Source organism: Pseudomonas sp. DWP3-1-3b3, assembly GCF_049896305.1.
Taxonomy (GTDB): Bacteria; Pseudomonadota; Gammaproteobacteria; order Pseudomonadales; family Pseudomonadaceae; genus Aquipseudomonas; species Aquipseudomonas azotoformans_A.
Genome location: NZ_JAFCUA010000004.1, coordinates 504,803 through 559,420, shown reverse-complemented (window position 1 = coordinate 559,420; position 54,618 = coordinate 504,803). Strand labels below are relative to the sequence as shown.

Genomic DNA, 54,618 nt, shown 5'->3' with positions numbered 1-54,618 from the left:
TTGCCTACTCCACTGCGTTAGAGCAACGGGATGCTGTAGCTGACGATCAACCGTGTCTCGTCCTTGTCGGCCGTGTCGTTACCGCGCAGTACCGCGCTGCGCCAGGTAAATCCCAGGCCTTTCAAGGTGCCGGTGGGGATCACGTAATCCAGGCGCAAGTCGCGCTCCCATTCACGATTGTCGCGGCTCGCGGTGCGGATATGGCTGCCGTGCAGGTAAGTCACGCTGGAGCGCAGCCCCGGCACGCCAAGGCTGGCAAAGTCATAGGCGTAGCTGCCAACAGTGGCCTGCTCGCCGGCATTCACGAACTTCAGCGACTGGGAATTGGTGATCAGGTACAGGGAGCGGCCCTGGCCCTGGTTGATGTGCGGGAAGTCACTTTGCCCGCTGGTTTTCTGGTAGCCGAGGCCCAGCGAGTGCCCGCTCAAGGCATAGGTGAACATCGCGCTCCACAGGCGGTTGTCGACCTTGCCCGCATTGACGCCCGGCCCGTAGTAACCCGAGCTGACATAACCTTCGCGGCGGCCGGCAGCGCTGCCATTCTTGCCGTCGGCGGTGCTGTAGAAATACCGCAGGTCGCTCTTGAGTTGGCCCACCGGCAGTTGCCAGTTGTGCACCAAACCGAGGAAATGCTGCTGGTAAAAGTTCTCGAGGCTCGCGTAGTAGTACTGCACCTGCAACTGCTTGCTGACGGCGTAGTCCACGCCGCCGTAATAGAACTGGTTGCTCGCCTTGCCTTTGATGGGGTCGTTGGCACCGGCAATCGACAGGCCTTGGCCATTGCTGGAGTTACGGTCCATCACCTGCTCGATCTTGCCGGCGATCAGGTTGACGTCCTTGAAGTCCTTGGACTCCACTTGATACCCCCGGAAGGTCTGGGGCAACAGGCGACCGTCTTCGGTGGTCAGGATGGGCAGCTTGGGCATCAGGCTGCCGGCCTTGAGTTGGGTCTGGGCGATCCGCATCTTGCCGGTGACGCCGGTCTTGCTGAAGTCATGGGCGGCCTTGCCATCGTCCAGCGGGAAGACGCTGCCGGGGGTGTTGTCTGCGCCGGCCTTGCCCGCCCGGCCCGAAGCGTCCAGGCGCAGGCCGTACCACTCTTGCAGATCCACGCCCAGGCCGACCGTGCCCTCGGTGAAGCCCGACTGGTAATTGAACATGAAGGCCTGGCCCCACTCCTTGTCCGAGGCGGCCTTGGCGTTGCGGGTGTCCTGGTTGTAATAGAAATTGCGCAGGTCGAGGCTGGCTTTGCTGTCGTCGATAAAACCCGACGCAGCCGCCTGCTGCGCGGCGCCGAGGGAGACGGCGAGCGCCAAGCAAGTCTTGTGGTTCATAAAGGCTCCGAGAAGTGATTGAGGCGATCCCGCCTGCGCCCTGTTTTTTTGTCGGCCAGGTGCTGCGGCATTCAGCGGGAGCGCGCACGGTATAGGGTTGGGGCACAGGGAAAAAGCCGGCAAAACTGCCAATCACTTTTTCAGTTTGGGTAACAATCCAGCGAACGGTGAGCGCGTATCCAGCAGCGAGGTGCGGATGAAATGCAGATAGCTTTCCACCCGGCGCAACGCCGAGGTTTCGAAGTGCGCCTCGAAGGGTTCTACGCTGTGCTGCACACACTCGATCGCCTGTTCCACGGCGTCCAATGCGCGCCGCCATGGCTTGTGCTCCGGCTTCAGGAACAGGCGAACCAACGCCCGCCCCATGGCGCGCACCGCCTGGCGCCAAGCGGTGGACTCGGCGTAGCAGGCCAGCGTCGGCAGCTGCGCCTGTTCGCGGCGCAGTTCGATAATCGCGTGGCCCACGTCCAGCACCACAAAGGTCCAGCGCAGCAGGCGGTGTTGCACCTGGGGCTGGCCGGCCGACAAGCCATGGGCTTGGTTCAAGAGATCACGCGTGCCGCTTTCGAAGCCTGAGCCCAGCGCCGGCAAAGGCGCATTGATAGCGAACACGACGCGACGGCGCAGGTCCTGTTCCAGACGACGCCACAACCACGGGCTGTTGGGCGGCAGGATGATCGCCCCGGCTGCCGCGCACACCAGCATGCCAAACACCATGGCGAGGTAGTCGTTGATCAGACCATAAGGGTTGTAGAGCGTGGGGTTGCCGGGTATCGAACTGGTGCCGAAAAACACCAGCATGCCCAAGCCGTAGCCCGCCCATTGCGGCTTGGCCAGCAGAAACGAACCGAGCATGATCACCGGCGCAATCACCAGGCACAGCAAGGGGAACCCATCGATCTGCGGGTAGACGAAGAACACTTCGAAAATGCCGATCACCGCCGCTGCCAGCGTCCCGCAGGCAATCTGGAACGACATCCGCCGGGGGTTGGTGGAGAATGCCGACAGCCCCACCGTCAGTGCAGACACCAGGGTCATTGCCGCGCCGCTGGGCCAGGCGGTGGCGATCCACAGGGCACACAACACCAGCAATACCAGCGCTGCACGCAGGCCTGCCGCCACCGCCGCCAGCCAATTGGTCTGGGGTTGGAAAGGCTCGGCCCAGCGCTCACGCACGGGGTGATGGTCGGCCAGGGATGCATGGGTCTGGGCGTAACGGTGCAACTCGTCGGCGAAGCGATAGAGCAGCTCGCACGCCGTGTGAAAGTCCAGCCAATCGTCGGCGTGGGGATGGGCGCGCAACAGCTCGGCGCGCAGGTGACGGATCTGCATCGGCAACCCCTGCGTGTAGCGTTGCAGCCGTGCCGACAGGTGCGCCGCATCCAGGTCCGTCAGTACCTGGCCGGCGAACGGTTCCAGCACCTTGACCAACGCAACCAGGCCTGGGTCGACGGCGTTCAGCACTGCCGTGGCACCGCGCACCTGCAAGCGGTCCAGCAACTGATGCAGGGCATTGAAGCGTGTGGTGATGGCCATGAACTCGACATTGAGGCGATCAAGCCGGCCCTTGCGTCGGCGCAGTGCAGGGTCTTCGAACACGCTGACGCTGCGCAACCCTTCCAGGCCCACCGCTTCGGCAATGAAGCGCAGGTTGCTGGCCTCGAATGCCGCCTGATCGTGGCTGCCGCGCAGCCCTCTCAGCACAAATGCAGCGAAGCGGCCGAAGCGCTGGTAGAGGGTATTGCGCAGGGCGGCGCCTGCCGTATTGGGCAACAGCGTTGCGCTGACCAGGGTGGCGCACAGCACGCCGAGGGTAATTTCCAGCACGCGCCAGACCGCCGCCATGAACACCTGCTCCGGGTGCCCCACCACCGGCAAGCCGACCATGACCGCCGTGTACCCCGCCAACACAAACCCATAGGCACGAAAGTGACGATTGCGCGCCGCACCACACGAACACACGCCCACCCACAACGCCAGGCCAGTCAGGAACAGCTCGGTGCTTTGGGCAAACAGGGCCATCAACAACACCATGAACGCCGACCCCACCAAGGTGCCGATTACGCGATAAACGCTCTTGGCCAGGACATGCCCGCTGAACGGCTGCATCACGATAAACACCGTGGTAATCGCGGTGCTGGGCTGCGGCAATTCCAGGCGCATCGCCAGCCACAGCGCGAGGTACGACGCGATCAGCACCTTGAACAGGTAGACCCACATCACCCCATCGGTGCGCGCCCATTCCAGGAAACCCCGACGCCAGGGCAGCGCTGTCAGCCAGCGCGAAAAATCAGTGAGTGATGGCACGAAAAGACGACTCCCGACAAGCTGGCTGGCACACAAGGCCGGGGAATTTAGGCAGTTGTGCCAGGGTCGGTAAGTCATCCAGAACGTGAATGACTGTTACGCAAAACTCCACAATAAATAGCGTTTACAGCGCCCCGCGTCTTCATGTCACACTGGAAAAACTCGTCATCCCTGGTAAGCCCCGATGGACATTCTGCAGAACATGCGCATCTTCCGTTGCGTCGCCGAAGCCGGCAGTTTCACCAGCGCGGCCTTGCGCCTGAAGACCAACACCACCCACGTTTCGCGCTCGATCTCCAACCTGGAGGCCCACCTGCGCACGCGCCTGTTCAATCGCACCACGCGCCGCATTGCCCTCACCGAATCCGGGCAACGCTACCTGCTGCGGTGCGAGCAGATCCTGCATTCGATCGAAGAAGCCGAAGTGGAAGCCGGCGATGCCCACACCCGTCCTATCGGCCAGCTCAAGGTGCATTCGATGACGGGCATCGGCCAGCATTACGTCGTGGACGCCATCGCCCGTTACCGCCAACACTACCCGGACGTGACCTTCAACCTGAGCATGAGCAACCGTACGCCCGACCTGGTGCATGAAGGTTTCGACGTGTCCATCGTGCTGGCCATCGACTTGCCGGACTCCAGCCATGTTTCGCAAAAACTCGGGACGACCTACAGCATCGTCTGCGCATCGCCTTCCTACGTGATGAATCATGGCATCGCGCAAGTTCCCAAGGACCTGCTCGACCACGCCTGCCTGCGCCTGGTCAGCCCCGTGATCCCCCTGGAGGACTGGACGTTCGACGGTCCCAACGGCAAGGAAAACGTCATCATCACCCACTCGCCGTTCCTGGTGGACTCGGTCGACGCGATGAAGACCGCGATCAGCAATGACATGGGTATCGGTATTCTGCCGGTGCACGCCGCGATCAAGGGACTGCGCAGCGGCAGCCTGGTCCGCGTACTGCCCGACTACCGCCTGGAAGAACTCAGCCTGTACGCCATCTACCCTTCCCGGCATTACCTGGATGCCAAGATCAAGACCTGGGTGGAATACCTGCGCAGCTCCCTGCCGGAAGTGCTCGCCGACCACAAGGCCGTGCTGAAAACCCGCGCGCCGCTCAGTGTCGTCGAGTCATAACGACTACAGCTCGTCATTGCGACTACAAAACCCTGCAGTCAAAATGACCTGATGCATACTATCTTATTGATTTATCTAAAGTTATTAGATGGCATGGTTCCTGATGGCTGTGAAGTGAATCTTCGACACCCACAGAGAGATCACCATGAGCAATGAATTCAACCAACGCCTTGCCGTTGTCACCGGCGCCAGTTCCGGTATCGGCCTGGCCGTGACCCAGCGCCTGCTCGAACGCGGTGCGAAGGTGGTGGCGATGTCGCGTCAATGGGGTGGGCTTGGCGAGCTGGCCGAGACGTTTGGCGAGCAGTTGTCGTGGCTCAGCGGCGATGTCACCAAGGCTGCCGACCTGGCACGCCTGGCGCAATTGGCAGCATCGATCGGCCCGGTGGATTGCCTGGTGCCAAACGCGGGGATTGCACAGCTGGCCGACGGGCTCGACCTGGCGGCGTTTGACCGACAATGGGCGGTCAACGGGGCCGGCGCGCTGAACACCCTGGGCAGCCTGCGCGGGCAGTTGGCAGCGCAGGCGTCGGTCGTGTTCATCGGGACGTTCCTGGAGCAGGTGACCTTTCCCGGATTGGCCGCCTACATTGCCTCAAAAGCCGCGTTGCGGGCCCAGGTTCGCACCCTTGCGGTGGAGCTGGCGCCCCACGGCATTCGGCTGAACATGGTCTCGCCCGGCCCGACCGCCACCCCGATCTGGAGCACGCTGGGGCTCAATGACGAGACACTCGGCTCCGTGGCGAAGACCGTCAACGCACGGCTGCTCGACGGGCAGTTCCTGGAACCCGGCGCGGTGGCCGATGTGATCCTGTTCCAGCTGAGCCAAGGCGCGCGCAGCGTATTCGGCCAGGACTGGGTGGTGGACGGCGGGTATACCTTGCGCTGATCACGCCCGTGCAGGCAGGCCCTTGGCATCGCTGAATGCCAGGGCCTTCCAGGCAATCACCAGCAGCGACAACCCGGCAAAGACCAACCCGCAGCCAATCACCCCGGTGGTGCCAAAGGCATTGATGAACAGCCCGCCCATGGACGCGCCGATCACCACGCCGGCATTTGCCGACGACACGTAAAGGCTGGTCGCGAACTCATGCGCCTGGGGTGCCGAAGACGTGAGCCAGACTTGCGTGACGACCAGGCCGCAGGTGTGCGCCGCGCCCCAGAGCAACACGATCACACTCATCGACCCCCACGACAGGCTGCCAAACCCATACAACACCAGGTACGCCGCCGCCAACACCACCGGATACCCCACGGCGGTCACCACCAGGTGTCGACTGAGCAAACGCCCCACCAGCAGATTACCGACCACACCGCCGATGCCAAAGATCACCAGCATCAGGCTGATGGTCTGGCCGTCCATGCCGACCTGGGTCTTGAGGTATTCGGCGGCGTAGCTGTACACCGAAAACATCGTGCTAAATACCAGCACGGTGGCCATGATCGCCAGCCACACCGCGAGGCTGCGCAGCACGGCCAGTTGCTTGCCGAAACTCAACGGCGCCGCGCGCGCATGATCGGGCAGTTTGATCCACACACCCAACGCCGCCACTGCCGTCGCCAGTGCACAAAAATAGAACGAGGCTTCATAGGAAATACGCGCGCCCACCCAGGTAGTCAACGGCACGCCCAGCACCAGCCCGAGGGTGGTACCCACTACTGCCAGGGCCGTGGCATGGGCCGCGCGCTCCTTGGGGTACAGCGAGACAGCCGTGGAAAATGCCGCAGCAAAAAACACCGGGTGCAGCATGGCCGGGATCACGCGCAGCGCCATCAGCGTTTCGAAGTTCGGCGCGAACGCCGACAACACACTGCACACCGAGAACCCCAGCAATGCCCCCACCAGGATCTTCTTGCGCGCCAGCCGCGAGGCCAGCAACACCAGGAACGGCCCCAGCACCGCGACGATCAACGCAAACAAGCCCATCAACCACCCCGCCTGGGACACGCTGATACCGAAACGCTCGACGATCATCGGCAAAATGCCCACCACGCCAAACTCCAACGTGTACAGGCCGAACAATCCAAGAATGAGGTAGATCACGGGCTGACCTCGATCACCACTTTGCCGAAAGCGCCACGCTGCAAATGGGCGAAGGCTTGAGGCACCTCGGTAAACCGGTAGGTGTGGTCGATCACCGGGGCAAGGGTGTGTCGATCCACCCTGCGGATCAGGTCTTCAAGGGCGCGGCGCGGGCCCACGGCCACGCCGACGATGGATGCGCGCTTGGCCAGCAGGCTCATCAGCGGCGCGCTCAACTGGTAACTCTCCAGCAAGCCGATCACCGAGATACGCCCGCCGTTGGCCACCGCTTGCAGTGAGCGCGCCAGGTTGTCGCCGCCGGCCATTTCCAGCACATGCTCGGCGCCGCGTCCGCCGGTGAGTTCCAGCACCGCGGTGTGCCAGTCCGGCACGCGCCCACGGTGGATGCCATGGGTCGCTCCCAACTCAACGGCACGCGCAATTTTTTCATCGCTGCTGCTGGTGATGATCACGCGGGCGCCGTGGGCCGCCGCCAGTTGCACGGCAAACAGCGACACGCCGCCGGTGCCTTGCACCACGACGGTCTGGCCGGCGTGCAGGTGGCCGAGTTCAACCAGGGCCATCCAGGCGGTCAACCCCGCCACGGGCAAGGTGCTGGCTTGAGCAGCGCTCAGCGAGCGTGGCGCCAGTACGCACCACTCGGCCGGGGTGGCCACGTATTCGGCGAGCATACCGGGGATCGGACCGCCTTGTGGCGGGGCCTCGGCCCAGGACAAGGGCTGGCCATCGATCCAGCCGGCAAAGAAGCTCGACAGCACCTGGTCGCCCACTTTGAAGCGTTGCACGCCCTCGCCCACCGCCACTACCGTGCCCGTCATGTCCGAGGCCGGGGTGAAGGGAAATTGCAGGCTGGCGCCCATGCCGTTTTCCGCCACTTCGGCATCACGGTAGTTGAGCGATACCGCCGCAACGCGCACCAGCACTTCCCCGGCCTTGGCGACCGGTCGCGGCACGCGGGCCAGGTGCAAGGTGTGAAGACCAAAGCTCGGGATTTCCCAGCGCTGCATCATGTTGGTCATGTTCAAGTCTCTCGTGAAGGATTTGGCGCAAGGATAAGAACCGCGCTTCACGGGATTAAGTAGGGGCGGGCTCCTGTGTCTGCGGAGCTTTCATTCCGCAATGCCGGCAATTGCGCTAGGGTAGCGGCACTTCCCGTCGCCAATCGGTGCATCGATGGACAGCCTCACCACCCTGAATGCCTTTGTGCAGGTCGCGCACACCCACAGTTTTGTCGGCGCCGGCCGTGTGTTGGGCGTTACTGCATCGGCGGTCGGCAAGAGCGTGGCGCGGCTGGAGGAGCGCCTGGGCGTCCGGCTGTTCCACCGCAGTACGCGCAGCGTGACCCTGACCGCCGAGGGCGAACTGTTCCTGGAGCGCAGCCAGCGCATCCTGCTGGAGATCGAGGAAGCCGAGGCGGAGTTGTCCCAGGTCAGCCAGGCTCCCCGTGGCCGTCTCAAGGTCAGCCTGCCGCTGGTGGGTCATCCGTTTCTGCCGGTACTGGCCGACTTCAAGAAGGACTATCCCGACGTCGAGTTGGACCTGAGCTTCACCGACCGCCGCGTGGACGTGGTGGAAGAAGGCTACGACGCGGTGCTGCGCAGCGGTGAAGCGCCGGACTCGCGCTTGAGCTCACGTCTGGTCGGGGACTACCGGATGATCGTCGTGGCAGCCCCTGCCTACCTCGCCAGCCGAGGCACGCCTGGGCAACCGAGTGACCTGGCCGCGCACAGCTGCATCCTGTTCCGCTTCCCCAATACCGGCAAGTTGCAACGCTGGCCGCTGCGCCAGGACGGCCTCGAGCTGGACATGCAGTTGCCCGCCGCGATGATCTGCAACAACCTTGAAGCCAGGGTGTGCTTTGCGCGCCAGGGCGTTGGCCTCGCTTACTTGCCTGACTTTGCCATACGTGAATGGCTCGAAAGCGGCGAATTGGTGCAGGTGCTGCACGACTGCACCGAGCGCGGCAGCTTTCGCATGATGTGGCCATCGAGCCGGCACCCGTCGCCCAAGCTACGCGTGTTTATCGACTTTCTCAAAGCGCGGCTGTTTGCCTGATCAGGCGTGATCAAACCGCTCACGCGCACGGCGGAATTCATCGCCCTTCTCCACCACCCAGGTCCACAACGGGATCATATGCACCAGCAGTTCCGTGCCCAGGCTCGACAGCTCGTATTCGACCCTGGGCGGTACTTCGCGAAAGTCATGGCGCAGCACTAAACCGTCACGTTCCAGCTGGCGCAAGGTGCGGGTCAGCATGCGTTGGGTCACGCCCTGCATGCGCCGGCCGATCTCGGCGTGACGCAGGCGCCCGCTCACCCCCAACACATGCACGATGCCCAAGGACCAGCGGTTTCCCGCGTGGGTCAGCACCTCGCGCTTGAGGCCATCGTCGTCGGCGCTGAGTGCGTCGCAGGCGGCTTGCGAGCGGCGGATGATCTCGTCGTTATCCATGGAAGAGCCTCGGTATCACGGGTGTGCCTTCTTATGCGCAGCGATTAATTCTGCAAGCATGCCACGACTTTCCACACAGACGGAGCCTCCTATGACCCCCTCTTCTCTCCTGGTACTCGGTGCCGGCGAACTGGGCATGGCCGTGTTGCACGCACTGGCCGAGCTGGCCGAACCCCGCACCACACGCATCGCTGTGCTGCTGCGCCCCGCCAGCCTGCACTCGGCGGCGGCCAACACCCTGCGTGAGCGCGGTGTAGAGCTGGTCGCCGGCGATCTACAGAACGATAGCCAACGTGCGCTCGCCGAACGGTTTGCGCCTTTCCACACTGTGATCTGCTGCACCGGTTTCGCCGCCGGCCCCGGCACCCAACGCAAGCTGGCACGCGCGGCCATTGAAGGCGGCGTGCAGCGCTATGTGCCGTGGCAATTCGGTGTGGACTACGACGTGATCGGTCGTGGCAGCCCGCAAGACACGTTCGACGAACAGCTGGATGTGCGCGACCTGCTGCGCGGGCAACAGGCCACGCAATGGCTGATCATCTCCACCGGCATGTTCACCAGTTTTCTGTTCGAGCCGTCATTTGGCGTAGTCGACCTGGCGCAAAACCGCGTGCATGCCCTGGGCGACTGGAACACCGCCGTCACGGTTACCACACCGGAGGATATTGGCCGGTTGACCGCGCGCATCGTGCTGGCCGACCCGGCGCTGAGCAATCAGGTGGTGTTCACCGCCGGCGACACCCTGACTTATGGGCAATTGGCGGACACCGTGGATGCCACCCTCGGCCTGCAACTCCAGCGCGAAGCCTGGTCGGTGCCGACGCTGCTGGCCGAGTTGGCCCAGGACCCCGACGACAACCTGAAGAAGTACCGCGCCGTATTCGCCCAGGGCAACGGCGTGGCCTGGGACCCCGCCGTGACCTTCAATGCCGGGCAGCGCATTGCGGTGACAGGCGTCGAGCAATGGATCCGACAGCACCTCAAGGCACCGACGACCACCCACTGAAACCACCCGACGCCTTTAACGGGCACCAGGCGAAATCCCAGGGAGACGGCGGTAACGCCTGCGGTTCGGCCCCGAAAAAGCGGGGGTCTTTCCAATCGACAACCCGTGACGCCTGCCAGGCCAGGGCCACTCCCTGGGCCTGGCTTACGTCCGTATTGACCCAGCGCGCGGCAGCCGCCGCCATGAACGCCTCGATCGGTTCGTCATCGATCTGCGCCCGATACGGCGAGCCCAGCAGCCAACGGCAGACATTCAGGTGATAGGTCCAATCCAGCGGTGGCCGGTGGCGATAAGCCCAGGTCATGAAGCTGCGGAACAGGTTCAATCCTTCAGGCGGATCCAGCTTGAGCAGCGCCGGGCAGATATCGAACAGGGTGTGCCAATACGGCAACAACCGCGCATCCAGGTGCACGAAGTTGCGGGAATTACTCGGGTATTCAGGCGGCGCCGGTTCCGCGTGCAGGCGGCGGGACGCCTTGCTGACCAGGCGGCTGGCGCCTGCGGGCAACAGGTGGTTCATGAAACGCACTCACAGTCATGACGAGGGAATGCCTCCCGATCACGGGAGGCCCAAGGCATACGTCAGAATGCGGGGGAAGCGCGGGGGTTGGCCGACGGCCAGGAATAGCGCGGCGGCGCCTTGTTGCGCCGTTCGTGGGCCGGGCGCGGGGTTTGTCCCAGGCCGAGCAACCAGACCAGGCCGACCAAAAACACCAGGGCGACCGTCAAGGCGTTGCAGACCGGGCAGGCAAAGTAGTTCGAGATGTTGCTGGAAGACGGGCTGCCCAACCCTTTGTCGGAAAGTGGCGCTGGCTTGCCGTCCACCGAACAGAACGCCCCGCCGATGCCATTCAACTCTTGGCCCATCATCTGCCCATGCCCCAGACCGCAGACGAATAGGTTCATCAGCACGCAGAAGTACAGGGCCCAGGCAATCAGGGAACGGTCAGGGTGGCTCAATTTCATGGCGGCGACTCTACCACCAGAGCCGCCCAAGGATGAAGTGTCGCAGGCCCCTGTGGCAGAACGTCGCAGATTACGTGCACTTCCCAGGGTTGGTAGACTGGGCGCCCTCAAAGCCTGACGTATTGATCCAGAGCAATGCAGGCGTTTCACAGGATGCACAGTTGATGAGTACCTTATTCACCCGCCGCAAAGTGCTGACCGGAATGGGCCTGCTGGGCCTGGGCAGCCTGCTGGGCGGCTGTGACTACAGCCCCAAGCTGAACTTCAAGTACGGCAAGGACCTGAGCGACAAGATCATGGGCCGTACCTTCAAGCTCAAGAACACCGACGGCGAAACCGTCACCTTGAGCTCGTTCCGTGGCCTGATGCCGGTGGTGTTCTTCGGTTTCACCCAATGCCCGGCCGTGTGCCCGACCACCCTGGCGCGCGCTGCGCAGGCCAAGAAGCTGATGGGCCGCGACGGCGAAATCATGCAAGTGGTGTTCATCACCCTGGACCCGGAACGCGACACCCCCGAGATTCTCGACAAGTACGTCAAGGCTTTCGATCCGAGCTTCGAAGCGCTGTACGGCACTCCAGAAGAAATCGCCGTGGCCGCCAAGGAGTTCGGGATCTTTTATGAAAAGATCCCCGCCGGCGACACCTACACCCTGTCCCACACCGCCACCAGTTTCGTGTTCGACACCCGTGGCAACCTGCGCCTGGGCCTGCAGGCATCCCTTACCGCTAAAGAGTGCGCAGAAGACCTGCTCACCGTCATGGAGGTCTGCTAATGACTGCCGTTCAACACCTCAAACGCACCCTCATCGGCATGACCCTGCTGGGCCTCGCCGCCCACGCCAGCGCCCAGGTGCAAGTCACCGACGCCTGGGTACGCGCCACCGTGCCGGGCCAGCCGTCCAGCGGCGCGTTCATGACCGTCACCGCCGACACTGACAGCAAACTGCTGAGCGTGGCCTCGCCGGTGGCCAAGGACGTGCAGATCCATGAAATGAGCATGAAGGACGACGTCATGCGCATGGGCCCGGTGGACTCGGTAGCCCTGCCTGCCGGCAAGGCCGTGACCCTCGACCCCAATGGCTACCACGTAATGCTGATGGGCCTGACCGGCCAGATCAAGGAAGGCGACCAAGTACCGCTGACCCTCACCGTACAAAATGCCAAGGGCGAAAAGCAGGCAATTGAAGTGAAGGCCCCGGCCCGTGGCGTGGATGGGATGGATCACAGCAAGATGCATTGAGGCATGGGCTTCTGTGGTGACCGGGCAAACCTGCCCACCACAAAGCCCTGCTCGAATCAGTCACACAACAATAGGCAACCGGCGCACGCGCTTGCCCGTCGCCGCAAACACCGCGTTCACCACCGCCGGGGCAATCGTCACCGTCGACACCTCACCAATCCCGCCCGGTGTTTCCTCGCTGTCCAGCAGATGCGTGTCGATCAGCGGCGCTTCATTCATCCGCAACAGGCGGTAGCTGTCGAAATTGGCTTGTTCCACTCGCCCGTCCTTGAAGGTGATGTTGCCGAACAACGCCGCCGTCAGGCCGAAGATTGCCCCACCCTGCATCTGCGCGACCACGCTGTCGGGCACGATGGCACGGCCGCAGTCCACCACGCAGGTGACCTTGTGCACCCGCACCTGGCCCGCCTCCACACTGACTTCGGCCACTTGCGCCGCATAGGTGCCAAAACAAAAGGTCAATGCCACCCCCCGACCACGCCCTGGCGCCAGCGGCGTGTCCCATTGGGCGTGTTGCGCCACGGCCTCCAGCACCTTGCGCGCGCGCGGATGTTTGTCCAGCAGGGCCAGGCGATAGACGATCGGATCCTGCCCGGCCAGATGGGCCAGTTCGTCGATAAAACCTTCCACCATGAACACATTCTGGGTATGCCCCACTCCCCGCCAGAAACCCGTGGTAATGCCCGCGGGCGGTTCGTGGCGCACGTAGTTCACGCCGATATGGGCGAAGTCATAGGGGCCGCTGGGGTCTCGGATTGCATCACCGTCGATGCCATGGGTGAAGCGCTCCGGCAACCAGCGCGCGAGGATCGATGAGCCGGTGACTTTATGCGTCCACACGATGGGTTTGCCGCTGGCATCGAGCCCGGCGCTGAGGTGGTTGAAATGGTAAGGACGCAAGGTGCTGTGGCGGGTGTCTTCCTCACGTGACCAGATGACTTTGAGGGGAAATGTCACTTGCTTGGCAAAGGCCACGGCGTGGGCCACGAAGTCCACGTCCAGGCGCCGACCGAAGCCGCCGCCGAGCAAATGGTTGTGTACCTGCACCTGGTTTTCCGCCAGGCCCGTCTGCTGCATCGCCACCGCCTGAGCCCGCGCCGGCACCTGGCTGCCGAGCCACAGGTCGCAGCCATCGGGCCGTACATGCACGGTGCAGTTCACCGGTTCCATGCACGCATGCGCCAGAAACGGCACTTCGTACACGGCCTCCAGGATCTTGCTGGCGCCGGCCAACGCCTGTTCGGCGTTGCCCACGGTCTTCACCACCGCACCCGCCGCCTGGGAGGCCTGTTCGATATCCGCGAGCATCTGCGCGGTGGAGAACTGGCCATTGATGCCTTCGTTCCACTGCACACTCAGTAGCGCCAGGGCCTTGCGCGCAGCGCCCATGTGCTCGGCCACCACGGCCACGGCAGTGTCGGTACGCAACACCTGCAGCACGCCCTTCACCGACAGCGCGGCGTGGTCATCGACACCGGCCAGAGTGCCGCCGATCACCGGGCAGGTCATGATCGCAGCCACCTTGAAGCCCTCAGGCCGTGCATCAATGCCATAGCGGGCAGTGCCGTTGACCTTGCTGGCCGAGTCGGTGCGCTGGCGGGTCAGGCCGATCAGTTGGAAGTGTTCGGCGCTCTTGAGTTCGACCTTGTCCGGCAGCGGCAAGGTCGCGGCCTTTTGCACCAATTCGCCATAGTTCAGTTGCCGTTGGCTGTCGGCGTGATAGACCACGCCTTCGCGCGCGCTGCAACGGCTTGGCGCCACGTTCCAGTAAAAGGCGGCGGCCTCCAGCAGCAAGGTGCGCGCAGTGGCCCCGGCCTGACGCAAAGGGGTCCAGGCACTGCGTACCGAGGTGGAACCGCCCGTGACCTGGAAACCCAGCAACGGGTTGGCATAGCGTTTGTTATCCGCAGGGGCGTGCTCGAGGTTGACCTGATCCAGGCGCACTGCCAGCTCTTCGGCAATCAACACGGGGATCGAGGTGTAGGTGCCCTGCCCCATTTCCACCTGGGCGATGGTGAAGGTCACCCGACCGTCGCGATCGATCCGGATAAACGCATTCGGCGCAAACACCCCGGTTTCATCCGCAACAACCTGCCCCATGGGCAAACTCAAGCTCAGCAACAAACCACCGCCGCTGGCGGCACTGACCTTGAGAAAACCACGTCGTGTGATCATGCGCTGGCCGCCTGCTTGATCGCCGCACGGATGCGCACGTAGGTGCCGCAGCGGCAGATGTTGCCGGCCATGGCGTTGTCGATATCGCTGTCACTGGGGTTCGGGTTGCTGGCCAACAACGCCGAGGCGGACATGATCTGCCCGGACTGGCAGTAGCCGCATTGCACCACTTCCAAGTCACGCCAGGCGGCCTGGATCTTCTGGCCGGCGGGGGTTTCGCCGATGGCTTCGATGGTGGTGATGCTGGCCCCCACCAACGCGCTCACCGGCATCACGCACGCGCGGATCGGCGTGCCATTCATCTGCACCGTGCAGGCGCCGCACAGGGCCATGCCGCAACCGAACTTGGTGCCGGTCATGCCCAGCACATCGCGCAACACCCAGAGCAGCGGCGTGTCGTCATCGACATCCACGGTGTGCGGGGTGCCATTGATATTCAGCGTCTGGGCCATGGGACAACTCCTGAGGATGGACGGACCATCTTAGGAGCACGCCGTGCGGCACAGAACGTCGCCAGCCCGCATAGGCTATGAAGGCAAACTTACTAAAGTACTTGCAGTGGTGGCGACGGCGCGAGGCTGGACGGCTCGCGCAGAAAGTCGATCAGTGCGCGCAGCTTACGGCTCACGCGACGGCGGTCGGAGTAATACAGGGTGAAGCCGGGCAAGGCCGGGCACCAGTCCTCGAACAGGCTGACCAGTTCACCACGGGCGATAAAGGGGTCGATGTGACCGCTGATCATGTAGCCGATGCCCAGGCCATCCAGCACGCTTTGCACCAGAGCCGACGAGTCGTTGACGATCATCCGCCCGCGCACCGGCAGTTGCAGGGTTTCCAGGCCCCTGGCGAAGTCCCAGCGCTCGACCACGCCGCTGGACGCACGAAACGTGATGCAGTTGTGCTGGAGCAATTCGCTGGGATGCTGCGGTGCGTCGTGCCGGACCAGGTAGGCCGGTGATGCGATCACACGCATGCGCAGAGCGGGGCCGACCTTGACTGCGACCATATCCTGCTCGACGAAATCGCCAAAACGGATACCGGCGTCATAGCCCAGGCGCACGATGTCCACCAGGGCATTTTCCATCGTCAGTTCGAGGTCAATCTGCGGGTGCGCCTGCAGAAATGCCGCGAGCACCGGTTGCAGCACGGTCATGTACGCGGCGCGCGGCACGTTGAGACGCAGCAAGCCTGAGGGTGAGCCGCTGCTGTCACCGACTTCCAGGGCCGCAGCCGTCAAGGCGCTGACCGCCGGTTGTACCTTGGCCAGGAAGCCCAGACCTGCTTCCGTGAGGCTGACACTGCGGGTGGTGCGATTGAATAACGCAACGCCCAGGCGCCGCTCCAGGTTGCGAATGACTTGGCTGACCGCCGACGGCGACACACCCAGGCGCACGGCGGCGGCCGAAAAGCTGGCATGTTCAGCGACGCAAACGAAGGTCACCAGACCGTCGAGTTGATCCTGGCGCATAAAGGGTTCCGCCGAAAATGAACGGTATAGCACAAGCATTGTGAAGACAGCCTTGAAAGCCTGAACAGCATTACAGGGCTAGCGCATTCAATCCAATGCTGTATCCATACCTAAAAGCTCTGCCATCAACACTTACTATATATTTTCAATCTGAAAACAGACTCGATAGCCTGACGGCTCACAATTCCAACAATAAATCGGGTATTCCTGTGAACTCATCCCCCCGCGCCCTAAAAAGCCTGCTGCACCTGGCGGTAGCTTTCGCCCTGTTCAACAGCGTTGGCGCCTACGCGGCCAACACCGGCGAGCTGCCCTGCACCACCACCGAACAATGCGCCGCCCAGGCCGCAAAAGTCGGCGCCACGCCGGACAGTGCGCAAACCGAGCGCAAAGCCAAAGGCGATCCCACCCAGACTCAATTCGCCTGGCTCAACCGCATCAACAAAGCCTCGATCGTGATGCTCACCGAAGAAGGCATTGTGAAACCCGAGATGGGCCAGAAGATCGCTGGCGGCGTGCGTTATGCGATTGCCCAGGCCTACCAGCCCGGCGGCACGCGCCCGAGCGATGTGCTGCAACTGGAAAAAATCATGACCGACAAGATCGGTCCCGAAGCCTCGCTGATCCATTCCGGCCGCAGTCGCCAGGACATGCTCGCCACTTACCGCCTGGCCGCCCTGCGCAGCCAGGTGCTGGCCTACAGCGAAGCCCTCAACGCCACGCGCCTGCGCCTGTTGAACATTGCCGACAAGAACGTCGATACCCTGGTGCCGGCCTACACCAACGGCGTGCAGGCCATGCCGATCAGCTATGCGCATTACCTGCTGGCCTTTGAGGCCGCGTTCGACCGTGATGGCCAGCGCATCCGCGAGCTGTACACACGCCTGAACAAAAGCCCGATGGGCACCGCCGTGCTGGCCAACTCGGCCTACCCGCTGAACCGCGAGCGCTTGGCCGAGCTGCTGGGCTTTGATGGGGTGCGCGAGAATTCATTGGATTCCAGCCAGGTGTCGACCTATGACATCCCAATCGAGGCGGCCAACCTGGCGTCGTCATCGGCGATTCGCGTGGGCGCCATGATTGGCGACATCCACACCCAGTATCACCAGATCCGCCCGTGGCTGCTGCTGGATGAAGAAGCCACTTACACCAGCAGCGCCATGCCGCAAAAACGCAACCCAGGCCTGTTGATGCGTGCCCGCGAGACCGCCTCGGATGTGGTCGGCCTGGCCCAGGCGGTGACCTTGCGCGCGCACAACGTCACCACCGGCATGACCGACTATAAATTCGCGTTCGATTCCCTGGGCGTGTTCCGTTCCACCCAAGAAATGTTCGAAAGCATGGATGCCGTGCTCGACGCGCTGCAGATCAACCCGCAGCGCGCATTGGAAGAACTGGAATCGGAATGGACCACCTCAATGGAGCTGGCCGACACCCTGGAGCGCCAGTTCAAGGTGCCGTTCCGGATTGGCCACAGCTTTGCCTCGCTGATCGTCACCGAAGCGCGCAGCAACGGCACCACGCCGAAAACCTTCCCCTACGCCGACGCGCAGAAGCTGTATCGCCAGGCAGCAGACAAGTACAAGTGGACGCCCAATACCTTGCCGCTGGATGAGGCCGGCTTCCGTGCGGCGCTGTCGCCAACCACCATGGTGCAGACCCGCAAAGGCACGGGCGGGCCGCAGCCGCAGGAGGTCAAGCGCATGCTGGTGGAGGCGCGCAAGACGCTGGAAGGCGATCAGCAATGGTTGAAAGAGCGGCGTGAGAAGCTCAAGGGCGCTGAAGAAAATCTCGATAAGGCGTTCGATAAACTCAAGGGCTAACACCCGGTCCACAATGTTGCGGTTTTCTACTGTGGTGAGCGGGCTTGCCCCGCGCTGGGCTGCGCAGCAGCCCTTTAAAAACACTGCATTCGGTCTGGATGAATGTAGTGAATGGTTTTAGGGCTGCTGCGCAGCCCAGCGCGGGGCAAGCCCGCTCACTACATAAAGCCAGTTCATGACAGCTCCCGTTGCAACACCCCACGATCAATCGACCGCTGCCACCCACAAATCGCCAGGCACGCCACGCAGTTGCCCAGCACATTGGTCAGCGAGCGGCACTTCATCAAGCGTTCCACCCCCAGCAGCAGCCCCACCCCTTCCAGCGGCACCAGTTGCAGGATGTTCAAGGTCGCGATCAAGGTGAACAACGCCGAACCCGCCACGCTGGTAGAGCCCAGCGACGTCACCAGGCAGATCACCAGCACCGCGAGCAACTCCGGCAAGGCGATCTCGACCCCGGCCATATGGGCCAGGAACATGATCGCGGTGGTGAGGTACAGGTTGGTGCCGGCCAGGTTGAAGGTGTAGCCGGTGGTCAACACCAGGCGCACTAATTGCCGGTCGCAGCCCAGCGCTTCAAGTTTATTCACGCAGCCTGGAAGTGCGGCGACAGAAGAGCCAGTAAATGTCACCAGCAATAACTCTTCTTTTAAATACACAATCAATCGGGATAACTTCACCCCGACCAGACGCGTAATAGTGGCGAACACTAAAACCACAAACAGTGCACTGACCAGATAAATAACCACGACAAACTTCAGCAGGGGCAACACTGAACTCACGCCGTATTTACCCACCACGAACGCCATCGCCCCAAACGCTGCCAAAGGGGCAAACGTGAGAATAATCCGCAGCACGAAGAACAGACCTTGCACCGCCGTTTCCAGCCAGCCCAGGCAGCGATTGCCGAGCGCACTGCCCCGCCCCAGCAGCAGCCCGCAGACCATCGCAGCAAACATCACTTGCAAGACCAGGCTTTGGGTAAACACGCGGTACAACGTCGAGGAAGCCGACAGCAGCGACAGCTCATGCAGGAAGTTTTCCGGCAGTACGGGTGGCGTCGGCAACGCGCTGTGTTCCAGGTTGAACACCCAGCCGGTGGCCATGCCGAGCATCAGCGCAGCACAGGACATCAATTGGAAATACACAATGATCCGCCGCACGACATGGCGGTGATGAGGCTCGCGCTTGATACCCGCGACTCCGGTGGACACCAGCACAAACAACAGGAAGGGCATCAACCAGCCGACCATCTTGATAAAAGCGTCGCTGAGCACTTTCATCTCAATCGCCAGGTTCGGATAAACCAGGCCCAACATCATGCCAAGTACGATGGCAATCAGAATAGGCAGGGTTCCGTTCTTGGCGTATCGGGTCGGCATCGTTACTCCAGCCTGTTTTTATTTATTGTTATTGTCGCCCCTTGCCGCTTTGGGCATATTGGGCGCCACGGTCGCTGCCGGCCGCAAATAATAAAGTCTTGTCACGGGATATACCACCATGGAACTTCGCCATTTACGCTATTTCATCATGGTGGCTGAAGAGCGACATTTCACCCGTGCCGCCGCGCGCCTGAACATGCAACAACCGCCCCTCAGCCAACAGATCCGCGCCCTCGAAACCGAACTGGGGTTCGACCTGTTCAAGCGCCACCCCAAGGGCGTCGACCTCACCGCAGGCGGCCTGGTGTTCCTCGATGAAGCGCGGATCATCCTCGCCCGTGTCGAACAGGGTTCGCTCAAAGCCTCCCGCGCCGCCCAGGGCATCGAGGGCACGCTGGTCATCGGTTTCACCAGCTCCGCCGCCGCCCATCCGCTGATCCCTCGGATCATCCGTGCCTACCGCGAGCGCTACCCCGGCGTGGAGTTGTCGATCAACGAAGGCAGCGCCCGCGAAGTGACCGAAGACAGTGTCGAAAAACGCATCGACATCGGTATCCTGCGCGCGCCGGTCAGTACGCACCAGAGCCTGACGTTCCATCGCCTGCTCAATGAAGAAGTGCTGCTGACCCTGCCCATCGGCCACCCGCTGCTGAACACCCCCGGCAGCGCCATTCCCCTCGCAGCCCTCAAGGATGAACGCTTCATCCTGGTACGCCGCCCCGGCGCGCCGGGGATGTACGCGAACCTGATCAAGGCCTGCCAGAACGCCGGTTTCGAACCGAAAATCGCCTTTGAAGTGGAACGCATGCTCACCAACGTCAGCCTGGTAGCCGCCGGCGAAGGCATCTCGGTGGTCCCGGCGTCGATGCGCGATGTGCACCGCGAAAGCGTGGTGTATTGCCGGATCAAAGACGCACGGCCCAAGCTGCTGGCGCCGATCACGCTGGTGCGACGCACGTTCAATCCGTCGGCGCCGCTGCAGAATTTCATTGGGTTGGCGCGGGAGTTGGGTGGGGTGTATCGCAAGGGATCAGGCCAACTGGCCTTGGCTGGGTCATCAGGTGAAAACTCTCGCTGAGCAAGTCGACCGTTGCGCGAATACTGTCGGTTTGACGTGGTACCGCGAACAATCCGTAATTGACGCTCAAGGCCTGACTGCCGCTGGAGCCCAGCGAGATCACACGCATGGTGTCCGGGCGAATATTTTCTGCCGGCAGTAATGCGACGCCCAAGCCGCTTTCCACGGCAGCCATGATCACGCCGATATTCGGGCTGGTGACGGTCACGCGAAAATCGCGGCCGGCGGCCAACAACGCGTCGAACATCAGGCGCCGCCACGCGCAGGGTTCGGCATACACGATCACATCCAACGCCGACGTCGGGTCGATCTCATCATCGATCCCACACACCCAATACAGCGGCATGTTCCAGGTATGCACGGGGTCGGCGGCAAATACCGAGCTCACGCCGACGGCCACGTCGAGCAAACCATCGTGCCAGCGTTCAGCGAGGGCATCGCCGTGGTCCACGGTGATGTCCAGGTGCACGTGGGGGCTGGCACGGCGTAAACGGCCCAGGGCAGCCGGCAACGCTGAGACGGCGATGTCTTCCGACAGGCCGACGCGCACCGTGCCCATCACCGTACGTTCCTTCAAGCGTGTCGCCACCGTTTCGCCGAGTGCCAGAATGCGTGTGGCATAGCTGAGCAACAATTCGCCCTCAGTGGTCGGCACTACACCACGCCCAGTGCGACGCAGCAGGCGTTGACCGAGCAACTCCTCCAGCCGGCGAATCTGCGCACTCAGCGCCGATTGTGCCCTGCCCGCCTGTTGCGCAGCGCCACTGAGGCTGCCGTGATGACACACCGCAACAAAAGTACGCAGCAAATAGGGTTCAAACGCGTCGGATATCATGTTTGGCATAACTCTGAATCAACCGCTATCAGCCTACCGTGATAGCCACCATCTGACTACGCTGCTCAGCCTGTTCAATCAGTGAGTAGACACATCATGGATAACACCCAGAACCCACGCATCGTATTGGCCGCTCGTCCCGATGGCCGACCGAAGACCAGCGATTTCCGCCTCGAATACGCACCCATCCCAGAGCCGGTCGATGGACAGGTGCTGCTGGAAAACCTTTACCTGTCTCTCGACCCCTACATGCGTTGGCGCATGAGTGCCGCCAAATCGTATGCCGAGCCGGTGGGCATCGGTGAAGTGATGGTCGGCGGCACCGTGGCGCGTATCAAACACTCACGTCACGCCGATTGGCACGCAGGCGATTTCGTCTTGGCCTACGCCGGCTGGCAGCGCTTCGCGTTGTCTGAGGGGCAAGACCTGCGCCGCCTGGACCCAGGCATCGCACCGCTGACCACCGCCCTTGGCGTGCTGGGCATGCCGGGGTTCACGGCCTATGCCGGCCTGCTCAATATCGGCAAGCCCAAACCCGGCGACACGGTCGTCGTCGCAGCGGCGAGCGGTGCAGTCGGCTCAGTGGTCGGCCAGATCGCTCGTCTGCACGGTGCACGCGCCGTGGGCATTGCCGGTGGAGTGGACAAGTGCACATTCGTGAAGGACGAACTGAGCTTTGATGCAGTCATCGACCACCGCGCCCCGGACTTTGCCGAACAGTTGGCCAAGGCGTGCCCCAAGGGTATCGACGTGTACTTTGAAAACGTCGCCGGGCCGGTCTGGGACGGCGTGCGACCGCTACTCAATGATTTTGCACGGATACCCGTGTGCGGTCTGATCGCCCATTACAACGATGGCGCCCTTCAAGAAGCAACGATCGACCGATTGCCCGCAACAATGCATGACATCCTCGCCAAGAGCCTGACCGTGCGTGGGTTTATCCAGACCGAATTTGTCGATCAGCAACAGGACACATTCTTGAAAGAAGCTGCGCAGTGGATCGCTGAAGGCAAACTCAAATGGCGCGAGGATGTTGTCGACGGACTGGCCCAGGCACCCGAGGCGTTTATCGGGCTGCTGGAAGGGCGCAATTTCGGCAAGTTGATCGTGCGCCTCAATCCACAATAAACAGCTTCGCGCCAATACTCGTCGATGAGCGATGGTCTTCCATGTCATTGCCCACCTGATAACTCATTCCGGCCGTCAGGGTGAACTGACGGCCGTCTTCCAATTCAGTGTGCAACTCGCCTTCAAGACACAACAGAATGTGCCCTCTCCAGCACCAGTGATCCGCCAGATAGCCGGGTGTATATTCGACCATGCGCACGCGGGTGGTGCCGAAGTGGCAGGTACGCCATAACGCCTTGCCGATAACGCCCGGATGAATCACGGGTTCGACAGTGGACCAGTCAGTAGTGCCAAAGGGGACGGCAGTGAGTTCCATGATGAGCTCGAAGGTTGGTTAGCAAGGCTTGAGGCTATTCATCTGAAGCAACGGGCGATAGGCACAGATCAAACGCTTTTTTGGGATACAGGTATCCTGCTCGCAATGCTCCCCTGGATTCGCTTATGCACATCGACCCCGCGTACATCCTTCACGAAACCGAACACTGGCTGCTCAACCACCACCTGGCTTCGGCGTTGCCCGGCTACCTGATGCTGGGCGCCAAAGCGCCGATCCACGCCCTGGCCGACATGCCGGAAGCGGCGCTCGCCGAATTAGGTGGGTTGCTGGCGAAGACTCAGCGGGTGATGGAAGCGCAGCTGAAACCGAAATGGCTGTACATCAGCCGTTACGGGCACATTCCGGGGTTCCCGCTGCATTTTCATTTCATCCCGGTGTACGACTGGGTGGAGGAAGCGTTTTGGCGGGACGAGCGTTATCGGGTGCTGCAAGGTTTTGGCGCACAGGGACTGGCGCAACCATCGACCGATGGGGCTGAGTTGACGTTGTTTGTATGGCGTGAGTTTGGCGAAAGCCTCACGCCACCGCACATCCAGGGAGACACGGTGCATCAAGTGATTGAGCGGTTGCGCGCAGCCTTCACGGGTCAGTAGCGCGCACTGTCAAAACACCCAGGGTCCTCATCCAGGTATTTCTTCATTCGCCGCCACAAGGTGGTGGTGCTGATCTGCAAGCGTTTGGCCGCTTCTTCGCGGTTGCCGCGCACGCTGGTGAGCACTTCGTGCAGCAGCGCCTTTTCGCTCCTGATGGGCGCGTCCTGCGCAACCGGCACGTCCGCCGAAAGATCCTCCAGCACGTCCTCCAGCCACGGCTGTGCAAACGGCCGCCCCTGGCTCATCACCGCCAGCCGTTCGACGATATTGCCCAGTTGCCGGATATTGCCCGGCCAGGGGTAACCACTCAGGCGCGTCAGCAGTGCTTGCGACGGCTCGCCGGTGTCCATCGGCAGGCTGCGCAACTGGTGGCGCACCAGTTCGGGGATGTCGGCGCGACGTTCACGCAGCGCCGGCAGGTGCAATTTGAGCACGCAGATACGGTAAAAAAAGTCCTCGCGAAACAGCCCTTGGACCATCAATTTCGGCAGGCTTTTGTTGCTGGCGGTGATGATGCGGATATCCACCGGCGTGACCTTGTCGTCACCGATACGCACCACTTTGCGCTCCTGCAGCGCACGCAGCAGCTTGACCTGGATGTCGGTGGAGGTTTCGTTGATTTCATCGAGGAAGAGCGTGCCGGTGTGTGCCAGTTCGAACACGCCTGCCTTGCCTTCGTTGAGCGCGCCGGTGAAAGCACCTTTGACGTAGCCGAACAGTTCACTCTCCAGCACGCCGGGGGCGAACGCCGCGCAGTTGATCGCCACGAACGGGCCGTGTTTGCGGCGCGAAGCGTTGTGGATGCTCTGGGCGAACAACTCTTTGCCGGTGCCGGTTTCGCCTTCGATCATCACTGTGCTGTCCACCGCCGCGTAGGTCAGGGCCAGGCGCTTGGCCTTGGCCAGCGCCGGGCTGCTGCCGATGATGTCGTCGAAATTTTTTTCGGCCAGGTGCTGGCGGACCAACTGGCGACGCATCTTGCGCTCAATGGCGGTGATTTCGGTCTGGTTTTGCAAAGTGGCGACGGCGCCGATCACCTGGTTGTCCAAGGTGATCGGTGCGATGCTCAGGGTCAGTGACAGCCTTCCCAAGGTGATCAGCGCACCCCGCACCGGGCGCCCATGGTTGAGCACCTGGCTGAAGTAGTCCTGGGTCAGCAGGCCGTCGATGCTGTCGCCGATTGCCAGGCTGCCCAGGTACGCGGTGGCCACGCTGTTCATATTGGTGACCGTGCGCTGGCTGTCGACACTGAAGATGCCTTCGGACACGCAGTTGAGGATCGACTGGATCATCTCGTAGCGGCTTTGCAGCTCGACGCGTTTGAGCCGCCGTTCTTCCTCGACCTGCAAGAGATGGAGGGCTTCGTCGATGGCCTCATCGGCGGCATCCGCATCGGCTTCGGACATGATGTAGTGCATGCCGCGCGCAATCACCGCCTGACGCAATGAAAGCCCGCCAATCGCCACTTCAATGCCCTCAGCGAGCAAACGGTCCAGCTGCGCTTCTGTAGTTTGATGGCTGCCCAGCGGATCGATCCGGCAGATCGCGACCTCAGGCATGAAAGGCCGGGCTTTTTCCAGGATGGTCGCGTAGCCCTCGGACGTTGCCAGAAAGGCGATCCTGGCCGAGACCTGCTGCGCCCGCTGGTAAGCGTTGATGCAGTCGAAAAACGTGTGCTTGACCTCAACGATGGGCACCCGCAACTGTTCGCGCAACACGCTGGCGGTACGCCCACGGCTGATGATCACGCTGACGCCGCTTGCGATCAGCTCGCGGGCCTTGAGTACCGCGTCGTGCTGCGCCGCTTCGACCACCCCCAGCGACAACCCGCGCTGGCCGAGAATGCCGCGCATCACGGCGGTCAAGGTACTGGAGGGGGAAATGACGGCGATGGTGCCTTGCATGGCGTAGCTCGATTAGCGCGGACGAGGATTGCAGGTTATTTCAGACTGCATTTATTTGAAAGACCCTGAAATCAACCAAGCCCTCTCAAGGCCGCACGCTTAATCTCAACTTATTGTTTTTAATGACAATTAAAGCCATGGCACAGCCCTTGCTCTTCCTTCATCAATAACAAAGACAATGAAGGAAACACTGCATGGATATCGTCTTCATCGGGTTTGGCGAAGCCGCCTACCACCTCTGCGCCGGCCTGCGCACCACGGACGATCTACAGATAGGTGCGTTCGACGCCAACGTCAGCCCCGCCCTGCAGCAACGCGCCGACCAGCAGCACGTCACCCTCTTCGACTCCCTGGAAAACGCCTGCCGTGACGCGCGCTTCGTGGTGTGCCTGACCAGCGCCAGCAGCGCATTGGGCATCGCGCGCAACGTCCTGCCGCTGTTGGTGGCAGGGCAAACCTACGTCGATATGAACTCCGCCGCGCCCACCGTCAAACAGGCTATCAACCAGCTGCCGCGCCCTGCCGGCGTAGGCTTTTGCGACAGCGCCGTGATGGGCACCGTCCCCGGCAATAACCACCGCGTGCCGATGCTGCTGGCCGGCAGCGGTGCTGCTGCGTTTGCCGAAGCCTTCACGCCACGCGGCATGCAATTGACCGTGCTGGAAGCTGAAGCCGGCGCCGCCTCCGCCATCAAAATGCTCAAGAGCGTGGTCATGAAAGGCCTGCCGCAATTGCTGCTGGAAGCCTTCCAGGCCGGCGAGAAATTCGGCGTGCTGGACACGCTGGTCGCGTCCCTCGGCGACTCGTTGAACGGCAAGACCGTCGAGCAACTGGCCAATACCTTCACCGCCCGTACGCTGATCCACGCCAAGCGTCGTAGCGCGGAAATGGACGATGCGGTCACCACCCTCGAAGCCGCTGGCGTGGACGCCACCATGACCCGTGCAACCCAAGGCCAGCTGGATAAATTGGCCGCCACCGACTGGGCCAGCCTGCTCGGCCCCGATGGCAGCGACATGGATTTTCGCACCGCCATCGCCCACCTGACTGCCCACGCCTGAGAACCAGCCATGAACACTGAACAGTACTTTCCCCTGCCCGATTTGATCCCGAACGATTTGCTGGAGCGCTTCCGCCAACTCAGCCCCGCACAACTGTGCGACGGCATGCAAAGCCTCGGCATCCCGCGCAACGGCTGTATGGACGCCGACCTTATGCCGCTGGATGAACGCAAGGTGATGCTCGGCACCGCCTACACCGTCGACACCGAAGACGGCGACAACTTCCCGATCCACGTGGCCGTGTACCAGGGCCAGCCGGGCTACGTGCTGGTGGTGGCCGGCAAAGCCTACCCCGGCCGCGCCTACATCGGCGACCTGATGGCCGGCGCCGCCCAGGCCGTGGGTTTGGCCGGCATGGTCATCGACGGCTGCGTGCGCGACAAGGTGCCGTTGGCACAACTGGACATCCCGATCTACGCCAAGGGCTTCATGCAACGCAGCCCCGGCAAGCAAGGCCCCGGCAAGATCAACGCCAGCGTGACCTGTGCCGGTGTGGAAGTTGCGCCGGGCGACCTGGTGTTTGGCGATTACGACGGCGTCACCGTGGTGCCCCGCGCGCGGCTATTGGAAGTGCTGGAGGCCTCCGAGAAAAAAAGTGCGTATGAAAACCAGCGCCGCGAGGTGATCGACGAATACACTCGCTGCCGAGACAGCGGCCTGCCTCTTCCCCCACTGGCCCCGGCGTGGGTCACCCAACTGCTGGAAGGCCAGTAACGCCCAAGGCTGCATCCGGGGTGCCTGGCACCCCAACCCGCTGCGCTCACTATAAAAATAATATTGTGGAGACGTTCAGATGCTGACAGTTCTGGGCTATGTGTTGATCACTTCGTTTCTGTTGCTGGTCATCAAGCAAAAACTCTCGCCGTTCACCGGCCTGATCGTGGTATCGCTGGCCGTTGGGGTGCTGGTGTGCCTGTTCAACGGCGTGCCGATGGGCACCATCATGACCTGGGTGCGCGAGGGCCTGTTCTACTCGCAGAACGAGGCCGGCAAGGTCTCCCTCGGCACGGTCAACCCCACGGTGATGATCCTGTTTGCCGTGCTGTATTTCAGCCTGATGATGAACGTCGGGCTGTTCGATCCGCTGTGCACCTTCCTGATTCGCAAGGCCAACGGCGATCCGCTGAAAATTATCCTGGTCACCGCTTTCACCTCGGCCGTGGTCACCCTGGACGGCGACGGCACCACCACCATCTTGATCATCACCACCGCGTTCCTGCCGCTGTACAAACAGATGGGCATGAAGCTGTCGAACCTGGCGATGCTGATCATCCTGCCGTGCGGCCTTGGCAACTGCTTGCCATGGGGCGGTCCACTGGCACGCGCGGCGGCGGTGCTGAACGTGGAGGTCAATACGTTGTTCGTGGCGATCCTGCCGATCCTCGGCGTGTCGTTCCTCTACGTGTTTTTCATGGCCTACCTGATGGGCATCAAGGAGCGCAAGCGCCTGGGCTTCGTGAAGGGTGAAAAAGGCATCGTGACGCCCGAGCAAATCCTGCAGATGGTCAATGTGATCAAGGACCACGACAAAGCACTCAAGCGCCCGCGTCTGTTCCTGTTCAACCTGGCGCTGACCCTGGGCATGCTGGTTATCCTCATTGCCGGTTGGGCCAGCGGTGCCGTGGTGTTCATGCTGGGGACCGCGATTGCGCTGACCGTCAACTACAGCGCCGTGGAACAACGCGAACGCATCACCGCCAACGGTGGCGACGCCGTGGCCGTGGCCTCGATCATCCTGGCTGCTGGGTGTTTCCTGGGCATCTTCAACGGCAGCGGCATGGCCGGCGCCGTGGCCGAACACATGGCCAGCCTGATCCCGGACTCCATGGGCAGCCACACCGCCTTGATCTTCGCCTTCCTCGGCGCCCTCGCCTGCTACGCCTTGCCGGTGGACGCCTACTACTTCGGCATCCTGCCGGTGGTGGCGCCCATTGCCTACAAGTTCGGTATCAGCCCGACCGAGATCGGCGTGGCATCGTTCATGGGTCAGGCACTGCGGTATGCCAGCCCCACGGTGGCGTGGTTGTTCCTGCTGATGAACCGTACGGAGATGACGTTCGGGGAGTACCAGAAGGAATTCTTCAAGTGGTCGATCCCGATGTTTTTCATCTTTTTGATCACGGCGATTGTGACGGGGGAGTTGCCGGTGGGCTAAACCCAATCCTGTAGTGAGCGGGCTTGTCCCGCTCACTACAATGACCTCATCGTGCCATTAGCACACTTGTGCTAATCGACCCTTCTCCCTCGCGGCGCTATATTCCCCGGCACTTCCAACGCTCTCCCGGCACCGTGCATCCCTTGCGCGTGGGCGCGTTATGCGCTGGAAAAACCATAACAACCCCAAGGAAGAAGCACCATGAAACTGCAATCCTCCGTTACCCGTCTCACCCTGCTGGGCGCCTTGATCATTGGCGTGGCCGGCTGCAGCAACATCAAGCCTACTGAAGACCATCTCAAGACGCTGTCGGAAACCAACCTGGGCGAACCGGTCAAGCGTATCTCCAACGTGCGCAGCGACTCGATGACCACCTACTACGTCGCCAGCGCGGCATCCGGGGAGTACAACTGCTCGGTGCCCAGTGGTGCCAGCGGCGGCATGTTTGCCGTGGCCAGCTTCGGCATGATGAAACCTGCCGCCTACTGCCAGCCCAAAGGTGCACGCGGCAACCCACTTCAGGGCTTTACCCAGTAACCGCCTCCTGACTCAGTTCCCGCAGAACACCGCGCAGTTCCGCGGGGCGCACAGGCTTGGAGAGAATGGCGATCTGACGGTCGTGCAACGCGGCCTGGATTTTTTCCACATCGTGCCCGGTGAGGATCAGCGCCGGGACCGCCCAGCCACGTTGTTCGCGCAGGGCGTCGATGCATTCGATGCCGGTGGCGTGGTTACCCAGGTCGTAGTCGGCGACGATGATGTCGCAGTCACTGACCAGATCACGCCCCGATGACTCCGCCTGCACCTCGCACCCCCAGCGCTCCAGTAGCGCCTGGGTGGCGAGCAGCACGTTGTGGTCATCTTCGACCAGGCACACCTTCAAACCGGTGAGCAACCCGGCCTGGCGCGTGTCATCGCGCGGTGCTGTTGCACGCGGCGCGGTGGCCAGGGTGAGGCCATACAGGCTCACGGAAGTACCACGGCCCACCCGTGAGCGCAGGCTCACGTGCACGCCCATCAACTGCCCCAGACGCTTGACGATGGACAGCCCGAGGCCCACGCCTTCGACGTCTTTGTCACGCAGGTGGCGTACCCGATAAAACTCCTCGAAGACCTTTGACAGATGCTCCTCGGCAATCCCTCGCCCCCGGTCATGAATCTCCACCGCCAAGCCGCCGTCGCGGATGCGCACGCCGATCAGCACCGGACGCTGCGCGCCATATTTAAAGCAGTTGGACAGCACGTTCTGCACCATGGTCGCCAGCAGCGCCGGGTCAACCAGCACCCAATGCGCACACGGCCGCAGGCGCAACTCCACACCGGCCCACCGCGCGGCCTCGGCGTTCTGCCGCACCAGGTCGGCAAGGAATTCGCCCAGGTGCACCGCCTGGTATTTGGGCAGCAGACGGCCGTTATCGAGGGTGTAGAGGTCGAGAATCGAGCGGAACAGTTGCGACACGTTCAGCAGCGACCGGTCGATGTTGTCCACCAGCCGCCGCTCTTCATCACCCAGGCGCGCTTAGCGCAGGCACGCGGTGAACAGGCCGATGGAGTGGATCGGCTGGCGCAGGTCGTGGCTGGCCTGGGCGAGGAAACGGGATTTTTCAAGATTGGCGGCGATGGCTTGCTCGGACGCCTTGCGCGTGCGCTCCAGCAGGATATGCGCGTATACGGGGATCACTGTGCTGGTGATCATCAGCATCAACACCATGAACGGTTGCGCCTGCCACACCGGCGTGAGGCGGTACACGATCAACAGCGCCAGCAACGCCAACGCCGTGGCAATCGCCAGGTATCGCGAGCCGTAGCGCATGCCGTTGCCGAGGTTGACCCACACCATCACCGCATACAACGGCAGTGCTGCCTCGCCACCGACTACCATGCCAAACGAGGTGCCGGTGTAGTCGTGAAGCATCCCGAAAATCCGCCGCGCCGGGTAGTGTCCTGGCCATCGGGCGATGACTTGGCGCAACACAATGGAGGCCAGCAGGAACAGGAAGATATACAGGATCACCGGCAGGTAAGTGTCCACCGACTGTCCGGGCAGGAAGCCCAAGGCGCCGATGTAGACGATCGCAATACTGGCCACCACGATACGCAGGTTGGCCTGGTCGAGTTCGGAGTTGGTCTCAAGACTCATGGGGTTACGTCCTTGTGCGGCAATCAACAAATCCAACTTGCGTCACAGGCAGGCCTCGGACGCGGTGGTAAGGTAGCATGCAACCGCACAGCCTTGCCCCAGGAAGGAGCACCCACATGACCGGTCGCATCATCATCGCCGACGACCATCCGATGTTTCGCGAAGCCATGCTGCGCACGGTGCAGCGCTTGCTGCCGGACGCCGTGGTGCAGGAAGCCGGCGACCTCGACGGGGTACTCGCGCTGATCCGCGAAGGCGGCGAGGTCGACACCCTGATCCTCGACCTGCGCTTCCCTGGCCTGACCTGCATGAGTCAATTGGTCGACCTGCGCCAGCAACTGCGGCGCACCACGTTGATCGTGGTGTCGATGGTGGATGACCCGGCGTTGATCGATCAAGTGATGGCATTGGGCGCAGACGGCTTCATCGGCAAGAACATCGCCCCCGACGAGATCGGCCAGGCGTTGCTGGCCATCCGCGAAGGCGAAGTACTGGTCAAGTTCGCCCCCTCCGGCCTGCTGCCGCTGGACACCCACACCCTCACCGCCCGCCAGCAGGACGTGCTGCGCCTGATCGCCCAGGGCAAGACCAACAAGGAAATCGCCAAGGCCCTGGATATCTCGCCGTTTACTGTGCGTATCCATGTGTCGTCGCTGCTGCGCACGCTGGATGTACCGTCGCGGGCGGCGGCGGCGGTGAAGTATTCCGGGGAGTTCTAGATGAGCTCTGCATCCGATATTTATGCTCACTTCCCAGCTTAATAATATTTTATTTATAACCCCCCTCCCCCTAGCCTTGAAGTCATGCAAACGCTGAATCCAACTGCATTACGCAAGGACAGAGACATGACTGAAGCAATAACAAAAACAGACACGCTGGTGGTGGGCGCCGGCCAAGCTGGCGTGGCCATGAGCGAGCATTTGAGCAAGCAAGGTGTGCCCCACCTGGTGCTGGAGCGCAGCCGTATTGCCGAGCGCTGGCGTACCGGGCGTTGGGATTCGCTGGTGGCCAATGGGCCGGCCTGGCATGACCGCTTTCCGGGGTTGGAGTTCGACACGGTCGCTGCGGATGGGTTTGCGCCGAAAGAGCGTGTGGCGGATTACTTTGAGGCCTATGCCCGCAAGTTCAACGCGCCGATCCGTACCGGCGTGGAGGTGCTGTCCGTGGTGCGTAATGTCGGTCGCCCTGGCTTCACCGTGCACACCAGCGAAGGGGTGATCGAGGCCAACCGTGTGGTCGCCGCTACCGGGCCGTTCCAGAAACCGGTGATTCCGGCCATCGCGCCGAAAGACACTGCGTTGCACCAGATCCATTCCGCTGACTATCGCAACCCCACACAACTGCCGGCCGGCGCCGTGTTGGTGGTGGGCGCGGGTTCCTCCGGCGTGCAGATCGCTGATGAATTGCAGCGCGCCGGGCGCCGGGTGTACCTCTCGGTCGGCGCCCATGACCGCCCGCCCCGCGCCTATCGCAACCGCGACTTCTGCTGGTGGCTGGGGGTGCTGGGCGAGTGGGACCAGGCGGCCATGAAACCCGGCCGCGAACACGTGACCATCGCAGTCAGCGGTGCACACGGCGGCAAGACCATCGACTTCCGTGAGCTGGCCCAGCAAGGCATGACCCTGGTCGGCCTCACACAAGCATTCGATGGCAGTGTCGCCCGCTTCCAGCCGAACCTGGTGGAAAACCTGGCACGCGGCGATGAAAACTACCTGGCCCTGTTGGATGCCGCCGACGCCTATATCGAGCGCAACGGCGTTGACCTGCCGCTGGAACCCGAGGCCCGTCGTGTATTCCCCGATGCGGACTGCATCAAAAATCCGATCCTGGAACTGGACCTGGCCCAGGCCGGCGTCACCTCGATCATCTGGGCCACCGGGTTTGCCGTGGACTACAGCTGGTTGAAGGTCGCCGCCTTCGACGAAGCCGGCAAACCCCAGCACCAGCGTGGCGTGTCCAGTGAAGCGGGGATCTACTTCCTCGGCTTGCCGTGGCAATCGCGCCGGGGTTCGTCGTTTATCTGGGGCGTTTGGCACGACGCCAAGTATGTGGCCGACCACATCGCGATCCAGCGTCAATACCTTGAATACCGCGAAGCCGCCCCGGTGGTTCGTCCGTCCCCTGTCAGCGCCTGATCCCTTTATTGCCGGAGTTTTTCTGATGCCTACTCACACTCGCATCCGCATGTTCAACACCAAGGAAACCTACCCTAACCAGAGCCTGGACAACGACCTGTGCCAGGCCGTGCGCGCCGGCAACACCGTGTATGTGCGCGGCCAGGTGGGCACCGATTTCGAAGGTAACCTGATCGGCCTTGGCGACCCGCGCGCCCAGGCTGAGCAAGCCATGAAAAACGTCAAGCAACTGCTGGAAGAAGCGGGTTCCGACCTGTCGCACATCGTCAAGACCACCACCTACCTGATCGACCCGCGCTACCGCGAACCGGTGTACCAGGAAGTCGGCAAATGGCTAAAGGGCGTGTTCCCGATTTCGACCGGGCTGGTGGTGTCGGCCCTCGGTCAGCCACAGTGGTTGATGGAAATCGATGTGATCGCCGTTATTCCCGAATAAGGAGCCGCACATGACCTTTTCAATCGTCGGCCGTTGCGCCGAAACCGGCCAGCTGGGCATTGCCATCAGCTCATCGAGCATTGCCGTGGGTGCCCGTTGCCCATGGCTGCGGCCCGGTGTGGGCGCGGTGTCGACCCAGAACATCACACTCCCGGCCCTGGGCCCGGACGTGTTGGACCTGCTGGAACAAGGCCTCGCCCCTGCCGACGCGATCGACAAGGCCCTGACGCGCAACGGCTACAGCCAGTACCGCCAACTGACGGCGATTGATCACCTGGGCCGCAGCGTGCATTTCAGCGGCAGCGAAACCCTCGGCACCCATAACGCCGTGTCGGGCGAACAGTGTGTGGCGGCGGGCAACATGCTCGCCGACCGCGCAGTGATCGAAGCGATGGTCACGGCCTTTGAGCAAGGCGAAGGCCAGTTGGCCGATCGCCTGCTGGCGGCGATGCACGCTGCCATTGCCGCCGGTGGCGAAGCCGGCCCGGTGCACTCCGCCGCGCTGGTGGTGGTGGGCGAACTGACCTGGCCGATCATCAACCTGCGCGTGGATTGGGCTGACCAACAGCCGATCCTTGAACTGCAAAAGCTCTGGGATGCCTATCGCCCGCAAGTGCAGGACTACATCGACCGCGCCCTCGCCCCGGACCGCTCCCCCGGCTACGGCGTGGCCGGAGACGACCGATGAGCGCCAGCCGCGAACTGCTGCAGACGCTGGTGGGGTTCGATACCACCAGCCGCGAATCCAACCTGCACCTGATCGAGTTTGTACGCGATTACCTGGCCGGTTTCGGGGTATCCAGCCAATTGGTCTACAACGAAGAACGCAGCAAGGCCAACCTCTTTGCCAGCGTTGGCCCGGTTGAGTTGCCGGGGATCGTGCTGTCGGGGCACACCGATGTGGTGCCGGTGGACGGCCAGCCCTGGACCGTGCCGCCGTTCGAGCTGACCGAACGCGACGGCAAGCTGTTCGGCCGCGGCACCGCGGACATGAAGGGCTACATCGCCTGCGTGTTGGCACTGGTACCGGCGTTGGTCGAGGCACCCTTGCGGATGCCGGTACATATCGCCCTGTCCTATGACGAGGAAGTCGGTTGCCTGGGCGTGCGTTCGTTGCTCAAGGTGCTTGAAGAACGGCCAGTGAAACCGATGCTGTGCATCATCGGCGAACCGACCGAACTCAAGCCGGTGCTCGGCCACAAGGGCAAGTTGGCCATGCGCTGCGATGTGCACGGCGAGGCGTGCCATTCGGCCTACGCACCGTATGGGGTGAATGCGATTGAGCAGGCTGCCGAGCTGATTGGCGAGTTGGGAAGGATCGGCCAGCGTCTGCGGGAGACCCAGGATGCGCGGTTTGATCCGCCGTTCAGCACGGTGCAAACCGGCGTGATCAGCGGTGGCAAGGCCCTGAATATCGTACCGGCGGATTGTCGGTTTGATTTTGAGGTGCGTGCGTTGCCGTCGCAGGACCCGGCCAAGGTCGCGGATGAACTGAAGGCCTACGCCGAGCAGCAGGTGTTGCCGCGCATGCAGGCGGTGAGTGCACAGAGTGCGATTCGCTTTACCGAGCTGTCGGCCTACCCAGGTTTGGTCACCGATGAGCGCAGCCAGGCGGCAGAGTTGATCGCGGCGTTTTCCGGTTCACGGGAGTTCGGCACGGTGGCGTTTGGCACTGAAGGTGGGTTGTTTGATGCGGTGGGTATTCCCACGGTGGTGTGCGGGCCGGGGAGTATGGATCAGGGGCATAAGCCGGATGAGTTTGTGAAGGTGGAACAACTGCTGGAGTGTGATGCGATGCTGGGGCGGATGCTGGATTCTATTCGCGCTTGAGCCAAACACCAATCAAATGTGGGAGCAAACCGCTCCCACATTTTTGGCCTTGTCCTCAACCCAAGAGTCGGGCAAGTTCCTCGCGGCAGTAGTCGACAAAGAGCTGCACCGGCTTGGTCAACGGCGCGCGGCGCAACCATACCGCTGACAAGCCTGAGCCGGTCACCGTCTCCGCCAACGGCACGCACACCACCTTCTGCCCGTCATAGGTGTACTCGGTGAACGGCTTGGTCACCAGGATCGAAAACCCGAACCCCCGCCCCACCATCCCCCTCACCATCTCGATCGACGGCGAGCTGAACACGATGTTCGGCGTCAACCCACGCTCTTCGAAGATGCTTACGAAATAGGTGCGGCTCGGCAGCACGTCCAGCAAGATCATCGGTTCCAGCACCAGGTCCGCCAGCGACACCTTGGCCTGCTGCGCAAAACGATGATCGGCCGGCAACAGCGCATAAGGCTGCTGCGGCGGCATCAACGGCGTGGTCTCGATGGTCGCGCCCAGGTCGTGCTCGAACAGCATCGCCACGTCAATGCTGCCCGCCGTCAGCGCCTGCACCAGCTCTTGCTGCTCGCCATCACGAATGCGGATCTCCACCCCCGGCCAACGCGCCTTGAAGCCCGCGATCAGACGCGGCAGGTACAACGGCGCCACGGTTTCAAAGCAGCCGATATCGATCTGCCCCGCCACCACGTCATTGTCCGCCAGGGCATTCTGCTCGAATTCATGGGCCACGCGCAGCAGCTCCAGGGCCTTGCGATAGAAGCGTGCCCCGCTGGGCGTCAGTGACACACCCTGGGCGTGATGACGGATAAACAGCTGCACGCCAAAGCTGTCTTCCAGCTGCTTGATCGCCGTGGACACCGACGGCTGCGCGATATACAGCTTGCGCGAGGCCTCGGCGACGCTGCCGCATTCGGCCGTGGTGACGAAATATCTGAGTTGGCGCAGGTTGTACGCAGCCATCGGGACCTCCAGAAACGTGGGACTTCGCCCGCAAAACAGGTGTAGGCAACATACCGGAGCGCAGCAAGGCTGCGAGCTATATTTTTTAAGGTCTATAGCAACAAACTTACTAATTTACCTCCCTGCGCCCATTGCAGATCATCACTCCAACAACAAAGAGCCGCGCACGTGGCGCACAGCGAAGTACGTCAACGTACTCACCTTGCCTTGGAGTTCGTCATGGTCACCACTGCAACATCCTCCGCCCCGCTTATCGAAAAACACACGATTGGATACGTGCCCCCGGAAGATCGCCACGGAAAGGTAAGAGACCTGTTCACCCTGTGGTTCGGCGGCAATATCGCGCCGCTGCCGATCGTCACAGGTGCGCTGGGGGTGCAACTGTTTCACCTCAACTTAGTGTGGGGCATCGTCGCCATCCTCATCGGCCACCTGGTCGGCGGCGTGCTGATGGCGCTGCACTCGGCCCAGGGCCCGCAAATGGGCATCCCGCAAATGATCCAGAGCCGCGCCCAGTTCGGCTCCCTCGGCGCCTTGCTGGTGGTGGTGATCGCCGGCGTGATGTACATCGGTTTCTTCGCCTCCAACATCGTGCTCGCGGGTAAATCCCTGCACGGCGTGGTCGACGCGGTGCCCGTGCCGGTGGGCATTGTGATCGGCGCCATCGGCTCCGGGATTATCGGCATCATCGGCTACCGCTTCATCCATGTGCTCAACCGTATCGGCACCTGGGTGCTCGGCGCCGGTATCGTGCTGGGCTTCGGCTACATCTTCACCCACGTACAGACCACGGACTTCCTGACACGCGGCAGCTTCAACATCGCAGGTGTGCTGGCGACCGTGTCCCTGGCGGCCCTGTGGCAAATCGCATTTGCCCCCTACGTGTCGGACTACTCGCGCTACCTGCCCGCCGACGTACCGGTAGCCTCCACTTTTTGGACCACCTACCTCGGCTCAGCCCTGGGTTCCAGCCTGTCCTTCATCTTCGGCGCGGTCGCCGTGCTGGCGACGCCGGTGGGCATGGACACCATGGACGCGGTCAAACTCGCCACCGGCGCTATCGGGCCGTTGATGCTGGTGCTGTTCCTGCTCAGCGTGATCAGCCATAACGCACTCAACCTGTATGGCGCCGTGCTGTCGATCATCACCCTGGTGCAGACCTTTGCCTACCGCTGGATTCCAACGGCCAGAAGCCGTGCGCTGATTTCGATCCTGGTATTGGCCGCCTGCGCGATTGCGGCCGTGTTCGCCTCGAAGGACTTCATCGGTCACTTCGTCGACATGGTGCTGGTGCTGCTGGTGGTGCTGGTGCCGTGGACGGCGATCAACCTGATCGACTTCTATGCGATCCATAAGGGCAAGTACGACATTGCCTCGATCTTCCGCGTGGATGGCGGGATCTATGGGCGCTACAACCCGCAAGCCCTGCTGGCGTATGCGGTCGGCATTGTGGTGCAGATTCCGTTCATGAATACGCCGCTGTACGTAGGTCCGATTTCGGAACACATCAACGGGGCGGATTTGTCCTGGGTGGTGGGGTTGGTGGTCACGTCGCCGTTGTATTTCTGGCTGGCGAGTCGGGACAGTGCGTATAAGCGTCGGATGGACGGGGGGAAGTTGGTGGGTGGGGTTTGAGACATCTGCTTTGAGTTGTGAGGAAACCCGCTTTGGCGGGTTTTCTGGTTTTTGGACGGCCAATCGGACGCTCTTTTTGTGGCTGATGGGGTGGCTATGAGTAGGCTTCCTGTGGTGAGCGGGCTTGCCCCGCGCTGGGCTACGCAGCGGCCCCATTAAGAATGAATGCAGTGCTTCAGGCATTTCTCCATTGCTGATTTTGGGGCTGCTGCGCAGCCCAACGCGGGGCAAGCCCGCTCGCCACAGAAAGCACGCTCGCCACAACAACCGCATCGCCACAGGGGATTTGTATTGCTGGGGTCGATGTTTGTCTATCATGTGGCCTCTCGCTCAACGCCTCAGGAAACGCCCATGCCCGCCCTCACCTTCCGCAACGCCCTACCCGCCGACGCCGCCCGCTGCTTTGACATCGAGATCAGCGCCTACGAAGGCGACGAAGCCGCGACCCTGGAGAAGATCGCCACGCGTATTGCCCAGTATCCGCAAGGCTTTCTGATCCTGGAAGCCGCGGGTGAAGTGGTGGGTTTCATCAATTGTGGCTGCGCCCACGAAGTGGTGATGTCGGACGAGGCGTTCAAGGAGTTGGTGGGCCACTCGGCCGACGCGCCCAATGTGGTGATCATGTCGGTGGTGGTCGACCCGGCGCATCAGGGCAAGGGCTATTCGAAAATGTTGATGACTGAGTTTGTGCAGCGCATGAGCCGCATGGGCAAGCAGACGATTCATCTGATGTGCAAGGAGCAACACGTGCCGCTGTATGAGCGCATGGGCTATCAGTATGTGCAACCCTCGCCGTCGGAGCACGGTGGCATGGCGTGGCATGAAATGGTCATGGCGCTCTAGAGATGAACGCAGCGCATATTGAAATCAGCGACCAACCCAACCCCGACGCCGAGCGTATCCTCGGCGGCGGCTTGGCGGCGTTCAATGAAGCCATCACCGGCTATAACGATCGGCGTCTGCTGACGGTTTTGATCAAGGATCCCGAAACCCAGCACATCCTCGGCGGCATCACCGGCAAGACTACATTGGGCATGGCCTTTCTCGACCTGTTCCACTTGCCCGACTCGCTGCGTGGCACGGGACTGGGCAGCCAGTTACTGCAAACATTCGAAGATGAGGCGCGGCGCCGGGGCTGTCGCAACGCGGTGCTGTACACCCTGAGTTTCCAGGCGCCGGGGTTTTACGAGAAGCATGGCTGGGTACGTTTTGGCGAGCTACCGTGCGAGCCTGAGGGCAGCAGCCGGGTGTTTCTGTCTAAATCGCTGTGACGCCCAGGGCTTTGCCAAACAACCGATTCCCATGGCTCTCCCCTTGGAAGGCATACACCGGCGAGCCCAGCAGCCCATACCCGCGCCGAGGGTAAAACCCCAGGGCGCGCTCGTTACCGTCCCACACCGTCGCCCATAACAGCGAAGCACCACCCAGCGTCGCGCATTGCTCTGCCGCTTGCAGCAACTGATAGCCGATGCCCAGGCCGGTGAACCGTTCCTGGATGTACAGGCGTTGCAGTTCAGCGACGTCAGGCGCTTCGATCATCGGGTGACAGGCGTTGAGCTTGACCTGGGCAAAGCCGACCAGGTGCTGGTTGGACTCGGCCACCAGCAGCGAGATACCAGGATCGGCGATCAACCGGGCCATGACCTGCGGCGCAAACGCTTCAAGCACTTCAGTGGCAATCGAGCCGCGAATGCCTTGGGTCGCGTAGGTGTCGAGGAACACTTGCATGCCCAGCACGCCCAGGCACAGGGCGTCGTCGAGGGTGGCGTCGCGAAGAAGAATGGCAGACATCGAGCGTCCATACTCTGAGGGGTGAGGAGCGACGTTTTACCATGAATGTTGCCTCTGCGGGTTTGCCGCAGTAGGGTTTATCCCCGCCCAATTTGCAGGAGCCCAGCATGAGCTTTTTTTCCGACCCGGATGCCGTCGCCCGTTACGCCGAAGGCCCCGTGCGCCTGGTGCCGGGCTTTGATGGCCTGCAACGCATGACCACCCTGCTGCTGCGCGAAAGCGTGCCAGCCGCTGGCAATGTGCTGGTGTTGGGCGCCGGCGGCGGCCTGGAGTTGAAGCGTTTTGCGGACGCAGAACCGGGCTGGCGGTTTGTGGGGGTGGACCCTTCAGCCGAGATGCTGAAGCTGGCCGAGGCAACCTTGGGCCCGTTGATGGACCGCACCGAGTTGCATGAAGGCTATATCGACACGGCGCCGTTGGGGCCTTTCGACGGCGCCACGTGCTTGCTGACCTTACATTTCATCCCGGCCGAGCAGCGCCTGCAAACCCTCAAGGCGTTGTGGCAACGCCTGCTGCCGGGCGCGCCGCTGGTGGTGGCCCATCACAGTTTCCCGCAAGGGCCGGAGGATAAAGTCCGGTGGTTGAAGCGCTACGCAGCATTCGCGGTGGACTCGGGCGTGCCGGCGGCGGATGCCGAGCGCGCGATTGCGGCAATCAGCGAGAAGTTGCCGGTGCTGTCACCCGAGACGGATGAAGCCTTGATGAGAGAAGCCGGCTTTGACGGCGTGGAGTTGTTCTACGCCGGCTTCAGTTTCAAAGGCTGGCTGGGCTACAAGCCGCGCTAGCGGCTTCACCAACTGCCGGACGCCCCGCCGCCTCCACTGGAGCCACCGCCGCCGGATGAGCTGCTGCTGGAACTGGAGCTGCTGGAGCTCGAACTCGATCCACCGCCCGAAGACCCCGAGCCGCCGCTGGTCTTGCCAAAGATGAACAGCGCCGCAAACGAGGCAATCGGGAACGCGAACAGCCAGCCATCACGGCCGAGTTCCAGTAACACCCCCGCCGCCACATACACCCCCACCGCCGCCAGTAGCCGCGCGATAAAACCCACGCGGCTCTGCTTCCAGGCATCCTTCATGATCACCAGCAGCACCAGGTACAGCCCCAGCACCACCAGCGCGCCCAGTGGAAAGACCAGCCAGTGGATGAAGTTGACGTCGGCATAGCGCTGATCAACCACCACCAAGCCCAGGATGTAGGCCAGCAGCCCGATCACGCCGTAAAACACCGAACGCGCCATCCACAATGCGCCGAAGGTCGCGCCGCCGATCAGCATGATCAGTGGCATCACCAGCAGAAACATCGCCCAATCTCGGCCTTCACCCACGATCACGAGCAGCAACGTGGCAACCACCGCGGCAATCAACGCGCGGCGCCACCGCAGTTTGCCCGCACTGATGAGTACGCCGCCAATGGCGCCGATGACAAACGCCAGCGCTATGGCGATGAACTGCGGATTGACCCTTGTGCCTGCGGCTGCAGGCAAATCATCGCCGTCCACCAGCACCACCAGGTCATTCACGCCCTGGGAGACACCACCGACGAAATCACCCTGGCGGAAGGCCGGGGTGATGTGTTCCTCGATGATGCGGTGCGCGAGCAAATCGGTGACCGTGCCTTCCAGGCCATAGCCCACCTCAATGCGCACCTTGCGGTCCTCCTTGGCCACCACCAGCAGAATGCCGTCGTTGACGTCCTTGCGTCCCAGCTTCCAGGCGCGGAACAGTTGGTTGGCGTAGTCCTCGATGCTCACGCCGCCGGTGGTCGGCACCAACAACACAGCCACTTGCGAGCCTTTGCGCTGCTCAAGGTCGGCCAATTGGGTTTTCAGACGGGTGGTGGTCGAGGCATCCAGGGTGTTGGTGAGGTCAATCACCCGCTGGTCGAGGGCGACGCCAATCGGTGAAATATCGGCCTGGGCGGTGCCCACCAGGCCCAAGACCACCAGCGCCACCAGGTTCAAGACGGACTGCCGCAGAATCGCCATCATGTTTGTTACCTGAAGTTTCTTCCTGAAGGCGGCGACTTTACCTTATCCGCGCTATATCGCGTGACCCCGCGCCGTTGACTATCTAAACTCCCTGCACGCATAGCAAAACGCCATAACGGGAAGCCCATGGACCTACGCCACCGTAACAATGTCAGTGTGATGGGCAACGGCCGCTCGACCCTGGTGTTTTCCCACGGTTTTGGCTGCAATCAGGCCATGTGGAACTACCTGGCACCGCAATTTTCCGAACGTTTCCGCGTGGTGATGTATGACTTGGTGGGCGCCGGTCTGTCGGACCTCAGTGCGTTCGACAAGGCCAAATACAGTGCCCTGGACGGCTACGCCCGTGATTTGAACGAGATCATCGACGCCTTCGCGGTAGGCCCGGTGATCCTGGTGAGCCATTCAGTGAGCGCCATGATCGGCACCCTCGCCGACCGCCAGGCCCCCGGCCGCATTGCCGCCCACGTCATGATCGGCCCCTCGCCGCGCTATATCGACGCCGACGGCTATGTCGGCGGCTTCAAACTGGCGGATATCCAGGACCTGCTCGACACCCTCGACAGCAACTACCTCGGCTGGTCCAGCGCCATGGCCCCGGTGATCATGGGTGCGCCTGGGCAACCGGCGTTGAGCGAGGAATTGACCGACAGTTTCTGCCGCACCGAACCTGAGATCGCCAAGCAATTTGCGCGGGTGACGTTCATGTCGGACAACCGCCAGGACGTGATCGGCCTGGCCACTCCGGTGCTGATCCTGCAATCGAGCGACGACCTTATCGCCCCCGTGACCGTGGGCGAATACCTGCACAGCGTGCTACCCAACAGCACCTATTGCCTGGTGGACAACGTCGGCCATTGCCCGCACATGAGCGCGCCGCAAGCGTGCGCGGCGGCCATGGAAAGCTTCCTGGCGCCGTGGACGGCCGCCCATGCCGTCTGAGTTGTTCGACAGCGCCGCCTGCGCCCTCGCCGTCACGGCGCAGGACGGCACGATCCTGCAAGCCAATACGCGCTTCAGCGAGTGGCTGGGGTTCAGCATCACGGAGCTGTGCGGCAAGCGTTTCCAGGATTTGCTGACCATGGGCGGACGGATCTTCCACCAGACCCACCTGGCGCCGATGCTGCGCCTGCGCGGCAGCGTCACCGAAGTGAAACTCGACATGCTGCACCGTGACGGCCACAAGCTGACCGTGCTGCTCAACGGCATCAAGCGCGAGCAGGACCACGGTACGGTCTACGACCTGGCGCTGTTCGGCACCACCGACCGCGACAAGTACGAGCGCGAGTTGCTCAATGCACGCAACTTTGCCGAAGCACTGTTGCAGGAAAAGACCGCCACTGAACTCGCGCTCAAACTGGCCCAGGCCGAATTGAGCGAGGCCTATGCCATCGCCCAGCGCCGGGCGCTGTTTGCCGAGCAGATGGTGGCGATTGTCAGCCACGACTTGAAGAACCCGCTTACAGCCATTCGCATGGCCTCGGATTTTCTCAACCGTGGCGAACGCACTGCCAAGGAACGCCAACTGCTCGGGCACATTGGCCAGTCGTCCGAGCGTGCCCAGCGCATGATCGCCGACCTGCTGGACTTCACCCAGGCGCGCGTTGGCCAGGGCATTACCATCAAGGCGGCGCCGTTGGACCTGCATGAGGTGATTCATCGGGCCGTGGATGAACTGCGCGTGGCGTTTCCCACCGCAACGTTGGCGCATCTCGCCGAGGGCAGTGGCGAGGCTTGCCTGGACGCCGACCGCGTGCAGCAGATCATTGGCAACCTGGTGGCCAACAGTGTGGCGTATGGCGACCTGCAACGGCCGATCACCGTCAAGTCGCGATTGGGGCAGGATCGCTGCGAGGTCTCTGTACACAACCACGGCAAAGTCATCCCCGAAGCCTTGCTCGCCGAACTGTTCGAACCCATGACCCGTGGCACCGACCAAGGCAGTGACGTGCGCAGCGTGGGCCTCGGCCTGTATATCGTGCGCGAGTTGGCCAGGGTGCATGGCGGCGATGTGGCGGTGAGCTCCTGTGTCACGGGCGGCACTACGTTTAGCGTCAGCTTTCAGCCCAGGTAGGCGCTGCCCTGCATCACCGGCTCGACGCTGCCCGTCAGCACCACGCCGCCCTCGCCTGCCCACTGCACGGTTACCGTGCCGCCGTCGCAGAGCACTTCGACAGTATCGTCCAGCAGCCCACGACGAATGCCATTGACCACCGCGCCACAACAGCACGAACCGGAGCCCAACGGCACGCCACCGCCGCGTTCCCAGATGCGCAGGCGGATGTGGCTACGATCCAGCACCTGCACGAAATGCACATTGGTCTTGGCCGGGAACAACGGGTGAATTTCCAGCGCCGGGCCTAAGGCCGCCACGTCGACAGCCGCGATGTCGTCTACAAAAAAGGTGCAATGCGGGTTGCCCATGCTGCACGCCGCCGGGTTGCCATCGATGGGCAAGGTGCGGGTGTCCATGGCCTCGGCCAACGGCACGGCGGACCAGTCCAGCGACGGCTCGCCCATGTTCACCGACACCTGCCGCCCGGCTGCCCGCACACAGTTCAGCAAGCCCCGATCGGTACGCAGCACCACCGAGTCCGTGCCGGCTTCATGCATCAAGCGATCAGCCACGCCACGGGTGGCGCTGCCGCAGGTGGCCAGCGGCGTGCCGTTGGGGTTCCAGAACTTGATGCGCGCCGCGGCGTCATCACAATCGAGCAGCACAGCCAGTTGGTTGAAGCCGATGCCGGTGTGGCGGTTGCCAAGCTGGCGGGCGATTTTCGCGGTGATCGGATCGTCCAGGCCACGGCGGTCGATGATGATGAAGTCATCGCCATGGGCGTGCATTTTCACAAACGGCAGGGGCATGGGCTGTCCTGTGGTCGACCGGTGAGGAACTGAAGGATACCCTGAACCGGCCCAACCTTATCGAGAGCCACCCATGCTAATTGTCTGCGGTGGTGGCGGTGACTTTAACGGACCTCACCGCGATGGCGAACTAGGTCTCTCTGTAGTGAGCGGGCTTGCCCCGCGCTGGGTGGCGAAGCCGCCCCAAGAAGACCGCCGCGCTTTTTCTGTGAGACCACATGGCACGATTTTAGGGCTGCTTCGCAGCCCAGCGCGGGGCAAGCCCGCTCACTACAGAAGCACGCTTCAGAGCACACTCCCCATCGCCTTCATCAACACCAGGTCCCGCCCATAGATATCCGGGGCATACACCAACCCGCCCTCGCGATTGACCTCCACCGTCCAGTAACTCAACAACACCGGCACCGGCGTGGCCAGCCGGAATTCATGGGTCACGCCGGTGGCCAGCAGCTCATCGGTGCGAGTACGTTCGGCCGGGCTCACCAGCAAATCCCGCAGCAACAACGGTTGCTCGACCCGCACACACCCCGAGCTGAACGCTCGCGGCCCTTTGGTGAACAGCGGCTGGCTCGGCGTGTCGTGCAGGTACACCGAGTAGGGGTTGGGAAAGCGCATCACGATTTTGCCCAGCGGGTTGCGCGGCCCGGCTTCCTGGCGCAGCAGGATATTGCCAGGCCGAGCCCAGTCGATTTGCTCGGGCGCCAGCGGGTGACCTTCGGCGTCGAGCACTTGCAGGTTCTGCTGGCGCAGGTATTCGGGGTTGAGGCGGATGGCCGGGAGTTTGTCCTCGCGCATGATGGTGGGCGGGATGGTCCAGGTGGGGTTGAGGGTCAGCCGGGTGATGCGCGATTTGAGCAACGGCGTCTGGCGTTCGGCGCGGCCGACTTGCAGGCGGGTTTGCCACACGGGGATGCCGCTCTGGTAAACGCTCAGTTGCGCGGCGGCGACATTCACCAGCACGCCTTCTGGCTCCAGGTCCTGGGCCAGCCATCGGAAGCGTTCAAGGTTGATACGCAGTTGTTCGCGGCGCACCAACGGGCTGATGTTCAATTCGGCCACGGTGCCGGCGCCGATCACGCCATCGGCCTGCAACGAGTGGCTGAGCTGGAAGGCCTTGACCGCCTTGACCAGTTCATCGCGGTACTGCTTGCCGCTGGGCGCGTTGACGAGGTAGCCACCACTGACCAGGCGCCGCGCCAGCTCCGGCACGCGAGGGTCTTCCATGCCGGGGCGCAGCAGCGGACCGCTGGCGACCGGATCCCAATGCGGCAACGGCTGCTGGCGCACGGTGGAATAGGCGTTGCGCAGGCTGCGATACAAATCGGCACTGGGCCGCGCCTGGTCGAATGCCTGGGGCATGTCTTGCAGACCTGTGGCGGCAAACGCCAGCACCTCGACATTGGGGTCGCGCGTAGGCGGTTGCGAATGCCACAAGGGTTCGAAACGTGACTGTTGCAGTCGGCCGTAATGCAGATCCTGCAAGGCTTGCAGGTAACGCTGGCTGGTGGCTATATCGCTGCACAGCACGTTGGCCGTGGCATCCGCCAAAGGCAAGCTATAGTGGGTGGGGTCCAGGCCGTCATCGGCGAGCATCAGCAACTGAGATTGCAGGGCTTTTCGGCGCTCATCGGCGGACCACAGCGGCACATTACCTTGCTGCTGGTAGAAGGCTTGCAGGCGCAGTTGCGCAGCGGGGTCGAGCTGCGGCGCCAGGCCGGGGCAGACACTCGGCAGTTGCGCCAACGCCTGTTGCACGGGCGCCAGATCGACCGGCGCCGGGGTGGTCACCGGCAACGGCTCGACCGGCAGCACGTCGGCTGTCGCGACCAATGGTGCAACGAGCAGGCAAATGCTCAAGTAACATGCGTGTTTTTTGAACAATTGACCAGGCTCCAATCCACACCGGGGGACACTTCGTAGATGCTGACTTTCATGCGCCGCCTCGGTTTGATGACCGTGGCGTTGGCTACCTTGAGCAATTTTGCGCTCGCCGCCAATCAGACCTCTCCTAACTTGTATAGCAGCCTGGCGCGCTCGGCTCCAGAACTCAATCCCACCGTACTCAAAAGCGCCCTGAACGCGGTGCAGTGCGCGGTCAATAACGGCGAGGAACGTTCCGAGCGCCTAGCGGTTATTGACTACTCCCAGCCTTCGACCGCCCGTCGGCTGTGGATCTTCGATCTGCGCAAGAAGACCCTGGTACTACGCGACCTGGTCGCCCACGGCGCCAAATCCGGGGAAAACTTCGCCACCCAGTTCTCCAACCTGGAAGGCAGCCACCAGTCCAGCCTGGGCTTGTTTCGCACCCAGGAAAGCTACCTCGGCACTCACGGCTACTCACTGCGCATGGACGGCCTGGAGCCGGGTTTCAATGACCAGGCCCGCGACCGCGCCATCGTCATCCACGCCGCCGACTACGTGAGCCCCTTGTGGAGCAAGCGCGAAGGCCGTATCGGCCGCAGCCAGGGTTGCCCAGCCGTGCGCCCGCAGGTGGCGCGCCAGGTGGTGGACAAGCTCAAGGATGGCCAGTTCATGTTTTCGTGGTACCCCGACCAGCGCTGGTTGAAGTCTTCGACCTACCTCAATTGCAAACCCCAACAGGTGGCGAGTAGTCGTACAATCCGTGGCGGATAGCCTGTCCCCATAGATAAGAGAACCTCGCATGCTTCTACACAAATCCACCTGGATCGAGATCGGGCAGTTTCTGGAACGCAGCCGCACGGTGGTGATTCCCATCGGTTCCAACGAACAGCACGGCCCTACCGGCCTGCTGGGCACCGACTGGATGTGCCCGGAAATCATCGCCCATGAAGCGCAGAAGAACGCCGACCTGCTGATCGGCCCCACCTTCAACATCGGCATGGCCCAGCATCACCTGGGCTTTCCCGGCACCATTTCCCTGCGCCCTTCCACCTTTATCGCCGCGATTGGCGATTGGGTGCGCTCGCTGGCCGGGCATGGTTTCGAGAAAATCCTGTTTCTGAACGGCCATGGCGGCAATATCGCCACCATCGAAGCGGCGTTTTCCGAGCTGTACGCCGAAGCCAGCTTCGCCCGCCGCCCGGCCGGGTTTGCCTTGAAACTGGTGAACTGGTGGGACCTGGAAGGGGTGAACGACCTGGCGCAGCGCCAATTCCCGGTGGGCCATGGCAGCCATGCCACGCCGTCGGAGATTGCGGTGACGCAGTGGGCCTATCCGGACTCGATCAAGAAGGCCGACTATTCGCCGCAGATCGCCAACACCGGGCCGATCCGTGAAGCGCTGGACTTCCGCGCGCGCTTCCCGGATGGGCGCATGGGCTCGGACCCGGCGCTGGCGACGGTAGAAAAAGGTGGGGAGTTGGTGGCGTTGGCGGCGCTGGGGTTGGTCAAGACGGTGAATGCCTTCAGCAACGAAGCCAAGCCCTAGGCCATACGCAAAATTATTGGCATTCCTTGGCAGCCAGCTCAAGCCGAGACGGCGTAATCGTCGACGCCAGCGGCTTGCGCTCATACAGGAACACTTTGCCGCCGTCCTGGGACTTGTAGGCTTCCAGCACATCATCGGCGGCAATCTTGCTGGTCAACACCACTTTGGCGTGGCGCGAGTTCTGCGTCACGGTGGAGGTGATCTTGTGTTTTTCCAGCTTGGGCAGCACACACTGCACATAGGCTTCAGGCGTTTTGCTGGTCTGCAAGGTCAGGGTGGGAGCGTTGGGGGCGGACACACAACCGGCCAGCAACAGGGAAGCAAAGGCCAAGGCCGGGGCGAAAAAAGCGCGCATGAAAAATTCCTGATTATAAAAATAAAGGTTCACATCAACCGGCACGGACCAGCGCTTTGAGCGACGCATCGAACTGCTTCAAGGCATCCAGTTGCACATCGCGCTGCTGCTCGATCTGCGCGGCAATTTCCGGCGCTGCCTTGTCATGTACCCACACTGACGGCACCTGCTTGTGTACCGAGCCTTCGGCCTTGGCGATGTATTGCAGGTTCGCATCATAGAACCGCGCAATAAAACGCGCCTCGACCTGGTCGTTGCGCTGGGTCAACAGTTGGTTATGGGTATCGAGCATCACCACCACATCGGGGTGAGCCTGCACCAAGGCATCCAGGTTGTCGTAGACCGTCACCGACAAAAACGTGCCTTGCAGCGAGTTCATCAACCAATCGATGGCCAGTTCCGGGTCGGAACTGTTGACGAACGCCTGACGGATACGCCCATCGAGGGCATCCTTGGCGCCATTCAAGGCCATGTCGTGGTAGCGTTCAAGGTAGCTGAGGTTGTCGCGGGTGTTGTCACTCAGCAATACACCCACCGACTGCGCGTGCTGCAGGGAGTCTACGCTACCGTTGATCGGTAGCAAATGGCTCATGGGCAGATCATCGGCAATTGCCGCGTTGTTGATGGCAACCATGCCAAGCATCAAAGCCATCAACGCCAGTTGAATAAAAGTCCTCATCGCGCATTTCCTTGAACAGCGTCTCGATGGCGTGATTTTCCGCTTTTCCCGCAAAAACAGAACTTGCGATCCTTGATGGTGACTATTATCTGAACCGATAGTGCTGACATAAAACTTATAAGGACCACGCCATGAAGCCCCACCAGAAAACCTTCGACCGCATCCGCGAAGCCGTACTACCGGAGTTTCGCGAGCGGGTCGCCGATTACCTGGTCGACTATGAACACGTGCTGCAGGACGAGGCAGCCGACGCCGATCAAATCAGCGCCAGCGCCCAGCAACTGCGCGGTTACCTGCGGGGTTTGAACACCACACGGGTGCTCGGCATGGCGGACTGGGAAGACCTCGACCGCCGTGTGGAGGAGGATTGGCTACGCGTGGTGGAAGCCGAATAACTGGCGTGGCGTGTCGATCAACAAAGCCAGCGCGACTGCTGCCGACCAGCCCAGGGCTTGGCGTTGCTCAATCACTGCGCCATAGCCGATAGACGCTTCATGCTGGGTGTGCGGCCAGTCACTGCCCCACACCAACCGATGCAGGCCAAAGCTCTGTTGCAGCAACGGCATGGCTTGGTGGGCAAACTCAAGGTTCTGCGCCGGGCTGCCGGCCAGGCGATAGATACCCGAGACTTTCAGCCACAGCTGGCCGCCGAGCCCAAGCGCCAGCAACTCGGTAAAGCCGCGCTGCTCGACGCTCAATCGTGCGTCGGGTCGCCCGAAATGATCGATCACCAATTTCACCCCGAACGGCAGCAGTTGCCGCACTAACTGCGGCAGGTCGTCCAGCTCGCGGTGCAATTCCACATGCCAGCCCAGTTCGACGATGTGCTCGAAGAACGCCTTCCAGCCCGACTCGGCAAAGTCCGGCAGCGCCCGGCCCACCAGGTTCAGCCGCACACCCACGACACCTGAGCGGGCCATGGCGTGCAAGGCGTCGCGCGGGATATCGCGTTCAACCACCACCACGCCGCGCAACCGATCGGGTGCCTGCTGCAAGGCGGACAGCAGGTAGCGATTGTCAGTGCCCAGGAAGCTGGGCTGCACCAGCACGCCATGGCTCAAGCCGTTGGCGTGCAAGTGCCCGAGGTAATCCGCCAGCGTGGCGTCGTAGCCAGGGGTGTAGCGACGTTCGCCAGCCAAGGTCAGCGTGCGGCTGAACACATGGGCGTGGGCGTCGATGCCGGTGATGGAGCAGTTATCGAGCATGGGGTTCGTCTTTCAAGAGTAAAAAGGGTCAAGCCTGGGCGCGCTGGCCGGTCACCACGTTATCGGCGGGCGCTGCTTCCAGCACGCGGCCACGGGTTTCCGGCAGGCACAATGCGGCGATCACCGCGACGCCGTAGGCAATCCCGGCATCGATGCCGATGGCCGAGCCGAGGGACATGGAGTCGCTCATATGCCCCACCAGGAACGGAAACACTGCGGACAAGACGCGCCCGAAGTTGTAGCAAAAGCCCACGCCGGCACCGCGCACATCCGCCGGGTACAGCTCGTTGAACAACGCCCCGAGGCTGGCCGGAATGCCGGCCGCGAAAAAGCCCAGCGGGAAGCCGAGGAACAGCATCTGCGTATTGGTCAACGGCAGGAACACATAAGCCTGCACGGTGATCACGCAGCACAGCGCGAACAGCACGATATTCTTGCGTCGGCCGATGCGATCAATCAGCAGACCACTGGCGATGCAGCCGCACCAGAAGGCAAAGATGATCACCGCCAGGTAGCCGCCGGAGTTGAGTACCGACAGGTTGCGCTCGGTCTTGAGGAAGGTTGGCAGCCACGTCATCACCGCGTGGTAACCGCCGTGGGCCCCCAGGCCCAACAGACCGCCGAACAGCGTGACGCGAATCAGCTCAGGACGAAAGATGCCCGCCAGCGACTTGAAGAAGCTCTGTGGAATCGCCTGTTCTTTTTGCAGGCGCTGGAAGCTGTCGGGCTCTTCAACATTGCGGCGCACCCAGATAATCAGGAACGACGGCAGCAGGCCCACTACAAACATCACGCGCCAGGCCATGTCCTGCGGCACAAACGAATAGATCAGCGCAAACACTCCGACCGCGACGCCCCAGCCCACGGCCCAGGCGCTCTGCACGGTGCCCATCACCTTGCCGCGATACTTCGGGTTGATGGTCTCGGCCATCAACACCGCGCCCGCCGCCCACTCACCGCCAATGCCAAAGCCTTGCAGCGCCTTGACGATCAACAACTGGTGGAAGCCCGTGACAAACGCCGACAAAAAGGTGAAGAACGAGAACCACAGAATCATCCACTGCAAGGTACGCACCCGGCCATAGCGGTCGGACAAGGTGCCGCCGACCCAACCGCCGATGGCCGAGGTCACCAGCGTGACAGCGCTGATCAAACCTGCATCGCCCTTGGTCAAGGCGAAGGCGGCGATCAGTGCCGGGATCGCCAGGCCGAACATCTGTACTTCCAGTGCGTCGAGGGACCATCCGCCGAAGCAGGCCCAGAACGTTTTGCGCTCCCGAGGAGTGACTTGGCGATACCAACTGAACATGATTTTTATCCTTATAGGTCAAACGCGAGGCAGCCGGGCGCGAACCGTGCCGCAGCCGGGCCAGTGTTGGGCAAACAGTTAAAGGTGCGGGTGTCGGGTCAGCGAATGTCCACGCGGTAGCGGAAGTGCTCGGCGTGCCCACGGGAGCGTCGCCACTCCAGGGGTTGGCCGGCGTAATCGCGGGCCAGGCGCTCGATCACCACCACCGGGCTGTTGACCGGCACCTGCAGCAAGCGCGCGTACACCTCGTTGACCGATTCGGCGGTCAGGGTCTCCTCGGCCGAGGCCACCACTTGCCCGCAGACGTCTTCATACACCGGATACAGCAACGGGCCTTGCTGGGACAAATCAATATCCAGCAACGCCTGGAAGCGCGTGCGCGGCAGCCAGATCTCTTCGGCCAGCAGCGGCTGCACATCAAACAAACGGGTACGCAGGATGCGGATCACCTGGGCCTCGGGCGCCAGGCCCAACGCCTCACTGACCGCCGACGGCGCGGCCAGGGATTCAACCGTGAGGATGCGGCTCTCCGGCACCTGGCGCTCGCCCGCAGGACCTTGAAACCGGAAGAAGCGAAACAGGGAGGACTGGAATTGCGGGCGGCGCACAAAGGTGCCCCGGCCCTGCTGGCGCTCAAGAATGCCTTCGCTCACCAACGCATCGACGGCCTTGCGCACCGTGCCGGTGGACAGTTCGTACTCGGCGGACAGCACCGCTTCGGTGGGAATGGCTTCACCGGGGCGCCAGCGATTGTTGGCGATCTGCTCGACCAAGTGGTCGCGCAGGCGTTGGTAAAGCGGCAGACGGGCGTCACTGGACAAGGTATTCATGGGGCCACATTCACTTTGTTATTTAGTCATATATATGAATATGGCGAGAGTATTTGTCCGCTGGGTGACGGCTGTCAAGCGCGTCACCACGCCTAGAGGATGAATGGTCGGTTACAGCACTGGGCGTTGCTGTTGCACCCAAGCCTGCACGAACGGGCGCTGCCACTGGCGCTGCGCGTATTCCACCAACTCGGCGGGCACGCTGTCGCCGTTGAGGATCAGGCGATTGAGCATCACCGCCAGGTCCACATCCGCAATCGACCACTCGCTGAACAGATACGCCCGGTTACCCGCCAACAGCGCCTGGGCCGCGCTGATCAGCTTGCGCGCCGCCGCTTCGGCCACGGGGGACAAGGGCGGCATCTTCTGCCCGTAGAACACCACCATCGTCGAACGCTCCTGGCGGATCGGCAGCAAGTCACTGCGCAACCACGCCTGCACCTGCCGCGCCCTCGCCCGCTGCCGGGGATCGGTCGGATAGACCGGCGTCTCGGGGTAAGCCTCTTCCAGGTACTCCGTGATTGCCGAAGACTCCGACAGCGCAAAATCTGCTTCCACCAGCGTTGGCACGCGCTGGGTCAGGGACAGTTGGGCGAAGTCGGCGGCCTGGTTCTGTGCAGCATCCAGGTCCAGAGTCAAGGTGTCGAACACCAGGCCTTTTTCCCGCAGGGTAACGAACACCGACATCGCGTAGGGACTGGTATACAAATGATCAACATACAGGCGCAACGGACGCTGGCTCATAACGATTCTCCGTGAGTGGAACACCACGCTACGAGATGTGCGGCGAGAAAGACAATGCGCTGTTTTTATGGGGGCATTCCTGGTGGGAATAGCCGCACCCGCTGTAACGGCAACGCCTGCCAAGGTAGACTTTCCACCCAGCGCGCACCTGCGTAGCACTGAAAAAGGATGTTCGTCTTGCGCTTTCCCTTCGCCGTGTTTTTGTCGTTCTCCTGTGTTTCCTACGTGGCGTCGGCCAGTGATCTCCCCGCACTGCCCGGTGAAGCGCAGTATCAGCAAGCCGCCGCCCTGTTAAAGAAAAGCGACGCTGAGTACGCCGACCTGATGCGCTCAGTACTGGCCAAGAAAACACCTGCCGATGTGGACGAGAAGAAAGCGAACCTGGCGCTCATCCAACAACGCTTGAGCGAATCAGCGCAGGCAGGACATCCCGTTGCCGAATACCGCCTGATGCTCCTGTATCAGATCTATTTGGTGCCCGGCATAGAACAAGAGATGTGCCAACTGGCAATCTCAAGCCTGGAGCACGGCTTTGCCCCGGCCGCACTTTACGTCGACAACACTTGCCTGGACTATGTGATGGGCCCCAAGTACATGCCGGCGCTGCAAAACGCCCTGGCTAAAATGGACGACTTTGCACCTTACTACCCGCAGCCCGCCGTCTGGTTGACCTGCGGCGCGCCGCCCAAGGGCGTCGAGCTGCAATCAGGCAGCGAAAACGATTACCGCGCCGAACTCTATAAAGTGCTCGCCAGCCGAACCAATCGCAGAACCGCCCGGCCGTTGCGTATTGAATACCTTGAGAAAGCGCTGGCAACCAACGGCTGCCCCAACGCGCGCAAACGCCTGGAAATCGACCGGGACGCTCAATAGCCGCTAGCCAGAGAACCCGCCCGCGTCCAGAAACCTACGCTCGGCGTCGGTGGTAGCCCTGGCCAACACCTCGTTTCGGTGGGGAAAGCGCCCGAACTGCTCAATGATGCGCGCGTGCTCCTTGGCCCAACGGTAAGTGTTGGCGTCCAACTGCTGGTTCAGGACCAGTGAGCGCTGCTGATCCGCCGAGTCTTCAGAATGTTCGAACGGTAGGTAGCAGAACGCGCGCAATGCCGGCTCGACCTGCTGATCCAATCCGGCATCGACCATGCGCCTCGCATACAGGCGCGCCAATGGGTCGGTGGCGAACATGTGGGCAGTGCCGCGAAAGGCGTTGCGCGGGTATTGGTCAAGCAGGATCAGCAGCGCCAGGGCTCCTTGCGCCGAATCCAGCCAATGTTCCAGTTCGCGCCGGGCGGCTTGCAGGTGGGCGGTGTGGAAAGTGTCGCGGAAGGTGGCGTCGAAGGCGTCATCCTTGGCGAACCAGTGTTTGGGGCCAGCGTGTTTCCAGAAGTCGAGGACGGATTGAGGGGTAGTCATGATAAGCGGCCTGCACAAGCAATTTTACTGACAGTATCAGAATCCTCGGTGGGGCGAAGATCAATGTGGGAGCGGGCTTGCTCGCTCCCACATTTGATCGGCGTCGTCGGTTAGAAGTCCACCGTTGCAGAGAGTTTGACCGTGCGCGGCTCACCCTGGGTCAGGTAGTTGTTGGCCGTCGACGCCGACGCCCAGTACGCCTTGTTCGCCACGTTTTCGACGTTAGCGCGCAGCGTGATGTACTTGTCATCGGCCTTGAAACCATAACGAGCGCCGAGGTCGACACGGGTCCAGGCGGGGATGCTCAGGGTATTGGCCGCGTTGACGTACTCGCCACCGGTGCGCAGCATCCGCGCGTTGACGGCGGCGCCCTGGAGGCCGGGAACATCCCAGTCGGCGCCGACGTTGTACTGGAAACGTGGCACGCCAGCCGCGCGGTTACCGTCGTTGAGGCCGTTGG

General features: G+C 62.2%; 56 protein-coding genes and 1 pseudogene (1 of these 57 running past the window's edge). 29 read left to right on the top strand and 28 right to left on the bottom strand.

Features of this window, described 5'->3' with window-relative positions; genetic code table 11:
- Positions 1 to 17: 17 nt before the first annotated feature.
- Entirely contained in the window at positions 18 to 1,334 is a 1,317-nt protein-coding gene (locus ACP7BX_RS16020; RefSeq protein ID WP_426160682.1) for an OprD family porin, read from the bottom strand.
- Between the two features lie 132 nt (positions 1,335 to 1,466).
- Positions 1,467 to 3,641: an FUSC family protein gene (locus ACP7BX_RS16015; protein WP_426160681.1), complete on the bottom strand. Its 2,175-nt coding sequence runs from the start codon at positions 3,639 to 3,641 to the stop codon at positions 1,467 to 1,469.
- A 184-nt stretch (positions 3,642 to 3,825) separates the two neighbouring features.
- Here ACP7BX_RS16015 and ACP7BX_RS16010 point away from each other — a divergent pair, with 184 nt between their 5' ends.
- Positions 3,826 to 4,779 (top strand): LysR family transcriptional regulator, encoded by a 954-nt coding sequence (locus tag ACP7BX_RS16010; RefSeq protein WP_314528030.1) that lies wholly within the window; start codon positions 3,826 to 3,828, stop codon positions 4,777 to 4,779.
- 145 nt (positions 4,780 to 4,924) lie between these two features.
- Positions 4,925 to 5,668: an SDR family NAD(P)-dependent oxidoreductase gene (locus tag ACP7BX_RS16005; protein ID WP_426160680.1), complete on the top strand. Its 744-nt coding sequence runs from the start codon at positions 4,925 to 4,927 to the stop codon at positions 5,666 to 5,668.
- Here ACP7BX_RS16005 and ACP7BX_RS16000 read toward each other — a convergent pair whose 3' ends face one another.
- Complete coding sequence (locus ACP7BX_RS16000; protein ID WP_426160679.1) at positions 5,669 to 6,823, bottom strand: MFS transporter; 1,155 nt, start codon at positions 6,821 to 6,823, stop codon at positions 5,669 to 5,671.
- Entirely contained in the window at positions 6,820 to 7,842 is a 1,023-nt protein-coding gene (locus ACP7BX_RS15995) for a zinc-dependent alcohol dehydrogenase family protein (protein ID WP_426160678.1), read from the bottom strand. Before ACP7BX_RS15995 ends, ACP7BX_RS16000 begins: the two co-directional genes overlap by 4 nt.
- A gap of 154 nt (positions 7,843 to 7,996) precedes the next feature.
- On the opposite strand from ACP7BX_RS15995, the gene ACP7BX_RS15990 reads away from it, so the two are divergent.
- Positions 7,997 to 8,878 carry a LysR family transcriptional regulator gene (locus ACP7BX_RS15990; RefSeq protein ID WP_426160677.1) on the top strand — a complete coding sequence of 294 codons (882 nt, stop codon included), beginning with the start codon at positions 7,997 to 7,999 and terminating at the stop codon, positions 8,876 to 8,878.
- Here ACP7BX_RS15990 and ACP7BX_RS15985 read toward each other — a convergent pair whose 3' ends face one another.
- Positions 8,879 to 9,274: a winged helix-turn-helix transcriptional regulator gene (locus tag ACP7BX_RS15985; RefSeq protein WP_177111421.1), complete on the bottom strand. Its 396-nt coding sequence runs from the start codon at positions 9,272 to 9,274 to the stop codon at positions 8,879 to 8,881.
- A 91-nt stretch (positions 9,275 to 9,365) separates the two neighbouring features.
- On the opposite strand from ACP7BX_RS15985, the gene ACP7BX_RS15980 reads away from it, so the two are divergent.
- The gene (locus ACP7BX_RS15980; protein ID WP_426160676.1) at positions 9,366 to 10,280 is read left to right on the top strand and encodes an aromatic alcohol reductase; all 915 of its coding nucleotides are present in this window, start codon (positions 9,366 to 9,368) and stop codon (positions 10,278 to 10,280) included.
- Here ACP7BX_RS15980 and ACP7BX_RS15975 read toward each other — a convergent pair.
- Complete coding sequence (locus ACP7BX_RS15975) at positions 10,255 to 10,800, bottom strand: putative natural product biosynthesis protein (protein WP_426160675.1); 546 nt, start codon at positions 10,798 to 10,800, stop codon at positions 10,255 to 10,257. The genes ACP7BX_RS15980 and ACP7BX_RS15975 overlap by 26 nt on opposite strands.
- Positions 10,801 to 10,862: 62 nt before the next feature.
- Complete coding sequence (locus ACP7BX_RS15970) at positions 10,863 to 11,246, bottom strand: DUF2946 domain-containing protein (RefSeq protein ID WP_314528045.1); 384 nt, start codon at positions 11,244 to 11,246, stop codon at positions 10,863 to 10,865.
- 164 nt (positions 11,247 to 11,410) lie between these two features.
- On the opposite strand from ACP7BX_RS15970, the gene ACP7BX_RS15965 reads away from it, so the two are divergent.
- Complete coding sequence (locus ACP7BX_RS15965) at positions 11,411 to 12,019, top strand: SCO family protein (RefSeq protein ID WP_016976099.1); 609 nt, start codon at positions 11,411 to 11,413, stop codon at positions 12,017 to 12,019.
- Positions 12,019 to 12,486 carry a copper chaperone PCu(A)C gene (locus tag ACP7BX_RS15960; protein ID WP_033896646.1) on the top strand — a complete coding sequence of 156 codons (468 nt, stop codon included), beginning with the start codon at positions 12,019 to 12,021 and terminating at the stop codon, positions 12,484 to 12,486. Before ACP7BX_RS15965 ends, ACP7BX_RS15960 begins: the two co-directional genes overlap by 1 nt.
- Before the next feature lie 60 nt (positions 12,487 to 12,546).
- On the opposite strand, the gene ACP7BX_RS15955 is transcribed toward ACP7BX_RS15960, so the two are convergent.
- From ACP7BX_RS15955 to ACP7BX_RS15945, 3 genes are all read right to left on the bottom strand, one after another.
- Positions 12,547 to 14,661 (bottom strand): molybdopterin cofactor-binding domain-containing protein, encoded by a 2,115-nt coding sequence (locus ACP7BX_RS15955; protein ID WP_426160674.1) that lies wholly within the window; start codon positions 14,659 to 14,661, stop codon positions 12,547 to 12,549.
- Entirely contained in the window at positions 14,658 to 15,113 is a 456-nt protein-coding gene (locus tag ACP7BX_RS15950) for a (2Fe-2S)-binding protein (protein ID WP_033896649.1), read from the bottom strand. The genes ACP7BX_RS15955 and ACP7BX_RS15950 overlap by 4 nt, the downstream gene beginning before the upstream one ends.
- A gap of 92 nt (positions 15,114 to 15,205) precedes the next feature.
- Positions 15,206 to 16,129, bottom strand: a complete 924-nt coding sequence (locus tag ACP7BX_RS15945; RefSeq protein WP_426160672.1) for a LysR family transcriptional regulator — start codon at positions 16,127 to 16,129, stop codon at positions 15,206 to 15,208.
- Positions 16,130 to 16,338: 209 nt separating this feature from the next.
- On the opposite strand from ACP7BX_RS15945, the gene ACP7BX_RS15940 reads away from it, so the two are divergent.
- On the top strand, positions 16,339 to 17,952 hold the full coding sequence (locus ACP7BX_RS15940) for an argininosuccinate lyase (protein WP_426160671.1): 1,614 nt from the start codon (positions 16,339 to 16,341) through the stop codon (positions 17,950 to 17,952).
- 173 nt (positions 17,953 to 18,125) lie between these two features.
- Here the strand turns inward: ACP7BX_RS15940 and ACP7BX_RS15935 are convergent, their stop codons facing one another.
- The gene (locus ACP7BX_RS15935; protein ID WP_426160881.1) at positions 18,126 to 19,334 is read right to left on the bottom strand and encodes a cation:dicarboxylate symporter family transporter; all 1,209 of its coding nucleotides are present in this window, start codon (positions 19,332 to 19,334) and stop codon (positions 18,126 to 18,128) included.
- 118 nt (positions 19,335 to 19,452) lie between these two features.
- Here ACP7BX_RS15935 and ACP7BX_RS15930 point away from each other — a divergent pair, with 118 nt between their 5' ends.
- Positions 19,453 to 20,412: a LysR substrate-binding domain-containing protein gene (locus ACP7BX_RS15930; RefSeq protein WP_426160880.1), complete on the top strand. Its 960-nt coding sequence runs from the start codon at positions 19,453 to 19,455 to the stop codon at positions 20,410 to 20,412.
- Here the strand turns inward: ACP7BX_RS15930 and ACP7BX_RS15925 are convergent.
- Complete coding sequence (locus tag ACP7BX_RS15925; protein ID WP_178954596.1) at positions 20,321 to 21,256, bottom strand: LysR family transcriptional regulator; 936 nt, start codon at positions 21,254 to 21,256, stop codon at positions 20,321 to 20,323. The genes ACP7BX_RS15930 and ACP7BX_RS15925 overlap by 92 nt on opposite strands.
- 87 nt (positions 21,257 to 21,343) lie before the next feature.
- On the opposite strand from ACP7BX_RS15925, the gene ACP7BX_RS15920 reads away from it, so the two are divergent.
- On the top strand, positions 21,344 to 22,375 hold the full coding sequence (locus ACP7BX_RS15920) for an NADP-dependent oxidoreductase (protein ID WP_426160879.1): 1,032 nt from the start codon (positions 21,344 to 21,346) through the stop codon (positions 22,373 to 22,375).
- On the opposite strand, the gene ACP7BX_RS15915 is transcribed toward ACP7BX_RS15920, so the two are convergent.
- A complete protein-coding gene (locus tag ACP7BX_RS15915) occupies positions 22,362 to 22,691 on the bottom strand; it encodes a DHCW motif cupin fold protein (RefSeq protein ID WP_426160878.1) in 330 nt (109 codons plus the stop codon). The genes ACP7BX_RS15920 and ACP7BX_RS15915 overlap by 14 nt on opposite strands.
- Positions 22,692 to 22,816: 125 nt before the next feature.
- Here ACP7BX_RS15915 and ACP7BX_RS15910 point away from each other — a divergent pair, with 125 nt between their 5' ends.
- Entirely contained in the window at positions 22,817 to 23,305 is a 489-nt protein-coding gene (locus ACP7BX_RS15910; protein WP_426160877.1) for an HIT family protein, read from the top strand.
- Here ACP7BX_RS15910 and ACP7BX_RS15905 read toward each other — a convergent pair.
- Positions 23,299 to 25,209, bottom strand: coding sequence for a sigma 54-interacting transcriptional regulator (locus ACP7BX_RS15905; RefSeq protein ID WP_426160876.1), 1,911 nt, complete (start codon positions 25,207 to 25,209; stop codon positions 23,299 to 23,301). The two genes, ACP7BX_RS15910 and ACP7BX_RS15905, sit on opposite strands and share 7 nt — an antisense overlap.
- Positions 25,210 to 25,403: 194 nt before the next feature.
- On the opposite strand from ACP7BX_RS15905, the gene ACP7BX_RS15900 reads away from it, so the two are divergent.
- The 4 genes from ACP7BX_RS15900 to ACP7BX_RS15885 all read left to right on the top strand — a co-directional run bounded on the left by ACP7BX_RS15900 (position 25,404) and on the right by ACP7BX_RS15885 (position 28,962).
- Positions 25,404 to 26,270 (top strand): DUF1932 domain-containing protein, encoded by an 867-nt coding sequence (locus tag ACP7BX_RS15900; RefSeq protein ID WP_426160875.1) that lies wholly within the window; start codon positions 25,404 to 25,406, stop codon positions 26,268 to 26,270.
- Positions 26,271 to 26,279: 9 nt separating this feature from the next.
- Positions 26,280 to 26,984, top strand: a complete 705-nt coding sequence (locus ACP7BX_RS15895) for an S-adenosylmethionine--2-demethylmenaquinone methyltransferase (RefSeq protein WP_033896662.1) — start codon at positions 26,280 to 26,282, stop codon at positions 26,982 to 26,984.
- A gap of 79 nt (positions 26,985 to 27,063) precedes the next feature.
- Positions 27,064 to 28,425 (top strand): CitMHS family transporter, encoded by a 1,362-nt coding sequence (locus ACP7BX_RS15890; protein ID WP_033896663.1) that lies wholly within the window; start codon positions 27,064 to 27,066, stop codon positions 28,423 to 28,425.
- Between the two features lie 201 nt (positions 28,426 to 28,626).
- Entirely contained in the window at positions 28,627 to 28,962 is a 336-nt protein-coding gene (locus ACP7BX_RS15885) for a hypothetical protein (protein ID WP_033896666.1), read from the top strand.
- Here the strand turns inward: ACP7BX_RS15885 and ACP7BX_RS15880 are convergent.
- Positions 28,952 to 30,565, bottom strand: a pseudogene (locus ACP7BX_RS15880) (ATP-binding response regulator). The gene ACP7BX_RS15885 and the pseudogene ACP7BX_RS15880 sit on opposite strands and share 11 nt — an antisense overlap.
- A 116-nt stretch (positions 30,566 to 30,681) precedes the next feature.
- On the opposite strand from ACP7BX_RS15880, the gene ACP7BX_RS15875 reads away from it, so the two are divergent.
- The 5 genes from ACP7BX_RS15875 to argE all read left to right on the top strand — a co-directional run bounded on the left by ACP7BX_RS15875 (position 30,682) and on the right by argE (position 34,966).
- Positions 30,682 to 31,284: a LuxR C-terminal-related transcriptional regulator gene (locus ACP7BX_RS15875; protein ID WP_038851568.1), complete on the top strand. Its 603-nt coding sequence runs from the start codon at positions 30,682 to 30,684 to the stop codon at positions 31,282 to 31,284.
- An 84-nt stretch (positions 31,285 to 31,368) separates the two neighbouring features.
- Positions 31,369 to 32,700: a flavin-containing monooxygenase gene (locus tag ACP7BX_RS15870; protein ID WP_426160870.1), complete on the top strand. Its 1,332-nt coding sequence runs from the start codon at positions 31,369 to 31,371 to the stop codon at positions 32,698 to 32,700.
- 25 nt (positions 32,701 to 32,725) lie between these two features.
- A complete protein-coding gene (locus ACP7BX_RS15865; protein ID WP_016969085.1) occupies positions 32,726 to 33,136 on the top strand; it encodes a RidA family protein in 411 nt (136 codons plus the stop codon).
- Between the two features lie 10 nt (positions 33,137 to 33,146).
- Complete coding sequence (locus ACP7BX_RS15860) at positions 33,147 to 33,824, top strand: DUF1028 domain-containing protein (RefSeq protein WP_426160869.1); 678 nt, start codon at positions 33,147 to 33,149, stop codon at positions 33,822 to 33,824.
- A complete protein-coding gene (gene argE, locus ACP7BX_RS15855; RefSeq protein WP_426160868.1) occupies positions 33,821 to 34,966 on the top strand; it encodes an acetylornithine deacetylase in 1,146 nt (381 codons plus the stop codon). The genes ACP7BX_RS15860 and argE overlap by 4 nt, the downstream gene beginning before the upstream one ends.
- A 55-nt stretch (positions 34,967 to 35,021) precedes the next feature.
- Here argE and ACP7BX_RS15850 read toward each other — a convergent pair whose 3' ends face one another.
- Positions 35,022 to 35,933, bottom strand: a complete 912-nt coding sequence (locus ACP7BX_RS15850) for a LysR substrate-binding domain-containing protein (RefSeq protein ID WP_033896676.1) — start codon at positions 35,931 to 35,933, stop codon at positions 35,022 to 35,024.
- A gap of 219 nt (positions 35,934 to 36,152) precedes the next feature.
- On the opposite strand from ACP7BX_RS15850, the gene ACP7BX_RS15845 reads away from it, so the two are divergent.
- The 3 genes from ACP7BX_RS15845 (at position 36,153) to ACP7BX_RS15835 (ending at position 38,839) form a co-directional block, all read left to right on the top strand.
- Complete coding sequence (locus ACP7BX_RS15845; protein WP_426160867.1) at positions 36,153 to 37,568, top strand: purine-cytosine permease family protein; 1,416 nt, start codon at positions 36,153 to 36,155, stop codon at positions 37,566 to 37,568.
- Between the two features lie 351 nt (positions 37,569 to 37,919).
- On the top strand, positions 37,920 to 38,411 hold the full coding sequence (locus ACP7BX_RS15840) for a GNAT family N-acetyltransferase (protein ID WP_426160866.1): 492 nt from the start codon (positions 37,920 to 37,922) through the stop codon (positions 38,409 to 38,411).
- Between the two features lie 2 nt (positions 38,412 to 38,413).
- A complete protein-coding gene (locus tag ACP7BX_RS15835; RefSeq protein ID WP_426160865.1) occupies positions 38,414 to 38,839 on the top strand; it encodes a GNAT family N-acetyltransferase in 426 nt (141 codons plus the stop codon).
- On the opposite strand, the gene ACP7BX_RS15830 is transcribed toward ACP7BX_RS15835, so the two are convergent.
- Positions 38,826 to 39,359, bottom strand: coding sequence for a GNAT family N-acetyltransferase (locus ACP7BX_RS15830; RefSeq protein ID WP_426160864.1), 534 nt, complete (start codon positions 39,357 to 39,359; stop codon positions 38,826 to 38,828). The two genes, ACP7BX_RS15835 and ACP7BX_RS15830, sit on opposite strands and share 14 nt — an antisense overlap.
- A 107-nt stretch (positions 39,360 to 39,466) precedes the next feature.
- On the opposite strand from ACP7BX_RS15830, the gene ACP7BX_RS15825 reads away from it, so the two are divergent.
- A complete protein-coding gene (locus ACP7BX_RS15825; protein ID WP_426160863.1) occupies positions 39,467 to 40,144 on the top strand; it encodes a class I SAM-dependent methyltransferase in 678 nt (225 codons plus the stop codon).
- A gap of 5 nt (positions 40,145 to 40,149) precedes the next feature.
- On the opposite strand, the gene ACP7BX_RS15820 is transcribed toward ACP7BX_RS15825, so the two are convergent.
- Entirely contained in the window at positions 40,150 to 41,349 is a 1,200-nt protein-coding gene (locus ACP7BX_RS15820) for a TPM domain-containing protein (RefSeq protein ID WP_426160862.1), read from the bottom strand.
- Between the two features lie 126 nt (positions 41,350 to 41,475).
- Between ACP7BX_RS15820 and ACP7BX_RS15815 the strand changes: the two genes are divergently transcribed.
- Together ACP7BX_RS15815 and ACP7BX_RS15810 are read left to right on the top strand one after the other, a co-directional pair.
- Positions 41,476 to 42,291 carry an alpha/beta fold hydrolase gene (locus ACP7BX_RS15815; RefSeq protein ID WP_426160861.1) on the top strand — a complete coding sequence of 272 codons (816 nt, stop codon included), beginning with the start codon at positions 41,476 to 41,478 and terminating at the stop codon, positions 42,289 to 42,291.
- Positions 42,281 to 43,423 carry a PAS domain-containing sensor histidine kinase gene (locus tag ACP7BX_RS15810; protein ID WP_426160860.1) on the top strand — a complete coding sequence of 381 codons (1,143 nt, stop codon included), beginning with the start codon at positions 42,281 to 42,283 and terminating at the stop codon, positions 43,421 to 43,423. The genes ACP7BX_RS15815 and ACP7BX_RS15810 overlap by 11 nt, the downstream gene beginning before the upstream one ends.
- On the opposite strand, the gene dapF is transcribed toward ACP7BX_RS15810, so the two are convergent.
- Positions 43,411 to 44,214, bottom strand: coding sequence for a diaminopimelate epimerase (gene dapF / locus ACP7BX_RS15805; protein WP_426160859.1), 804 nt, complete (start codon positions 44,212 to 44,214; stop codon positions 43,411 to 43,413). The two genes, ACP7BX_RS15810 and dapF, sit on opposite strands and share 13 nt — an antisense overlap.
- 285 nt (positions 44,215 to 44,499) lie before the next feature.
- The gene (locus ACP7BX_RS15800) at positions 44,500 to 46,095 is read right to left on the bottom strand and encodes a L,D-transpeptidase family protein (protein WP_426161133.1); all 1,596 of its coding nucleotides are present in this window, start codon (positions 46,093 to 46,095) and stop codon (positions 44,500 to 44,502) included.
- A gap of 39 nt (positions 46,096 to 46,134) precedes the next feature.
- Here ACP7BX_RS15800 and ACP7BX_RS15795 point away from each other — a divergent pair, with 39 nt between their 5' ends.
- A complete protein-coding gene (locus ACP7BX_RS15795) occupies positions 46,135 to 46,848 on the top strand; it encodes a murein L,D-transpeptidase catalytic domain family protein (protein ID WP_016977141.1) in 714 nt (237 codons plus the stop codon).
- Positions 46,849 to 46,876: 28 nt separating this feature from the next.
- On the top strand, positions 46,877 to 47,623 hold the full coding sequence (locus ACP7BX_RS15790; RefSeq protein ID WP_426161134.1) for a creatininase family protein: 747 nt from the start codon (positions 46,877 to 46,879) through the stop codon (positions 47,621 to 47,623).
- 13 nt (positions 47,624 to 47,636) lie between these two features.
- Here ACP7BX_RS15790 and ACP7BX_RS15785 read toward each other — a convergent pair whose 3' ends face one another.
- Together ACP7BX_RS15785 and ACP7BX_RS15780 are read right to left on the bottom strand one after the other, a co-directional pair.
- Complete coding sequence (locus tag ACP7BX_RS15785) at positions 47,637 to 47,978, bottom strand: hypothetical protein (protein WP_033896691.1); 342 nt, start codon at positions 47,976 to 47,978, stop codon at positions 47,637 to 47,639.
- 34 nt (positions 47,979 to 48,012) lie between these two features.
- Positions 48,013 to 48,657 (bottom strand): ATPase, encoded by a 645-nt coding sequence (locus ACP7BX_RS15780; RefSeq protein WP_426161135.1) that lies wholly within the window; start codon positions 48,655 to 48,657, stop codon positions 48,013 to 48,015.
- Between the two features lie 131 nt (positions 48,658 to 48,788).
- On the opposite strand from ACP7BX_RS15780, the gene ACP7BX_RS15775 reads away from it, so the two are divergent.
- A complete protein-coding gene (locus tag ACP7BX_RS15775) occupies positions 48,789 to 49,052 on the top strand; it encodes a hypothetical protein (protein WP_061448853.1) in 264 nt (87 codons plus the stop codon).
- On the opposite strand, the gene ACP7BX_RS15770 is transcribed toward ACP7BX_RS15775, so the two are convergent.
- The 4 genes from ACP7BX_RS15770 to yfcF form a co-directional block, all read right to left on the bottom strand.
- A complete protein-coding gene (locus tag ACP7BX_RS15770; RefSeq protein WP_426161270.1) occupies positions 49,029 to 49,862 on the bottom strand; it encodes an amidohydrolase family protein in 834 nt (277 codons plus the stop codon). The two genes, ACP7BX_RS15775 and ACP7BX_RS15770, sit on opposite strands and share 24 nt — an antisense overlap.
- A 28-nt stretch (positions 49,863 to 49,890) precedes the next feature.
- Positions 49,891 to 51,171: an MFS transporter gene (locus ACP7BX_RS15765; RefSeq protein WP_269130980.1), complete on the bottom strand. Its 1,281-nt coding sequence runs from the start codon at positions 51,169 to 51,171 to the stop codon at positions 49,891 to 49,893.
- A gap of 98 nt (positions 51,172 to 51,269) precedes the next feature.
- A complete protein-coding gene (locus tag ACP7BX_RS15760) occupies positions 51,270 to 52,001 on the bottom strand; it encodes a GntR family transcriptional regulator (RefSeq protein ID WP_016977148.1) in 732 nt (243 codons plus the stop codon).
- Between the two features lie 111 nt (positions 52,002 to 52,112).
- Positions 52,113 to 52,745, bottom strand: coding sequence for a glutathione transferase (gene yfcF, locus ACP7BX_RS15755; protein ID WP_426160919.1), 633 nt, complete (start codon positions 52,743 to 52,745; stop codon positions 52,113 to 52,115).
- Between the two features lie 177 nt (positions 52,746 to 52,922).
- Between yfcF and ACP7BX_RS15750 the strand changes: the two genes are divergently transcribed.
- Positions 52,923 to 53,618: a hypothetical protein gene (locus ACP7BX_RS15750; RefSeq protein WP_426161271.1), complete on the top strand. Its 696-nt coding sequence runs from the start codon at positions 52,923 to 52,925 to the stop codon at positions 53,616 to 53,618.
- Between the two features lie 3 nt (positions 53,619 to 53,621).
- Here the strand turns inward: ACP7BX_RS15750 and ACP7BX_RS15745 are convergent, their stop codons facing one another.
- Positions 53,622 to 54,158 carry a DUF924 family protein gene (locus tag ACP7BX_RS15745; RefSeq protein WP_426160921.1) on the bottom strand — a complete coding sequence of 179 codons (537 nt, stop codon included), beginning with the start codon at positions 54,156 to 54,158 and terminating at the stop codon, positions 53,622 to 53,624.
- Between the two features lie 110 nt (positions 54,159 to 54,268).
- Positions 54,269 to 54,618: the 3' end of a TonB-dependent siderophore receptor gene (locus ACP7BX_RS15740; RefSeq protein WP_426160922.1), read on the bottom strand. It continues 2,080 nt past the right edge of the window; the window shows 350 of its 2,430 coding nt (coding positions 2,081–2,430); its start codon lies beyond the right edge, outside the window; it ends in the stop codon at positions 54,269 to 54,271.

What these genes read in the sequence shown, in the direction of transcription:
- ACP7BX_RS15820 (WP_426160862.1), bottom strand. Translation starts at nt 41,349, where the DNA reads ATGATGGCGATTCTGCGGCAGTCCGTCTTGAACCTGGTGGCGCTGGTG.
- ACP7BX_RS15925 (WP_178954596.1), bottom strand. Translation starts at nt 21,256, where the DNA reads ATGCCAAACATGATATCCGACGCGTTTGAACCCTATTTGCTGCGTACT.
- ACP7BX_RS15930 (WP_426160880.1), top strand. Translation starts at nt 19,453, where the DNA reads ATGGAACTTCGCCATTTACGCTATTTCATCATGGTGGCTGAAGAGCGA.
- ACP7BX_RS15885 (WP_033896666.1), top strand. Translation starts at nt 28,627, where the DNA reads ATGAAACTGCAATCCTCCGTTACCCGTCTCACCCTGCTGGGCGCCTTG.
- ACP7BX_RS15765 (WP_269130980.1), bottom strand. Translation starts at nt 51,171, where the DNA reads ATGTTCAGTTGGTATCGCCAAGTCACTCCTCGGGAGCGCAAAACGTTC.
- ACP7BX_RS15770 (WP_426161270.1), bottom strand. Translation starts at nt 49,862, where the DNA reads ATGCTCGATAACTGCTCCATCACCGGCATCGACGCCCACGCCCATGTG.
- ACP7BX_RS15900 (WP_426160875.1), top strand. Translation starts at nt 25,404, where the DNA reads ATGGATATCGTCTTCATCGGGTTTGGCGAAGCCGCCTACCACCTCTGC.
- ACP7BX_RS16005 (WP_426160680.1), top strand. Translation starts at nt 4,925, where the DNA reads ATGAGCAATGAATTCAACCAACGCCTTGCCGTTGTCACCGGCGCCAGT.
- ACP7BX_RS15790 (WP_426161134.1), top strand. Translation starts at nt 46,877, where the DNA reads ATGCTTCTACACAAATCCACCTGGATCGAGATCGGGCAGTTTCTGGAA.
- ACP7BX_RS15870 (WP_426160870.1), top strand. Translation starts at nt 31,369, where the DNA reads ATGCAAACGCTGAATCCAACTGCATTACGCAAGGACAGAGACATGACT.
- ACP7BX_RS15895 (WP_033896662.1), top strand. Translation starts at nt 26,280, where the DNA reads ATGAACACTGAACAGTACTTTCCCCTGCCCGATTTGATCCCGAACGAT.
- ACP7BX_RS15910 (WP_426160877.1), top strand. Translation starts at nt 22,817, where the DNA reads ATGCACATCGACCCCGCGTACATCCTTCACGAAACCGAACACTGGCTG.
- ACP7BX_RS15780 (WP_426161135.1), bottom strand. Translation starts at nt 48,657, where the DNA reads ATGAGGACTTTTATTCAACTGGCGTTGATGGCTTTGATGCTTGGCATG.
- ACP7BX_RS15985 (WP_177111421.1), bottom strand. Translation starts at nt 9,274, where the DNA reads ATGGATAACGACGAGATCATCCGCCGCTCGCAAGCCGCCTGCGACGCA.
- ACP7BX_RS15890 (WP_033896663.1), top strand. Translation starts at nt 27,064, where the DNA reads ATGCTGACAGTTCTGGGCTATGTGTTGATCACTTCGTTTCTGTTGCTG.
- ACP7BX_RS15810 (WP_426160860.1), top strand. Translation starts at nt 42,281, where the DNA reads ATGCCGTCTGAGTTGTTCGACAGCGCCGCCTGCGCCCTCGCCGTCACG.
- argE (WP_426160868.1), top strand. Translation starts at nt 33,821, where the DNA reads ATGAGCGCCAGCCGCGAACTGCTGCAGACGCTGGTGGGGTTCGATACC.
- ACP7BX_RS15950 (WP_033896649.1), bottom strand. Translation starts at nt 15,113, where the DNA reads ATGGCCCAGACGCTGAATATCAATGGCACCCCGCACACCGTGGATGTC.
- dapF (WP_426160859.1), bottom strand. Translation starts at nt 44,214, where the DNA reads ATGCCCCTGCCGTTTGTGAAAATGCACGCCCATGGCGATGACTTCATC.
- ACP7BX_RS15830 (WP_426160864.1), bottom strand. Translation starts at nt 39,359, where the DNA reads ATGTCTGCCATTCTTCTTCGCGACGCCACCCTCGACGACGCCCTGTGC.
- ACP7BX_RS15835 (WP_426160865.1), top strand. Translation starts at nt 38,414, where the DNA reads ATGAACGCAGCGCATATTGAAATCAGCGACCAACCCAACCCCGACGCC.
- ACP7BX_RS15970 (WP_314528045.1), bottom strand. Translation starts at nt 11,246, where the DNA reads ATGAAATTGAGCCACCCTGACCGTTCCCTGATTGCCTGGGCCCTGTAC.
- ACP7BX_RS15860 (WP_426160869.1), top strand. Translation starts at nt 33,147, where the DNA reads ATGACCTTTTCAATCGTCGGCCGTTGCGCCGAAACCGGCCAGCTGGGC.
- ACP7BX_RS15850 (WP_033896676.1), bottom strand. Translation starts at nt 35,933, where the DNA reads ATGGCTGCGTACAACCTGCGCCAACTCAGATATTTCGTCACCACGGCC.
- ACP7BX_RS15875 (WP_038851568.1), top strand. Translation starts at nt 30,682, where the DNA reads ATGACCGGTCGCATCATCATCGCCGACGACCATCCGATGTTTCGCGAA.
- yfcF (WP_426160919.1), bottom strand. Translation starts at nt 52,745, where the DNA reads ATGAGCCAGCGTCCGTTGCGCCTGTATGTTGATCATTTGTATACCAGT.
- ACP7BX_RS15785 (WP_033896691.1), bottom strand. Translation starts at nt 47,978, where the DNA reads ATGCGCGCTTTTTTCGCCCCGGCCTTGGCCTTTGCTTCCCTGTTGCTG.
- ACP7BX_RS15760 (WP_016977148.1), bottom strand. Translation starts at nt 52,001, where the DNA reads ATGAATACCTTGTCCAGTGACGCCCGTCTGCCGCTTTACCAACGCCTG.
- ACP7BX_RS15965 (WP_016976099.1), top strand. Translation starts at nt 11,411, where the DNA reads ATGAGTACCTTATTCACCCGCCGCAAAGTGCTGACCGGAATGGGCCTG.
- ACP7BX_RS16010 (WP_314528030.1), top strand. Translation starts at nt 3,826, where the DNA reads ATGGACATTCTGCAGAACATGCGCATCTTCCGTTGCGTCGCCGAAGCC.
- ACP7BX_RS15905 (WP_426160876.1), bottom strand. Translation starts at nt 25,209, where the DNA reads ATGCAAGGCACCATCGCCGTCATTTCCCCCTCCAGTACCTTGACCGCC.
- ACP7BX_RS15840 (WP_426160866.1), top strand. Translation starts at nt 37,920, where the DNA reads ATGCCCGCCCTCACCTTCCGCAACGCCCTACCCGCCGACGCCGCCCGC.
- ACP7BX_RS15815 (WP_426160861.1), top strand. Translation starts at nt 41,476, where the DNA reads ATGGACCTACGCCACCGTAACAATGTCAGTGTGATGGGCAACGGCCGC.
- ACP7BX_RS15915 (WP_426160878.1), bottom strand. Translation starts at nt 22,691, where the DNA reads ATGGAACTCACTGCCGTCCCCTTTGGCACTACTGACTGGTCCACTGTC.
- ACP7BX_RS15935 (WP_426160881.1), bottom strand. Translation starts at nt 19,334, where the DNA reads ATGCCGACCCGATACGCCAAGAACGGAACCCTGCCTATTCTGATTGCC.
- ACP7BX_RS15920 (WP_426160879.1), top strand. Translation starts at nt 21,344, where the DNA reads ATGGATAACACCCAGAACCCACGCATCGTATTGGCCGCTCGTCCCGAT.
- ACP7BX_RS15980 (WP_426160676.1), top strand. Translation starts at nt 9,366, where the DNA reads ATGACCCCCTCTTCTCTCCTGGTACTCGGTGCCGGCGAACTGGGCATG.
- ACP7BX_RS15795 (WP_016977141.1), top strand. Translation starts at nt 46,135, where the DNA reads ATGCTGACTTTCATGCGCCGCCTCGGTTTGATGACCGTGGCGTTGGCT.
- ACP7BX_RS15745 (WP_426160921.1), bottom strand. Translation starts at nt 54,158, where the DNA reads ATGACTACCCCTCAATCCGTCCTCGACTTCTGGAAACACGCTGGCCCC.
- ACP7BX_RS16020 (WP_426160682.1), bottom strand. Translation starts at nt 1,334, where the DNA reads ATGAACCACAAGACTTGCTTGGCGCTCGCCGTCTCCCTCGGCGCCGCG.
- ACP7BX_RS15955 (WP_426160674.1), bottom strand. Translation starts at nt 14,661, where the DNA reads ATGATCACACGACGTGGTTTTCTCAAGGTCAGTGCCGCCAGCGGCGGT.
- ACP7BX_RS15845 (WP_426160867.1), top strand. Translation starts at nt 36,153, where the DNA reads ATGGTCACCACTGCAACATCCTCCGCCCCGCTTATCGAAAAACACACG.
- ACP7BX_RS15990 (WP_426160677.1), top strand. Translation starts at nt 7,997, where the DNA reads ATGGACAGCCTCACCACCCTGAATGCCTTTGTGCAGGTCGCGCACACC.
- ACP7BX_RS15960 (WP_033896646.1), top strand. Translation starts at nt 12,019, where the DNA reads ATGACTGCCGTTCAACACCTCAAACGCACCCTCATCGGCATGACCCTG.
- ACP7BX_RS15945 (WP_426160672.1), bottom strand. Translation starts at nt 16,129, where the DNA reads ATGCGCCAGGATCAACTCGACGGTCTGGTGACCTTCGTTTGCGTCGCT.
- ACP7BX_RS15995 (WP_426160678.1), bottom strand. Translation starts at nt 7,842, where the DNA reads ATGACCAACATGATGCAGCGCTGGGAAATCCCGAGCTTTGGTCTTCAC.
- ACP7BX_RS15975 (WP_426160675.1), bottom strand. Translation starts at nt 10,800, where the DNA reads ATGAACCACCTGTTGCCCGCAGGCGCCAGCCGCCTGGTCAGCAAGGCG.
- ACP7BX_RS15775 (WP_061448853.1), top strand. Translation starts at nt 48,789, where the DNA reads ATGAAGCCCCACCAGAAAACCTTCGACCGCATCCGCGAAGCCGTACTA.
- ACP7BX_RS15825 (WP_426160863.1), top strand. Translation starts at nt 39,467, where the DNA reads ATGAGCTTTTTTTCCGACCCGGATGCCGTCGCCCGTTACGCCGAAGGC.
- ACP7BX_RS15865 (WP_016969085.1), top strand. Translation starts at nt 32,726, where the DNA reads ATGCCTACTCACACTCGCATCCGCATGTTCAACACCAAGGAAACCTAC.